The sequence below is a fragment of the Inquilinus sp. 2KB_23 genome (assembly GCF_052115705.1).
Taxonomy (GTDB): Bacteria; Pseudomonadota; Alphaproteobacteria; order DSM-16000; family Inquilinaceae; genus Inquilinus; species Inquilinus ginsengisoli_A.
The window spans coordinates 1-54271 of record NZ_JBFRHF010000027.1 but is presented as its reverse complement, the minus strand read 5'-3'; the positions used below and the strand labels follow the sequence as shown (position 1 = coordinate 54271).

Sequence of the window (54271 nt, the reverse complement as noted above, 5' to 3'; positions counted from 1 at the left end):
GCCTGCGGCGCCGAGCATGGTGCCCAGGACCAGGCGGCGAAGGGTCGACAGGCGGTTCATGGGACTCTCTTTCTTTCGATGAGCGGAGGGGCGTGGCGGATCGGCCGCGATCCGCCACGCGGCCTTCGGCTGGGTCGGATCAGAACCGATCGACGTCGACGATCGCCTGGGCGAAGGCCTGCGGGGCCTCCTGCGGCAGGTTGTGACCGATGCCGCCGGTCAGGGTCCGGTGCTCGTAACGGCCCGAGAACTTCTTGGCATAGGCCGCGGGCTCCGGGTGCGGGGCGCCGTTGGCGTCGCCTTCCATGGTGATCGTCGGGATGGTGATCACCGGTGCCGCGGCCAGCCGCTTCTCCAGATCGTCATAGCGCGCCTCGCCCTCGGCCAGACCCATCCGCCAGCGGTAGTTGTGGATCACGATGGCGACATGGTCCGGATTGTCGAGCGACGCCGCGCTGCGGTCGAAGGTGGCGTCGTCGAAGGCCCAGTTCGGCGAAGCCTCCTGCCAGATCAGCCGCGCGAAGTCGCGCCGGTTCTCGTCATAGCCCTGCCGGCCGCGGTCGGTGGCGAAGTAGAACTGGTACCACCAGTCGTGCTCGGCCTTCGGCGGCAGTGGGCGCTTGCCGGCCTCGACATTGCTGATGAGATAGCCGCTGACCGAGACCAGGGCCTTGCAGCGCTCGGGCCACAGCGCCGCCATGATGCAGGCCGTCCGCGCACCCCAGTCGAAGCCGGCGACGGTCGCCTGCCGGATCTTGAGCGCATCCATCAAGGCGATGATGTCGCTGGCCACGGCCGATTGCTGGGCCTGGCGGACCGTCGAATCCGACAGGAAGCGGGTGGTGCCGTGGCCGCGCAAATGCGGCACGATCACCCGGTAGCCGGCCGATGCCAGCAGGGGCGCGACATCGACGAAGGCATGGATGTCGTAGGGCCAGCCATGCAGCAGCACGACCACGGGACCATCGGGGTGCCCGACCTCGGCGTATCCGACGTTCAGGACGCCGGCATCGACCTGCTTCAGCGGGCCGAACGACGTGTTCGTCCCGGGCTTGACCGCAGCCACGGCAGCCGTCTTGGCGGATTGCGCCTCGGCCGCCCCGATCATGCCGAGCTGGGCGGCGGCCAGGGTCATGGCCGCGGTGCCGAAGAAGCGGCGGCGCTGGTGGTTGATGTCTTCGGACATTCGTCTCTCTCCAGTGGAGGGTGGCACGGCGTTGCCGGGATCAGCGCAGCGACCGGAAGGCGGCGCGGATCTCGGTGCTGAACAGCTCGGGCTCTTCCCAGGCCGCGAAGTGACCGCCCTTGTCGACCTCGTTGAAGTAGATGAGCTTGTGGTAGCTGCGCTCAACCCAGCTGCGCGGCGCCTGATAGATCTCGCCGGGGAACACCGTCACCGCCGCGGGCAGCGAGATGTCCACCGCGTTGAAGTTGTTGGAATGGTCCTCCCAGTAGATCTGGGCGGCCGAGGTCGAGCTGTCGGTGAGCCAGTAGAGCGAGATGTCGTCCAGGATCTCGTCCCGGGTCAGCGACCGCTCGGGGTCGCCGCCGCTGAAGGTCCATTGCGCGATCTTGTCATACATCCAGGCGGCCTGGCCGACCGGCGAATCCACCAGCGAATAGCCCAGGGTCTGCGGCCGGGTCACCATCATGGCGGCATAGGCGGAGTTGTTCTTGTAGAAGTCGTTCAGCTTGTCATAGGCCGCCTTCTCCTTGGCGGAGAGGCCGGCCGGGGCCGGCAGACCCTGCGCCAGAAGCGGCTGCAGCTCGGCCGGCACGGTCGCCGGCATGTTGACATGGATGCCGATCAACCCCGGCACCCGCTGCATCGCCATCCGGTGCGAGACGACGGAACCGCAATCGCCGCCCTGGGAGACGAAGCGCGTGTAGCCCAGGCGGCCCATCAGCTCGCCCCAGGCGCGCGCGATGTGGTCTGAGCCCCAGCCGGTCTCCTGCGGCTTGCCCGAAAAACCGAAGCCGGGCAGCGACGGGACCACGAGATGGAAGGCATCCGCGGCGCTGCCGCCATGGGCGGTGGGATCGGTCAGCGGGCCGATCACCTTCAGCAGCTCCAGGATCGAGCCCGGCCAGCCATGGGTCATGATCAGCGGCAGGGCATCGGGGTGTTTCGACGACACATGGATGAACTGGATGTCGAGGCCGTCGATCTCGGTCACGAACATCGGCAGGGCGTTCAGCTTTGCCTCCACCTTCCGCCAGTCGTACTCCGTGCCCCAATAGCGGACGAGCTTCTGCAGCCGCGCCAGCTGGACGCCCTGGGACTGGTCGGCGACGGTCTCCCTGGCCGGCCACCGCGTCGCCAGGATGCGGCGGCGGAGGTCGGCGAGGTCCGCGTCCGGGACGGCGACCTGGAACGGGCGGATGCCGCTGCCGCTGGCGGCCGCGGCCTGGCGCACCGGGAACAGGCTGAAGGCGCTGGCGGCCGAGGCGGCGAGCATGGCCGTGGCCGAGGTGGCGAGAAAGCCACGCCGGGTCGGCGAGGACAGGTCTTCGGACATGATCATTCCTTTGATGGCACAGCGTGGCTTGGCCGTCGGTGGACAGTTTGCCCGCCAATCTAGCGTCGAGGCCGCGGCGGTGCTTTCCCAGAACTGCCGCGGTTTGCAGCCGATTGCTGTGCTCGACAGTCCTATCCGAAGGTGAAGACGTAGGCGCGGACACCGGGGTCGAGGAACTCGATCTCGAAGGTCCGGTCCGCGACCGGCCCGGCCTGCCGGACCAGCTGGTACAGGCGATCGTCGCGCACGGTCCCCCATCCCTCGGCGTCGATGTCGGAGCCGTGGTCGGCCCCGGGTGCGGCGCCGTCGATCCTGACGCGGAAGCGGACGGATTGGCCGGGAGAGGGCGGGGCCAGCACGAGATGGAGGTCGCGGGCGTGGAATCGGTAGGCGATGCGGCCGGACGCCTCGTCCAGGGTCGCGAACTCGCCCCCGACCGTCCACAGCCCCGCCAGGTTCCAGCGGTTCAGTGGCAGCGCCGATACGCCGCGGTAGAGGCTGGGGGCATCGGCGGTGACGCCACCGGGCGACGCGAAGCCCCGGGCCTGGTCATAGCCGAGATAGGTCTCGCCCGAGCCGAGATCCGATTCGTCCGGCGCAACCTGCGGCCCCGCGGCAGCGATGGTGGCGGCGGTGTCGGGCATGGGGGCGTCGCCGGCTTCGGACAGCAGCTGCTGGATCAGCTTTTCCGATTGGTCGTAGCCGCCCTCGCCCAGCGCGCGGCCGCGGACCCGGCCGTCGGCGCCGATGAAGTACAGCGCCGGCCATGCCGCGTTGTCGAAGGCCCGCCACAGCTTGAAGTCGTTGTCGATCACCACGGGATAGCCGACGCCGAGCGAGGCTGCGGCCTTGCCGACATTGCCGACATTCTTCTCGAAGGCGAATTCCGGCGTGTGCACGCCGATGACCACCAGCCCACGATCCTTGTAGGTCTCCGCCCAGGCCCGGACATAGGGCAGCACCCGCAGGCAGTTGATGCAGGAATAGGTCCAGAAGTTCACCAGGACGACCTTGCCGCGCAGGTCCTCGGCGCGCAGCGGCGGTGAGTTCAGCCATTGCGGTGCCCCCAGCAGCGACCCCAGCGGGCCGGGCAGGGCAGGGGCCGCGGCATAGGCCGTGGTGCCCATGGCCAGGGTGGTGCCGGTGGAGGACCAGCGGGCCGGCAGGTCGGCGCCGAAGCCGAGCCAGAGAGCCGCGGCGCCGGCGACCATGGCTGCGCCGAGGATGCGGCGCCGGCCCCGCCGCACCGACCGGCTGACGGCGGCCAGGGCGATGGCGGATACGCCGGTGAGAGAGGCGAGGATGGAGAGCGTCATCGGTGACACCGCCTGGAAGGCAACAGGACTGGGATGAGGGCTGCGGCGCAGCGGCCTGGACCAGGTTGATCTCGACGCCGATGCACGTTTTCGATCTGGCCCATGGCCGGGGTCCTTGCCGAAAGTTACCTCAAAATCGTATCCGATCTAATCGGATGCGAGTTATATAAGTTAGGCGGACCCGATATGTCAATCTTCCGATTAAATCGCATCCGATATATAACGACAAACCGACCCCATGCTCGCGAGACCCCAGATGACCGCCGCCGATCCGCCGAACCCCAAGCTGTCCGACTTCCTGTGCTTCGCCATCTATTCGGCCAACCTCGCCTATGGCCGCGCCTACAAGCCGATCCTGGAGGAGCTCGGCCTGACCTATCTCCAGTACATCGCGATCGTCGCGCTGTGGGAGCAGGACGGGCAGACCGTCAGCGGCCTGGGCGAGAAGCTCTTCCTCGAATCCAACACGCTGACCCCCATGCTGAAGAAGCTGGAGAGCCTGGGCTATGTCACCCGGCAGCGCGATCCCGCCGATGAGCGCCAGGTGATCGTCAGCCTGACCGAAGCCGGCCGCCGCATCCGGGAGAAGGGCCTGACGATGAATCTGGTGAAGGCCTCGGGCCTGACGCCCGAGGAGTTCCCGAAGATGCAGAAGGCGGTCACCACGCTGCGCGACAACCTGCTGAAGGAAGCGCGACGGGCGCGGTGACAGTCCGCGGCGGTGTCCGTTTCAGCTGTCCGCCGTCCCTCGGATCCGCATCCGGTCCCAAACCCCCTGCCGGTGCCCCGCGGGCGGCGCGTCGCCCATCGGCCGCGCCGCCGCGGCGGTCCGGCCGGCCGAACCGACGGCCTGCGGCTTGGCGAGGTCGCCGAAGTCCAGGGTCACCGCCAGGCCAGGATGGTTGTCCGACAGCGTCACCCGGACGTCGTGCAGCTGCGCCACCGCCGACACCAGGCTCAGGCCCAGGCCGCTGCCCGGGGTCATGCGGCTGGCGTCGAGCCGGAAGAAGCGCTGGAACACCTTCTCCCGCGCCGTCTCGGGGATGCCGGGGCCGGTGTCGCGGACGATGCCGACCAGGCCGGCCGGGCCCGGCATCAGCGACACCGTGATCTCGGTCCCGGCCGGGGTGTGGCGGATGGTGTTCTCGACCAGGTTGGCCAGCATCTGGGTCAGCAGCTGGCGGTCGCCGCGGATCGACAGGCCGGGCGCCACCGTGCCGGTCAGTCGGTGCCCGACATCGTCGGCCACCGGGCCGTAGGTGTCGATGATGGTCTCGAACAGTCCGGAGAGGTCGACCGGGGCGAAGCCCTCGCGCCGCGCCCCGGCCTCGATCTGGGCGATCCGCAGCAGCGCCGCGAAGACGCCCAGGATGCCGTCGATGTCGGTCACGGCGCGGTCGACCGCGGCGTCGTAATCCTGCGCCGAGGCGGCCTTCAGCCGCGCCAGCTCCAGCCGCTGGCGCATGTGCGACAGCGGTGTGCGCAGGTCGTGCGCGATGTCGCTGGAGACCTGGTGCAGCCCCTGCATCAGCTGCTGGATGCGGTCCAGCATGGCGTTCAGATTGTCGGCCAAGCGGTCGAACTCGTCGGCCTTGCCCTTGGTCGGCACCCGCTCGTGCAGATGCCCGTCCATGATGTGGCGGGTGGCGGTGTTCACCGCCTCGACCCGGCGCAGAAAGCGGGCGCTGAGCACCAGCCCGCCGGCCAGGGCCAGGATCACCGTCGCCGCCGCCCCGGCCAGGAAGAATCGGGTGATGCCCTCCTGCAGTTCGTCGAGGTCGTGGGTGTCGCGGCCGATGAACAACTGCAGCCCGTCGTCGAGGTCGACCCCGAGGCCGCGGACGTTGCGCGTCTCCTTGGTCCCGCTGTCGGTCGATTCCAGCGGGATGTCGCTCCAGCCCGCGGCCCCGGCGATCGGGCGGAGGTTGCCGGCGAGCATGTGGCCGGCCCGGTCCTGCAGCACGTAGTAGAAATAGTCCGGGTCGATGTCGGCGACGCGGTCGTTGATCGCCTTGGCGACGTCGGCGGGGTCCTCGCCGGCCACCGCATCCCGCACGGCCTTCATCTCGGAGCAGATCGACAGGTCGATCTGGTGGTCCGAATAGCGCGTCATCGCGACATAGACGATGCTCGACACCGCGATGATCGACACGCTGAACAGCGCGGCGAAACCGGCCGCCAGCCGAAAAGTAGCCGTTCGGACGAGTCTAGCCAGGATCACGGAGACAATACCCCACGCCGCGGACGGTATCGAGCAAGGGCGCGTCGAAGCCGCGGTCGATCTTGCTGCGCAGCCGGCTGATATGGGTCTCGACGACCGTGGTCTGCGGCTCGAAATGGAATTCCCACACATGCTCCAGCAGCATGGTGCGGGTGACGATCTGGCCGGAATGCCGCATCAGGTATTCCAGCAGCTTGAACTCGCGCGGCTGCAGGTCGATCGCCTGGCCGGCCCGGATGGCGGTGCGCTTCAGCAAATCGACCTCGAGGTCGGCGACCTTCAAGGAGGTCTCGACCGCGGCGGCGCCGGCCCGGCGGGCCAGGGCGTCGATCCGGGCCAGCAGCTCCGCCAGGGCGAAGGGCTTGACCAGATAGTCGTCGCCGCCCGCGTTCAGCCCCTCGACCCGGTCGCTGACGCCGCCCAGCGTGGTCAGGAACAGGATCGGCACCGCATCATTGCCGGCGCGCAGCCGGCGGGCCACGCTCACTCCGTCGATGTCGGGCAGCATACGGTCGATGATCAGGAGGCCGTGATGGCTGCCCGGGCGGGCAGCCGAAGCACGGGCCAGCCCGTCGGCGCCGGTGACGCAATGCTCGACGACATGGCCGGCCTCGCGCAGGCTGCTGATGATGTGCTGCGCGGTTTCGAGGTCGTCTTCGATCAGAAGGATCTGCATGTGCGGCTGAAGCTCTCGGACGTCGGATCGCAGGCGTGACGAAATGGACCACGCCGGAAGAGAGCCTGCGCACGCTCCCGTCGGCACGTCGCACGTCCTGACGGTGCCGCGGGCGAATGACCCGGTCGAGAGAATATTTTGAAAGGGAGCCGCGGCGTACTTACGTTTCGGTAATGCGCCGGCCATCCTCCGGCGTGGGTAGGCGGAGCGGCGGGCAGCCGCCGCGTCCTAGCAAAGTGGGGGCGGCGAGACAGCCGCCGCCCCGGCATCTCAGCCCTTCAGCGAGGCCTTCACCGCGTCGAGGCCTGGCTTGCCGTCCAGCGTGGTGACGCCGTCGAGCCACTTGGTCAACAGATCGGGATTGTCGTTCAGCCACTTCTTGGCGGCGGCGTTCTGGTCCATGCCGCCGTCCAGGATCATCGACATCATCTGGTTTTCGGTGTTCAGGTCGAAGGTCAGCTGCTTGACGAATTTCTGCAGGTTGGGGCAGCCCGAGATCCATTTCTGGTTGACCAGGGTGCGCACCGTGGCGCCGCCGTAGTTCGGCCCGAAATAGGCGTCGCCGCCGGAGAGGTAGTCGATCTTGTACTTGATGTTCATCGGGTGCGGCGCCCAGCCCAGGAACACCACCCATTCGCCGCGGCGCTGGGCCCGATCCACCTGGGACAGCATCGCCTGCTCGCTGGCCTCGACCAGGTTCCAGCCGCCGAGGCCGAACTCGTTCTTGCCGATGATGGTCGACAGGTTCTTGTTGGCCGAGGAACCGGGTTCGATCGAATAGATCGACTTGCCGAACTTGTCGGCGAACTTCTGCAGGTCGGCGAAGTCCTTGACCCCGGCCTCATAGGCCTCGTGGTTGACCGCCAGCGTCACCTTGGCGTCGGCCAGGTTGGTGCCGACCAGCTCGACCCCCTGCTTCAGATAGGGGTCGACCATCTCGGTCTGCGCCGGCATCCAGTTGCCGAGGAACAGGTCGATCTGGCCGTTCTTCAGCGATTCGAAGGTGACCGCGACCGACAGCAGGTTGACGTTCGGCGTATAGCCCAGGCCGCTCAGCACGGTGCCGGCCAGCGCGGTGGTCGAGGTGATGTCGGTCCAGCCGGGATCGGACATCCGCACCGTCTTGCAGGCCGCGTCGTCGGCCAGGGCGGCCCCGGTCGGGGCCAGCGCGGCGATCGCCGCCGCTGCGAAAAGGATACGTCTTGCGCTCGTCATCTCTAGCCTCCTGTCTGGTCTGGTCGGACGGGGGCGTGGGTCAGCCCTTCTCGTCCTCCGCGGCCGCCTCATGGGCGGTGCGGATCTCGCTCAAACGGTCGTGGATCTCGGCCTCGAACGGCGCGACCTTCGGCCCGGTCGCGTCGATCGACAGGTTCAGCACCTCACTGTCCGCCACGGCGGTCCCGGTGGCGGCATGGACCATGCGGTGCTGCAGGGTGAAGCGCTTGGCGTCCAGCGCGGTCAGCCGGGTCTCGATCGTGACCTCGTCGCCGGCCCGCACCTCGTGCCGGTAGCGGATCTTCATCTCGCCGGTGAAGACGGTGCGCCGGCTGCGCGCCCGGTAGGCGGCATCGATCCCGGCATATTCGAGGAAGGCGTCGGTGGCGTGACTGAAGATCACGGCGTAGTAGCCGTCGTTCAGATGGCCGTTGTAGTCGGTCCAGTCTGCCGGCACCGCCTCGCGATGCAGCCGCAGCGGCGTGTCGATCGCCGCCTGGTCCGGGCGTCCTGTCGGGTTGTTCGCTGGCATCTGCATCCGCCGCCGGGTGATCCTCGCCGCGGCCCGCCTCTGCGGGCGGGCTTCGAATGCAGGGATGGTACGCGGCAGAGGCGCGCGGACTTGATGAAACGCGTCGCCGACCTGATCGAAGCCGTCGGCTATAGGGGTCGGGTACGCCGGGCGTGGATTGGCCGCCCGGGGCCTACAGCCCCAGCAGCAGCCCCAGCTTCATACCGATGGCGCGGAAGATCGACGCCTTCGGCGTGTCCTGAGCGGCGACCAGCGGCACCTTCCGCACCGGCCCGTCGGGCGGCGCGATCTCCAACTCGCCCAGCACCTGGCCCTTGGCGATCGGCGCCTCGATCGGCTCCTGGAACCGGGCGGTGACCTTGACCTTGTCGAAATCGGCCGGCTGCATGGTCATGGCCAGGTCCTCTGCCACCGTCACCGGCACCTTGTCCTCGGCGCCGAGCCAGACCGTGGCCTCGTCGACCGTGGCGCCGGCTTTGTACAGCGGGTACAGGCGGAACTGGTTCCAGCCCCATTCCAGCAGGCGGGCGCCCTCATCGGCACGGGACTGCATGCTGGGCAGGCCGTTGACCACCAGGATCAGGCGGCGGTTGTCGCGCACGCCCGACGCGGTCAGGCCGTAGCCGCCGGCGTCGGTGTGGCCGGTCTTGATGCCGTCGACATTCATGTCGCGGTACAGCAGCGGGTTGCGGTTCCCCTGCTTGATTTTGTTCCAGGTGAATTCCTTCTCGCTCTCGTAGCGATAGTATTGCGGGAAGTCCTGGATCATGCGGCTGGCCAGGGTCGCCAGGTCGCGCGCGGTCGAATAATGCTCCGGGTCGGGCAGGCCGTTGGACGTGACGAAATGGCTGCCGTTCATGCCCAGGGTCTTGGCCATCGCGTTCATGCGGTCGGCAAAGGCGCTCTCCGACCCCGACAGCCCCTCGGCCAGCACCACGGCGGCGTCGTTGCCCGACTGGATCAGCAGGCCGCGCAGCAGGTCCTCGACCCGGACACTGTCGCCGATCTGGACGAACATCTTCGACCCGCCGGTCTGCCAGGCCTTCTTGCTGACCGGGAATTTGGTGTCGAGCGTGATCCGCCCGTCCCGCAGCGCGTCGTAGACCAGATAGGCCGTCATCATCTTGCTCATCGATGATGTCGGCATGCGCGCATCCGCATCCCTCTCCATCAGCACCGTGTCGGTGGTGGTGTCGATCAGGATCGCCTGCTTGGCGATGGTGTCGACCGTGGCCGCCCCGGCCGGCAGCGCCGCCAGGCTGGCGACGACGAGCAGGGCGACGGTGCGGAGAGTGCGGATCGGCATGGCGATCAGGGGCGTGAGGCGGAGCATGGCCGCAGGGATACCGACATCTGGCGTCGCTGCCAACCCGCGCCTGTCGCGGCCGCATCGCCGACGGCCGGGTGTGGCCGCGGCGCATCGGCGCACCGGTCGCGCGCGGACGATTGTCGGCGTTGGAAGGGGCGCCCCTCCTGTCCGCCGATTGACTGCTTTTGCAGGCGGCGAATGCGTCGATTGCATGAGGGTGAAGGGAAGAAAAGCTTCGCTTCTGTCCCTTTCGGGTCATAGCGCGCGCATGGCTTGCCTTGTACAATGTGAAATGTGGTGGGGGCCACTTCCTTCAAAAGAGGCAAGAGCGGACGATGGGGCGAGCAATTTTAGGAAAACTATCCGGTCGATTTTTAGGCAAGTTTTATAAATGAAAATGTTCCTAGATACGCTGGAACCCTGTTGGGAGACATTGTTCCCATGCTGAAACACGCCGACATTTGGGCGGCGATCGACCGTCTGGCCAAGCTCAACGGGCTGTCCCCCTCCGGCCTCGCGCGCCGGTCGGGACTCGATCCCACCACCTTCAACCCGAGCAAGCGCCAGTCGAGCGACGGCAAGCTGCGCTGGCCCTCGACCGAAAGCATCGCCAAGATCCTGGATGCGACCAGCAGCTCGATGGCGGCCTTCGTGCGGCTGATCGACGACGGGTCGGGCCTGCCGGCCCGCCGCATCCCGATCATCGGCCACAGCCAGGCCGCCGTCGACGGGCAGTTCGACGGCACCGGCCATCCCGCCGGGAAAGGCTGGGACGAGGTCGATTTCCCCAACCTGTCCGATCCCAACGCCTATGCGCTGGAGATCGCCGGCGACAGCATGGCGCCGATCTACCGCGACGGCGACATCGTCATCGTGTCGCCGACCGCCGGGCTGCGGCGCGGCGACCGGGTGCTGGTGAAGACGTCCGCCGGGGCGCTGCTGGTGGGCGAACTGGCGCGCATCAGCGCCAACCGCATCGACCTGCGGCCGCTCACGGGCGACCAGGCGGCGCAGTCGCTGAAGCTGTCCGACATCGTCTGGAAGGCCCGCATCGTCTGGTCCAGCCAATAGGCCCATCGCGACACGGGGCCGGGCTGCGACCGGGCGGTGTTGGCGGCGCCGTGCCGGTCGCCTATGCTCCGATGGTCAATTTTACGGGATCGGACGGGCCAATGGCGAGATACGCGCTGACCTTCCTCGATGGCACCTGGCAGGAGGGCAATCCTCCGATCATGGGGCCGCTGTCGCACGCGGCCTGGATGTCCTCGATCATCTTCGACGGCGCCCGGGGCTTCGAAGGCGTGGCGCCGGACCTCGACCGCCACTGCGTCCGCGCCGTCGCCTCGGCCCGCTTCATGGGCCTCGAGCCGACCCGGACGGCCGAGGAGATCGAGGCGCTGGCGCGCGAAGGTCTGGCGAAGTTTCCCGCCAATGCCGCGGTCTATATCCGCCCGATGTTCTGGGCCGAGGATGGCTGGATCGAGCCGGACCCGGCGGCCACCCGCTTCTGCCTGTCGATCTATGAATCGGCGCTGCCTCAGCCGGGCGAGGACACCGCCTGCTTCGCCCAGGGGCTGCGCCGGCCGTCGCCGGAGATGGCGCCGACCCTGGCCAAGGCCGCCTGCCTGTACCCGCAATCCGGCTTCGCCATGCGCCAGGCGAAGCAGCGCGGCTTCACCAATGCGGTGATGCTGGACCCGATCGGCAACGTCGCCGAATTCGCCACCGCCAACATCTTCATGGCCAAGGACGGGGCGGTGCACACCCCGGCAGCGAACGGCACCTTCCTCGCCGGCATCACCCGCAGCCGGGTGATCGACCTGCTGCGCCATGACGGGGTCGAGGTGGTCGAGCGCGCGATCCGCCCGGCGGAGCTGGCTGCGGCGGACGAGATCTTCCAGACCGGCAACTTCGCCAAGGTGCTGCCCTGCACCCGGATCGAGGACCGGCACCTGCAGCCCGGGCCGTTCTACACCAAGGCGCGGAAGCTCTATTGGGACTGGGCCCATTCCTGAGCCGGACACGATGACCGATACCGCCCCCGCCGAGACCGTCTCGAAGGACACCCGCAACCTGATGCGGGTGCTGCAGCACCAGGGCATCACCCTGGTGTTCGATGTCGGCGCCAATGTCGGCCAGTACGCACAGCGGCTGCGGCGCGGCGGCTATGGCGGCCGCATCGTCTCGGTCGAGCCGCTGTCGGCCGCCCATGCGGCGCTGACGGCGGTGGCCGCGGGCGATCCCGGCTGGACCGTCGAATCCCGGCTGGCGCTGGGCGACGGCGACGCGCCGGTGACGCTGCACGTCTCGGGCGAAAGCGACATGAGCTCGGTGCTCGACTTCACGGCGGAGATGGCGGACCTGCTCGACGGCTCGGCCTATGTCGGCACCGAGGTGGCGTCGCAGGCGCGGCTGGAGCGGATCTTCCCGCGCCATGCCCGGCCCGATGACCGGGTGCTGCTGAAGATCGACACCCAGGGCACCGAACGCCGGGTGCTGGACGGCGCCCGCGGCGTGCTGCCTCGCATCGCCGCGGTGCAGATGGAGCTGTCGATCGTGCCGGTCTATGACGGAGAGCCCTCCTATCGCGACACCATCCAGCATCTGGCCGAACTCGGCTTCGTCCCGGCGCTGTTCATCCCCGGCTACTTCAACCGCCGCACGGCGCGGCTGATCGGCATGGACGGGGTGTTCGTCCGCGCGGGGTGATGCGGGCGGGCTAGCCAGAATCGCGGCCGCGGGTTATCCGGGGACATGACGACCGCATCGCCGCGCCCCGGCCGCCTGCCGGTGATCGACCTGCTCCGCGGCCTCGCGCTGCTGGCGATGGCCCTCTACCACTTCTCCTGGGACCTCAGGTTCTTCCGCTTCGTCGACTGGGACCTGCAGGACGGCGTTGCCTGGGTCGCCGCGCGCTACCTGATCGCCGGCAGCTTCCTGGCCCTGGTCGGCGCCGGGCTGGTGCTGTGGGACATCCAGGGGCGGAACTGGCAGCGCTGGGCGATCCGGCTCGGCAAGGTGGCGCTCGGCGCCGTCGTGGTCACGGTCGCGACCTGGTTCGCGATGCGGGACGGGTTCATCTTCTTCGGCATCCTGCACTGCATCGCCGTCGCCAGCGTGCTCGGCCTCCTGGCCCTGCGGCTGCCGGTCCTGCTGAACCTCGTCCTCGGCCTTGGCGTGATCGCCCTGCCGATCATGGGACGGTCGACCCTGTTCGATCCGTCCTGGCTGCTGTGGCTCGGCCTCGGCACCGTGGTGCCGCACAGCAATGACTACGAGCCGCTGTTCCCCTGGTTCGGGCCGGTGCTGCTGGGCATCGCCATGGCGCGGCTGTGGCTGGGGCTGCGGGCGCCGGGCGGCAAGGTCGATGGCGGCGCCCTCGCCCGGCCGCTGCGCTGGGCGGGGCGGCACAGCCTCGGCTTCTACCTGCTGCACCAGCCGATCCTGATCGGCCTCCTGCTCGTGGTCGGCATGGCGCTCGGCCGCGACCCGCAAGCGATGCTGTCGCCGCCGCCCGACATGACGCCGTTTCTAATCTCCTGCCAGGTGCAGTGCGAGCAGCGCGGCGGCGGCATTGAATCCTGCCACGCCTATTGCGGCTGTATGGCCGATGGGATTGTGGCCCAAAATCTCTCGGAGGCCACGCCGGGGCTTCGCGACCGGCTCGGGGCGCTGGACGCTTCCTGCAGCCGCTGACCGGTGGGGCTGCGGCGCAGTCCGGCGTTGCTGCCCGAAAATTCACTCGCAAGCCCCGGGGCGGGGCCCTAGTCTCGGCGCCGATGACCGGACTGCGCCCTTGATCGCCCATCATGACCGATTCCGACGCCGGGACCCCGCCGGGCATGCGTGACGGCGTCGGCTGGTCGACGCTGATGACCGCTGCCCAGGCGGGGGACGGGGTCGCCTATCGCCGGCTGCTGACCGAGATCACCCCCTATCTCCGGGCGTTGGCGCGGCGGTCGCTGCGCCGTCCGGCCGATGCCGAGGATGCGGTGCAGGATGTGCTGCTGACCCTGCACAGCATCCGGCGCACCTATGATCCGGCCCGCCCGTTCCAGCCCTGGCTGGTCGCCATCGCCCGGCGCCGGATCGTCGACCGGGTGCGGATCCAGATCCGCACCACCGGGCGCGAGACCGCGATCGAGCCGTTCGAGGAAACCTTTGCGGCCCCCGAAACGAATGAATGGGGGATGGAATCCGATTCGATCGCGCTGCGGCGCGCCATCGCGGATCTGCCGCCCGGACAGCGCCAGGCGGTGGAACTGCTGAAGCTGAAGGACATGTCGTTGAAGGAGGCATCGGCCGCCAGCGGCGCGTCGGTGCCGGCGCTGAAGGTCGCGATGCATCGCGCCCTGAAGGCGCTGAAGGGGGTTTTGGGACCGAAATGACGGAGACGAGCGAGGCCCGGACCGACGATCTGATCGCGCAGCTGGCCGCCGAGGTCCGGCCTGTCCGTCCGCTGCGGCCGCCGTTGCAGCGGGCCCTGTTCTGGCTGGCCATCGCTGTCGTGGTGATCGGGATCGTCGTCGCCGCCGTCGGGATCCGGCCCGATTTCATGGAGGAGATGGGCGAGACCCATTACCAGCTGGAATGGGCGGGCGCGCTGCTGACCGGCGTGCTTTCGGCCATCGCCGCCTTCCATGTCAGCCTGCCGGACCGGCCCCGCGCCTGGGCGCTGCTGCCGCTGCCCGGCCTGGCGTTCTGGCTGTTCTCGATCGGCTATGGCTGCATGACCGACTGGGTGCGCCTGGGGCCGCAGGGCTTCGCGTTCGGGACCAGCTTCTTTTGCTTCCGCTCGATCCTGCTGATCAGCCTGCCGCTGTCGGTGGCGCTGCTGGTGATGCTGCGCTTCGCCGGGTCGGTGCGCCCGGTCGCCACGATCGCCAGCGCGATGCTGGCGGCGTCGGCGCTGTCGGCCTGCGGCGTCTCCATGTTCCATGGCGACGAGGCCACGCTGATGGTGCTGGTCTGGCATGGCGGCGCCGTGGCGCTGCTGGTCGGCCTGGGCACGCTGCTCAACCGCCGCCTGTTCGGCCTGTTCGCACCACGCCCGGCGATCGCCGGCTAAAGCCGCGCCGCCCCCAGGATGTGGCCGTCGGCCGCCTGCAGCAGCACGGCGGCCTGGTCGCCTTGCGGCCGTGTCGCCGCCACCGTGCCGCCAGGGGCCCAGCCGTCGAGGCGGGTCAGGCTGCGCACCACATTGCGGTCGACCAGCCTATGCCCGGCATTCTCGCCGCGCCGCACCTGCGTCTCGTGCCGGTCGTCGAAGCCGACCAGCCACAGCACCGATCCCGCCGGGGCCGACCCGTCCACCGTCACCTGCAGCGCGTCCGCGGCCGCCGTGATCGTGACCGGCACCGACGGGTCGGTCTTCGCCGCCGTGATCGCCGTCTCCAGGGCCGAGCGGTCGGACCCGACCGCATCGGTCGCGCCGTCGATCACCGCCTGCGGCGTGTAGATCTGGTCGGCACCCCATTGCGCGGCATAGGCATTTTGCCGCGCCGTGGCCCAGGCGCCCGAGAACGGGTCCACCCAGCCCAGGCGGTTCCAGTAGTCGACATGGAAGGCCAGGGCCAGCACCCCCGGCCGGTCGGCCAGGGTCGACAGCAGCGCATCCGCCGGCGGGCAGGACGAGCACCCCTGCGAGGTGAACAGCTCCACCACCACCGGCCGCTCCGCCGCGGCGCCCGGCCAGGCGGGAAGGGCGGAGAGGGCGATCAGGCAGGCAAACAGTCCGCGGCGGGCCATGGTGGCGTCCTGTGATGGGAGGCTGATGGCGATTCGCCGGCCGGAGGGTCGGGGTTACATTCTCTCTTGATTCGCGATTGATAATCGTTCTCATATGATCGGGCCGTTCACGGGAGAGTCCAGAATGGACGAAGACCTGATCACCGAACCGACCGACCGCCGCGCCTTGCCGTTTGCCGAACAGCTGGTGCTGTGGGCGCTGCGGCTCAGCGTCGTCGGTCTGAAGACCGGGGCGCCGACCGACCACCCGGTGCTGCTCGCCTTCCGCAAGGTTGGCGCCGAGGAGGCCGCCGAGCGCATCAGCCTGCTGACCCGCATCGTCGGCTTCGGAGCCGAGCGGCGGGTGCAGATCGGCGTGCCCTGCGCCTTCACCGTCACCGAGGATGAGCGCCGGATCCTCGACCTGGTCGCGATCGGCCAGTCGGGCCGCGGCGTGTCGGGGACGCTGGTGCTGCGCGGCATGCTGTCCTCCGCCGCCTGCCGGGCCGCGGCCGGGCTGTGCGCCGAGCTGGGCGAGATGCTGGCGACCGCCGGCGTCATGCTGCAGCGGCCCGCGCCACCGCCCCGGCCGCTGCGCGTGCCGGCCAACCTGCCGTCCTTCGGCCTGGTCCGGGCGGCGATGCCATGAGCGACGACGCGCATGGCTGCGACGAGACGCATGACGACGACGAGGCGCATGACGATAAGGCGGGGGCGCCGCCGCTGACCCGGGCCGAGACCCTGGTGCTGTGGGGCATCCGCGCTTGGGTCACCGGCCATCGCCACGACATTCCGGTGATGCCGAACCTGCGCACCGCCTTCCGCGCCGAAGGGGCACCGGCCGCGGCCGAGGCGGTGGACGACCTGATGGGCTTCATCGGCCGCGGCGCCGGGCGCACCATCCGGGTGAACTGCCCGCGCTGCCGGCACGTCACCGAGGACGAGCGGCTGCTGCTCGACGTCGTGGCGCTGCACCAGCAGGGCGAGACGATGTGGGCGCCGTTCCTGATCCGGGCGATCCTGACCCCGGTGGCCACCCGGCTGTGCGGCCCGCTGTTCGCCGCCCTGGCCGAAGCCCTGAGCGATGGCGGCATTCTGCTGCCCGCCGTCGCCAGCCAGGCACCGCCCCCTGATATCGCCGCCCATGCGATTCCCGTGGGGTCGACGATTCACTGACCGGTCCCATTGAGGGTTGCCCCGGGCGAGGTTTGCCGCCATGAATCGGATGGTGGCGACCCGAAGCGAACCGATAGTGGGCCTGATGTGTAGCGGACGCGTGTTGCTGGTCGAGGACGACGTGCTGGTACGTCTTCTGGCGGCGGAAGCCCTGATCGATGGCGGCTTCGACGTCGCCGAGGCGGCCGACGCGCCCGAGGCGCTGCGCCTGCTCGACGGCCGCGAGTTCGACCTGATGGTCACCGATGTCGGCCTGCCGGGCATGACCGGGGCCGAGCTGGCGGTGCGGGCCCGCACCGACCGGCCGGCGCTCAAAGTGCTGTTCACCACCGGCTACGGCCCCGAGGACGGGGTGCCGGCCGACCTGCCGACCCTGCGCAAGCCCTATGCCGCCGATGCCCTGGCGGCGACGGTGCGGTCGCTGCTGGCGCAGCCGAGCCACTAGCGGTCTCTAAGCCCGCCACTGCTCCTGCCGGCCGTCGAGGGCCCGGTCGAGAGCGAAGGCTGCGCTGATCAGGGCGAGATGGGTCAGCGCCTGCGGAAAGTTCCCCAGGAATTCCGCGCGGACGTCGAACTCCTCGGCATAGAGCTGCAGGTGGTTGCCGTAGAGCAGCAGCTTCTCGAAGTTGTTCCGCGCCTGCCGCACGCGGCCGGCCCGCGCCAGGCACTCGACATGCCAGAAGGCGCAGGCGGCGAACGACCCTTCCTTGCCGTCCAGCCCGTCCTCGCGGTCGTAGCGCATGACCAGGCCGTCATCGGCCAGCTGGTCGCCTATGGCGTCGAGGGTGGCCAGCCAGGCCGGGTCGGTGGCGCCGACGAAACGGACCAGCGGCATCATCAGCATCGAACCGTCCAGGTCGGTTCCGTCCTTGCTGCGCACGAAATGGCCGGCCTCTTCGTTCCAGAACGTGCTCCAGATGTCTTCGCCGATCTCGTTCCGGGTCTTGATCCAGGTCGCGAACGGCGCGCTCAGGGATCGCTTGCTGGCCAGGCGGATCGCGCGGTCGACGGCGACCCAGCACATCAGCCGCGAATGCAAGTGTTCGATCGGGCGGCTGCGCATCTCCCAGATGCCCGCATCGGGCAGGTGCCAGTTCTCGCAGACATAGTCCACGACCTGGCGGACGCCGTGCCAGTCGGCGTTCGAGATCGCGTCGCCGTATTTGTTGCTGAGATAGATCGAATCCAGCAGCGCGCCGTAGATGTCGAGCTGCAGCTGCGTGGCCGCCGCGTTGCCGATCCTGACCGGGCTGGCGCCGTTGTGGCCGGCGAGGTGGGGCAGCGATTCCTCCTCCGGCACGGGGCTGCCGTCCACCGCGTACATCACGTGCAGGCGCCCGCCGGAACAGGTGGCGGCGCGATCCGCCGTCCAGCGCGTGAACGCCATGGCCTCGTCCTGGTACCCCAGGCGCATCAGGGCGTAGACGGTGAAGGACGCGTCGCGGATCCAGGTGGCGCGATAGTCCCAGTTGCGCGATCCTTTCGGTGTCTCGGGCAGGCCGAAGGTGGCGGCCGCGACGATCGACCCGTGCCGGCGCGAGGTCATCAGCTTCAGCACCAGGGCCGAGCGGGTGACGGCGTCGCGCCAGCGGCCCTTGTAGGTCGATTTGGCGGCCCAGGCCTGCCAGTCGGAGGTGGTCTCGGCGACCAGGCGCTCCAGGGCGTCGGCGTCCGGCTTCTCGGCGCCGTCCTCGTCCAGGACCAGATCCAGGGTCTCGTCGGCCTCGAGGGTGAACACCGCCTCGGCGCCTGCCCGCGCCCTGGTGAAGGCGACGGGCCCCCACAGCCGCATGCCGGGCGAGCCCTCGGCGGTGAACACGGCCTGGCCCTTTCCGGCCGTGACCTTCGGCTTGATCCGGGCATAATCGAAGCGCGGCGCGCAGCGCAGCCGGAAGCGGACCGTGCCGCGGGTGACCCGCAGGCGGCGGATCAGGCGGTAGGTGCAATCCTCGGCATCGCCCGACGCTGTCATCAGGTCGGTGATCTCGGCGCTGGCCTCCTCGCCCAGCCAGCGGGTGACCAGCACGTTGCTTTCGGGCAAGTAGGTCTGGAGGACTCGGGCGCCGGCGATCTCCGGCGCCAGTTCGAAGGCGCCGCCGGCCTTGGCGTCGAGCAGGCAGGCGAACAGGGTCGGGCTGTCGAAGTTGGGCCAGCACAGATAATCGATGGTGCCGTCGAGGGCGACCAGCGCCATGGTCGACAGGTTGCCGATGACGCCGTGATCGGCGATCCGCCGGTCCGGCCGGGTCTTCGTCCTGCGCTCAGCCATGGTCCTGTATCCCTGAAACGGCGTCTCCTCGTCGACAACACGGCTGCGCCGAAGATGTCGCCGATTCGGGGAAACATGCAGGGACGCGGGAATAGTCACAAAGGGCCGCGAAGCGGATCAGGCCGGGGCGACTATTCCCGGCCTGATCCGATCGTGCTCAGCGACCGCCGTGGCCGCCGCCACCATGACCGCCGCCGCCGCGGCCGCCATGGCCGGCGCCAAAGCCGCCGCCGTGGCCGTGTGTCGCCGCGGCACCCGGATGGCCGAAATCGTGACCAACGGCCATGGATCCGATCCCATTGTTGCGGGCGTCGTCATCCGGTTCGCTCGGCGCCCCCGCCATCCCCGCGGTATCCGAGCCGGGGGCTTCTGCCGTCTGGGTCCACAGGGCCTGGGGCGGCAGCTGCGGTTCGACAGCCTGGGCCGATGCTGCCCCGACGAGAATTCCGAGCACGGCCAGGCCGACCAGGCCGGCCGGGCGCGCAGATTGCGACATGAACATGTCTCTGTCCTCTTCATCTGAGATCGGCGGCCGGCGATCGCGGCGCCATCGGATCGTCCTGATCCGCTGCGCGGTGGCCTGGCCCCGTCGTCACACGGGCCGTCGCAGAGGCGGCGGGAAGGTTCGTGTGCGTTCTGACAGATGGGCACTGTTCTGTCGTCGCAATCGCAGTTTACCAATGATTAACGGCCGGGAAATATTATCCAAGGCCGGTTCGAATTCTTCGACAGGCAGGTCTGATAAAGATCCGGAATGGATTCATAACTGAACCCGATCAAGCAGGTCTTCTGGTTTTCGGTTTGTGCGCCAAGGGGTCAGCCGATGAATTTCGGCGCACCATGGACATGCGGCGGCAGCGGCTCGGTCGGGCCGCCGGGCAGCAGCGGCCGCGCGGCGAAGCGGCCCAGCGAGATCAGCCGGTCGTACATCACCAGCGCGCCCGCCAGGGACAGGTTCAGCGAGAACCGGGTCGGGATCTGCACGATGTGGTCGCAGCGCGCCGCCATCTCCGGCGACAGGCCGCCGCGTTCCGACCCCAGGACATAGGCGGCCTGGCGCGGGTGGCGGAAGCTGGGCAGCGCGATCGAATCCTCCATCAGCTCGATCCCGACCAGGGCGCAGCCCTTGGGCAGGGCGAGCGCGGCGACGTCGGGATAGGTGTAGAGCGGCACGGCGCCGGCGGCGCTGGAGGTGTCGCTCCAGCCGAAATCGACCTCGTCCGTGTTCGGCGCCACGGTGAAGCAGAAGCTGGCGCCGAAGGCGTGGGCGGTGCGCATCAGGGCGCCGACATTCATCGGCTTGCTGATGCCCTCGCAGCCGATCGCGAAATAGCCTTTCATCCGATCCCGTCCGTGTCTTTCCGGCTCCGACCTTGCCCCGCACCGGGCGCGAGGGCAAGGTGCGGCCGGAACGGCCCTGCCTTCATCCTGCCGAGACGATCATGACCGACCCCCACACTCACGATCACGGCCACGAGCATGGCCCCGACCACAGCCCGGCCTCGGGAACCGCCGATCTCGCCGCCGGCGGCGGGCCGATCCTGGTCGAGGTCACGCGCGGTTCGGTGGTCGAGAGCCGGCATCGCGGCAGCGCCCTGATCGTCGACCGCACCGGCGCCGTGCAGGGCCATTGGGGCGACATCGCCCGCCCGGTCTATGCCCGCTCGGCGATCAAGTCGCTGCAGGCGATCCCGCTGGTCGAAAGCGGCGCGGCCGACGCCTTCGGCCTGGGCGACGAGGAGCTGGCGCTGGCCTGCGCCTCGCACAATGGCGAACCCGGCCATGTCGAGCGCGTCGCCGCCTGGCTGGCGAAGATCGGCCTGTCCGAATCCGATCTCGAATGCGGCACCCACCTGCCGTTCCACGAAGGCTCCGCCCATGCGCTGGTCTGCAGGCACGAACATCCCTCGGCCCTGCACAACAACTGTTCGGGCAAGCACACCGGCTTCCTGACCACGGCCGTCCATCTCGGCGAGAAGACCAAGGGCTACATCCGCTACACCCATCCGGTGCAGCAGCGCATCCTCGGCGTGCTCGAGCAGATGACCGGCTGCGGCCTCGGTGCGGCGCCCTGGGCGGCGGACGGCTGCTCGATCCCGACCATCGCCATCCCGCTCGAAGGCCTGGCCTTAGCCATGGCGCAGATCGCCGACCCCGACGACCTGCCCGAGAAGCGCCGCGCCGCGGTGCTGCGCATCCGCAAGGCCTGGGCCGCGCAGCCCTTCCTGGTCGCCGGCACCGGCCGCTTCGACACCGAGATCATGCAGGCCTGCCAGGGCCGGGTGATGACCAAGGTCGGGGCGGAGGGCGTGTTCTGCGCCGCGCTGCCGGATTACGGCCTGGGCGTCGCGCTCAAGATCGAGGACGGGGCCGAGCGGGCGGCGAATGTCGCCATGGCCGCGATCCTGAAGCGCATCGGCGCGCTGGACGGCGCCGACCCGGAGATCGCCGGCCGCTGGCTGGCCCCGCCGATCAAGACCCGCTTCGGCGTCACCGTCGGTGCCGTCCGCGGTGCCGCGGGGCTGGCTGGCGAGGGTTAGAGCTGTCCGGGAAGTAGCAGTCCCGGACAGGCTCTCAGTTCGACCGGTTCCAGGCGGCAGTGGCGAAGCCGGCGGCGACCAGCACGCCGGCGCCGGCGCGGTTGATCAGCCGCAGCACCGACGGCCGGCCGATGGTGTCGCGTAGCCGTGCCCCGGCCCAAGCATAGGCGGCGGCGTTCAGCGCGGCGAGGGTGACGAAGGTGCCCTCCAGCACCGCCATCTGCGGCAGCAGCGGCGCGTCGGGATGGACGAACTACGGCAGGAAGGCGACGAAGAACACGATGCTCTTCGGGTTCAGCGCCGTGACCGCGAAGGCGTGCAGCAGCATGGCGCGGGGCGACCGCCCGGTGTCGGCCGCGGCCAGCGCTTCGGCCTTGGGCGCAGCCCGCCACAGCTTGACGCCGAGATAGACCAGATAGGCGGCGCCGATCCACTTCAGCACGGTGAAGGCGGCGGAGGAGGCGGCCAGCAGGGCGCCGAGGCCGAGCATCGACAGGGTCATCGCGGTGAAGTCGCCGAGCGCGACCCCGCCGACGATCCACCAGGCATGGGACCGGCCGCGGCCCAGCGCGTAGGACAGCACCAGGGTGATGGTCGGGCCGGGGATGATCAGGACGATGCCGGCGGCGAGCAGGAAGGCGAACCAAAGGTCGAGCGACATGGCAGCGGCTCCGGGCGGATGATCCGGCCAGCAATCCATGGGGATTTCGCTTTGTCCAGTGCCGTGGCGGCGCATCGCCGCTCACGAGAAGGCGGGACGGGACCACGAGTTGTCCCCTGCGCTGTCCCCTCCCGCCTGCCCGATCCCCCCTGCGAGAGAGAGGATTCGATCGGTTGCGCCCGTCCCACCATCGGCGGGGGCGCCGTCCGGTCTTTGCTTTCCTAACAAATGTTTGGTAATACGAAACACACTTCGGCAATGCGATAAGGGATAACCTCGGATGTGCGGCCGGTCAACGATCATCGGCGGAGTTTCGCCCGGTGACGCGAAGGCTCGCCATGGCCGATGAGCGCTACCGGGTGCAGAGCCTGGGCCGGGCGCTGGACCTGCTGGAGCACATCGCTGCGGCCGGCGGCGACGGCGCCAGGCTGACCGACCTTGCCCAGGCGACCGGGCTGTCCAAGGCGGCGGCCTACGCCATCCTGCAGACCTTTCTCGCCCATGGCGTGGTCGCGGACAGCGGCCAAGGGGCAACGCGGCGCTATCGGCTGGGCCTCGCGCTGGTGCGGCTGGGCGATCTCGCCGTCGCGTCGATCGGGCTGGCCGACACGGCGCTGCCGGTGCTGCGCGACCTGACGCGGGCGGTCGGCATGACCTCGCGGGTCGCGGTGCTGGATCACGGCTTCGCGGTGGTGATTGGCCGGGTCGATGGGCCGGGGTCGGTGCAGTTCGAGGCGGCGCTCGGCCGGCGGGAATGGCCGCATTGCTCGGGCGTCGGCAAGGCCCTGCTCGCCGCCATGCCGCGGCCGGAGGCGCTGGCGATCCTGGGCCGGGTCGGCCATCCCAACCGCACGCCGCACACCCTGTGCACCCTGGCCGCGCTGGAGGCGGATTTCGACCGGATCACCCTCCGCCGCTATGCCGTGGATGACGAGGAGGACAATGAGGGCGTGTTCTGCCTCGCCGCCTGCGTCTTCGACCGGGGCGGGGAGGCGGCGGGCGCGATCAGCGTGACCGGGCTGAAGCAGCGCCTGCCGGAGGAGAAGGTGCCGGCGCTGGCCGAGGCCGTGATCGACCATGCCGACCGGATCTCGCAGCGCCTCGGCGGGCCGTCGGCGGAGGTCGCCTGGGCACGGCGGCGCCCGGCGTAATCCTAGCGCTTCTTGCGGCCCAGCCGCTTGGCGTTGGCGGAGACGACGCGGTGCGCCGAGGACAGGCTGGCATCGGTGATGGCGGCGGCATCGTCCATCAGCCGGTTGCCGATCTCGGCGCCCTGGGCCATGCCCAGTTGCATCCAACGCTGCCACGCCGTGACCGGGTCGGAGGTCATGGCCGCGAAGCCGAGCTGCGCCTGGGCGCCGAACCAGCCGGCCCAGCCGTGCTGGGCGGTCGCCATCTGGGTCGCGACCTTGGCGCCGGTCTCGGCCATCACGGCCATCTTTTCCGCCATCATGCGGGTGAATTCAGGATCGCCCATCGCCACCGGATCGCCGGCCGCCTGCGCCATCATCAGGCTGCGATGACCGATGGTCTGGCCGGCGGCCACCGCCATCTCGGTCATCTGCACCATCGGGTTGGCCGGGGTGCGCCGCGTCGTGCGTCTCTTGGTCATGGGGATCCTGCGGTGCCGAAATTCAGCTGGGTGCCGGCCGGGCGGAAGCCGAGCCTGGCGTAGAGCGGTTCCGCCCCGACCGCGGCGGAGAGCCAGGCGAGGTCGTGGCCGTCACCGAAATAGGCGTCGAGCAATCGGCGGCAAACCGCCCCGGCCAGGCCGCGGCCCCGGAAGGGCGGCCGCGTCCCCACGGCTGCCAGCTCGGCCGTGCCGCCGCCGATCAGCAGCAATCCGCTGGCCGCGGGCACACCGTCCCACCGGGCCAGCGCCGCCCGGCGGGTCCCTTGTAGCAGGCCTTGGGTCAGCCGCGCGCGAAAATCGGCCTGGCCGGCCGCGTCGAGCGGCTGGTCGAAGGCGTCGTGCTGCACCTGCATCAGCCCGTCGATCGCGGCCTCGTCATGCGCATCCACCAGCACCGCCGGCCCGGCGGGCGCGGCGCGGTAGGCGTCGAGGCCCAGGACCATGAGCGGCGCTTCCATCTCGCGACGATAGCCCATGGCGAACAGCGTCGGAGACAACGAAGGATGCAATTCGCGAAAGAATTCCAGACGGAAACGGCGCCCGGCCGTGTCGAAGGCGTGCTGCAGGCCGGCGATCGCTGGCCGCCATTCCGGCGCCGGGGCCACCGGCACGGCGAAGCTCAGCATCGGGTCGTCGCTGGCCTCCGACACGAACAGCGCGAAGGGACCGACGGCCTCGCGCCGCCGCCCCTCGGCCGCGGCCGCCAGCGTGTTGGGAACCAGGCGTTCGAGCAGCGCCCGATTCACGACAATGCGGGCAGCAGCCGCTCCATTGCCGTTTCCAGCCGGTCGAGCGACCCGGCGAAGCACAGCCGCAGATGGCCTTCGCCGCCCGGGCCGAAGGCCGAACCCGGGGCCAGGCCGACATTGGCCTCGTGCAGCAGGCGCAGGGCCAGGGCCCGGCTGTCCGGCTCGCCGTCGACGCCGAAGAACAGGTAGAAGGCGCCGTCCGGCCGGATCAGCCGGACGCGGGGCGATTCCGACAGCCTTGAGATCACCAGGTCGCGTGCGGTGCGGCAGCGCTCGACCTGGCTCTGGATGAAGGGCTCGCCCTGTTCGACCGCGGCGACCGCGCCGTGCTGCAGGAAGGTCGACACGCCGGAGGTGTTGAACTGCTGCAGGTTCTCATAGACCTGCCCCAGCTCCTCGGACGCCACCACCCAGCCGATGCGCCAGCCGGTCATCGCCCAGTTCTTGGAGAAGGTGTTGACCACCACCAGCCGGTCCTCCGGCTCCGCGATCGCCAGGAAGGACGGGGCGGCAGGGCGCCCATTGGCTTGTGGGGCGTAGACGAAGCGGGCATAGACCTCGTCGGCCACGATCCAGATGCCGCGCGGGCGGCAGAATTCCAGGATCCGCTTCTGTTCTTCCGCCGTCAGGGTCCAGCCGGTCGGATTGCCGGGGCTGTTCAGGAACAGCGCGCGGGTCTTCGGGCCGCAGGCGGCGAACAGCCGGTCCAGGTCCAGCCGCCAGCGGCCGTTCTCGACCCCGATCGGCACCGGCACGGTGCGGCCGCCGGCGATGTCCACGGCGCTGAAGATGTTCGGCCAGACCGGCACCGGCATGACGATCTCGTCGCCCGGTACGATCAGGGCCTGCATCGTCATCATGATCGCCTGCATGCCGCCGATCGTGACGTAGATGCGGCCGGCCGGAACGCTGGCGCCGGCGACCCGGCTGACATAGCCGGCCAGGGCCTCGCGCAGGGGCGGGATGCCGCGCTGCCAGGTGTAGAAGGTGTGGCCCTCGGCCAGGGCCCGATTGGCCGCCTCGCCGATGAAGGCCGGCGTCGGCTGGTCGCCTTCGCCGACCCACAGCTGGATCAGGTCGGGCTTGCCGCGCCCGGCATTGACCACCTCGACGATGCCGCTCTCCGGCAGCCGCGCGATGTCGGGTCGAATGGCCCCCAGAAGACCCGTCGCGATATGTCCGTCCACGTCCAAAACCTCCCTTGGCTGCGGGGAGGGTAGCAAGCCGGGGCGCCGGCCGTCATCCAGCGCCCGGCGCATGGGCGTCGCGCGGCGCCATTGGGCCGGTCGGATTCAGCGGGGAACCGGATCGGCGATAGCGGCGTTGGTGGAAGGAGGTCCGAGAACGGCGCGGCGCGATTGCATGATCGCCGGTGCCGGGCAAGGCCTCGGTGGTCGTCGCGGAGCCCCTCCCCGTCGGCGGCCATGGCGTAAGCCCCGCGGCTGGACCCCCCTCCGGGTCGCGGGCGGCGGCGGGACCGGCAGGGGTCCCGCCGCCCGCTCCACCTTGCTCAGTGCAGACGGAACTCGCCGGCGCAGAGCCGCAATTCGGCCGGCTTCACCACCGCGGTCGAGGCGACGCGCACCGAATGCAGCGGCCCCTCGATGTTGCGCGTCCAGAAATCCAGGAACCGGTGCAGCTCCGGGAAGCGCGGCGCCAGGTCCAGCTTCTGCCACAGGAAGCTCTGCAGCAGGCCCGGGTGATCGGGCAGGCGGTACAGGATCTCCGCCGTGGTCAGGCGGTAGCCCTGCAGCTGACGTTCGAGATCGGTCATCCCTTCACATCCTTCCAGCGCGGCCGGCCCTTTCCGATCGTCCGGTCCATGAAGGAAATGTGATGTGGATTTTCTCCGCGAACAAGGGTATTTCTAAATAAATCAACGGCTTAGCAGCAGTCGGGTGGGATTGCTGCTAGATCACGCTCCATATCCCGCCCTCTTGTTTGTCATGCCACGGCTTGACCGTGGCATCCAGGGGCGGCCAAAGCGGCTCTCGGTGGCCCCTGGATTGCCCGGTCAAGCCGGGCAATGACATGAGAAAGTTAAGACCTGGGCCTCAGTCCTCGACCTGAAACGCTTAACCGGACACCTGAGGGCAAGCCGGGCAATGACAGATAAGGGGCGACGGACAAGGGGCGTGAACCCAGAGGCTCGCTCAGTCGAACAGCGCGCGGTGCTGCTGCTGCACGGTCGGCAGGGCCCGCAGGATCTCGGAGAGATGGGCGCGCAGCGCCGCCTCGGCGCCCTCGGGGTCGCGCCGGTCGATCGCCGCCAGGATGACGCGGTGCTGGTCGATCAGCACCGGGAGGGACGAGGCCAGCGGCAGCGTCAGGTGACAGACGCGGTCCATATGCGCCTTCAGATCCTCGATCACCGTCCAGGCCGATGGGCAGCCCGCACCCTCGGCGAGGGCGGCATGGAACGCCTCGTCGGCGCGCTGGAACTCATAATGTTCGCCGGCCTTGGCCGCGACCTCCTGGGCCTCGAGATGGAAGTCGATGCGGGTGCGGACCCGGGAATCGAACCGCTCGCAGGCCCGGCGCACCACCGCGCTCTCCAGCGATTCCCGGATGAACCGCGCCTCCAGCATGCGCTCGATCGAGATCCGCACCACGAAGGTGCCGCGGCGCGGCTGGATCTCGACCAGCCCGGCCCGGGCCAGGGCGATGAAGGCCTCGCGCACCGGCTGGCGGGACACGCCGAAGCGCGCCGCGATCTCCTGCTCCGACAGCGGCGCGCCGGGCTGGATCGCCAGGGTGACGATCCGTTTGCGGATCTCCAGCTCGATCAGCCGGGCGATGCTGGTGGTCTGGTCGAGAAGGTCGAGCGGCGCCATGCGGGAGCTCACAACGGATATTGCGTTGGCTGAAGTACCATACTAACCTCCTAAATACCATACTAGATGGCGGCCTGATCATACCAGATCGCGTCTTTCGGCAGGGGGCCGGGGGCGAAGATCGAGAGACCATATCAGGCCAAAGGGGGAGGCAATCATGAAGTCCATCGCAGCACTGGCCTTGGGGGCAGCATTGGCGCTGACCGCACTGCCCGCCATGGCGCAAAGCGTCACGTTGCGCTCGGCCGACATCCATCCCGACGGGTATCCGACCGTCGTGGCGGTCCAGTATCTCGGCCAGCTGATGGACGAGCGGACGGGCGGCCGGATCAAGATCCAGGTCTTCAACAACGCGCAGCTCGGCGCGGAAAAGGACACGATCGAGCAGACCCGGTTCGGCGTGATCGACCTGAACCGGGTGAACTCGGCGCCGTTCAACAATCTGGTGCCCGAGACCCAGGTGCTGGGCCTGCCCTTCCTGTTCCGCTCGGTCGACCACATGCACAAGGTGGTCGACGGCCCGATCGGCGACGAGATCCTGGCGGCGTTCGAGCCGCATGGGCTGGTCGGCCTCGCCTTCTACGATTCCGGCGCGCGGTCCTTCTACACCACCAAGACGCCGATCAAGTCGATCGAGGACATGAAGGGCCTCAAGATCCGGGTCCAGCAATCCGACCTGTGGATCGCGATGCTGCAGGCCTTCGGGGCCAACCCGACGCCGATGTCCTATGGCGAGGTCTATTCGGCGCTGGAGACCGGCGTGGTCGACGGGGCCGAGAACAACTGGCCGTCCTATGAATCGTCGCGCCATTTCGAGGTGGCGAAGCACCTCACCCTGACCGAGCATTCGCTGACGCCCGAGGTCCTGGTGATCTCCAAGCTGTCCTGGGACAAGCTGGCGCCAGCCGACCAGGCCCTGCTGCGCCAGGCGGCCAAGGACTCCGTGGTCAAGATGCGCGAGCTGTGGGTGGCGCGCGAGAAGGAGTCGGAGGCCAAGGTCCGGGCCGGCGGCGGCGAGATCATCACCGTCGACAAGGCGCCCTTCGTCGCGGCGATGGCGCCGGTCTACGCGAAGTTCGTCACCGACGACAAGACCAAGTCGCTGGTCGAGCGCATCCGCGCGGTCCAGTAGCTCCGCAATCCGCACCGGCCCCCCGCGCATCCGCGCGGGGGGCCGTTCGACATGATGGCAGAGGGAGATCGGCCGGCATGGCATCGGTCTTGAACGCGACGCGCCGGGCCTTGGGCGCCCTGTCCACCGGGGCGCTCTGGGTGGCCGGCGCCGGCATGGTCGCCATGACCGGCGTGGTCGGCTGGCAGGTCTTCGCCCGCTATGTGCTGAACGACACGCCCAGCTGGGCCGAGCCGATGACGCTGCAGCTGATGGGCTGGTTCATCCTGCTCGGCGCCGCGGTCGGCGTGCGCGAGAGCTTCCATCTCGGCCTCGACATCCTGCAGCAGATTCTGCCGCCGGTGGTCAACCGTGGGCTCGAGATCGTGAACCTGCTGCTGATCCTCGGCTTCGGCGTCGCCATGGTCTGGTACTCCGTGCTGCTGGCGATCGGGACCTGGACCGCGACCATTCCCGTGCTGGACATCCCCGGCGGGTTCGACTTCCTGCCGCTGGTCGCCGGTGGCGCGCTGATCGCGCTGTTCGCGGCCGAGCGGCTGTTCGACCGGATCGCCGGCATCGAGCCCACGGCGGCGTCGATGCCCAGCGTGCAGGAGATGGCGTGATGGAGCTGTGGGTCCTGTTCGGCGGCTTCACGCTGTTCATGTTCATGGGCATGCCGATCGCCTTCTGCCTCGGCATCTCCTGCCTCGCGACGGTGCTCTACATGGGGCTGCCGCCGGTGGTGGTGTTCCAGCAGATCAATTCCGGCATGAACGCCTTCGCCATGATGGCGATCCCGTTCTTCATCTTCGCCGGCGACCTGATGATCCGCGGCGGCATCGCCGTCCGGCTGATCCGCTTCGCCGCCAGCCTGGTCGGGCATCTCCGCGGCGGCCTGGGCCAGGTCAACGTCGTCGCCTCGACCCTGTTCGGCGGCATCTCGGGGTCGGCCGTGGCCGACGCCTCGGCGATCGGCGGGCTGATGATCCCGCAGATGGCGGCGCGCGGCTATGACCGCGACTACGCGGTCAACGTCACCGCCAACTCGGCGATCATCGCGCTGATGATCCCGCCGTCGAACAACATGATCCTCTATTCGATCGCGGCCGGCGGCAACGTGTCGATCGCCGACCTGTTCACCGCCGGCATCATCCCCGGCCTGCTGCTGGCCGCGGCGCTGATGGTCACGGCCTATATCGTGGCGCGCCGCCGCGGCTACCCGTCCGACCCGTTCCCCGGCCTGCGCGCCGTCGGCCGCTACCTGGTGGTGGCGCTGCCCGGCATCCTCCTGATCGGCATCATCTTCGGCGGCGTCCGGTCCGGCGTGTTCACCGCGACCGAAAGCTCCTGCATCGCGGTGATCTACGCCTTCCTGGTCGCGCTCCTGGTCTATCGCGAGCTCGACTGGCCCAACTTCGTCGAGGCGGTGCAGGGCGCGGTGCGCACCACCGCCATGGTGCTGCTGGTGATCGGCACCGCCGGGGCCTTCGGCTGGCTGATGGCGCTGCTGCAGGTGCAGACCGCGACCGTCGCCGCGATCCACGCCATCTCCAGCGACCCGATCATGGTGCTGCTGCTGATCAACGTGGCGCTGCTGATCCTCGGCACCTTCATGGACATGGCGCCGATGATCATCATCTGCACCCCGGTGCTGCTGCCGGTGGTCAAGGCCTTCGGCATCGACCCGGTGCATTTCGGCGTCATCCTGATCCTGAACGCCGGCATCGGCCTGAACACCCCGCCGGTGGGGTCGGTGCTGTTCGTCAGCTGCGCCGTCGGCAAGATCACGATCCGCGAGGCGATGCGCACGATCTGGCCGTTCTTCGGGGCCTCGATCGCGGTGCTGCTGCTGGTCACCTACATCCCCGCGCTGTCGCTGTGGCTGCCCGCCGCGTTCCGCTGAAAGACTCTTTGTTGGGGTGAATCATGCGGCGGGCCTTGACCCGTCCGGGGCTTCCCCTTAAATGCGTAGCACTCACCGGCCGGGAGTGCTAACGACCGGGCCGGGGTGGACCTTTAACGCATATCTCTTCATTGAAGAGTGGGAGAGCAACGATGCAATTCCGTCCCCTGCACGACCGTGTGCTGGTGCGCCGCATCGAACAGAACGAGAAGACCGCTGGCGGGATCATCATCCCGGACACCGCCAAGGAAAAGCCCCAGGAGGGCGAGGTCATCTCGGTCGGCGCGGGCACGCGTGACGAGGCCGGCAAGCTGGTGCCGCTGGACGTCAAGGCCGGCGACCGCATCCTGTTCGGCAAGTGGTCCGGCACCGAGGTCAAGCTCGACGGTCAGGATCTCCTGATCATGAAGGAGAGCGACGTCCTCGGCATCATCACCGTGAAGAAGTCGGCCAAGGCGGCCTGATCCGCCTGTCGCCTTCACCGGAATCCAAAGACATATAAGGACTGAAAAGATGGCTGCGAAGGACGTTAAGTTCTCGCTCGACGCCCGGTCGCGCATGCTGCGCGGCGTCGACATCCTCGCCGATGCGGTCAAGGTCACGCTGGGCCCGAAGGGCCGCAACGTCGTCCTCGACAAGTCGTTCGGCGCACCGCGGATCACCAAGGACGGCGTGACCGTCGCCAAGGAGATCGAGCTCGCCGACAAGTTCGAGAACATGGGCGCGCAGATGGTGCGCGAAGTGGCCTCGAAGACCAACGACCTGGCCGGTGACGGCACCACCACGGCGACCGTGCTGGCCCAGTCGATCGTCCGCGAGGGCGTCAAGGCTGTGGCCGCCGGCCTCAACCCGATGGACCTGAAGCGCGGCATCGACAAGGCCGTCGAGGCCGTCGTCGCCGACCTCAAGACCCGCTCCAAGGCGATCAAGACCAACGCCGAAGTGGCGCAGGTCGGCACCATCTCCGCCAATGGCGAGCGCGACATCGGCGAGATGATCGCCAAGGCGATGGAGCGTGTCGGCAACGAGGGCGTGATCACGGTGGAAGAGGCCAAGAGCCTCGACACCGAGCTCGAAGTCGTCGAAGGCATGCAGTTCGACCGCGGCTACCTGTCGCCGTACTTCATCACCAATGCCGAGAAGATGATCTGCGAGCTCGAGAGCCCGTACATCCTCCTGCATGAGAAGAAGCTGTCGAGCCTGCAGGCCATGCTGCCGGTGCTCGAGGCGGTCGTTCAGTCGGGCAAGCCGCTGCTGATCATCGCCGAGGACATCGAGGGCGAGGCTCTGGCCACCCTCGTGGTCAACAAGCTGCGCGGCGGCCTGAAGGTCGCGGCGGTCAAGGCCCCGGGCTTCGGCGATCGCCGCAAGGCGATGCTCGAGGACATGGCCATCCTGACCGGCGGCCAGGTCATCTCCGAGGATCTCGGCATCAAGCTCGAGAGCGTCACGCTCGACATGCTGGGCCGCTCGAAGAAGGTCCTGATCGGCAAGGAAGAGACCACGGTCGTCGACGGCGCCGGCGCCAAGAAGGAGATCGAGGGTCGCTGCAACCAGATCCGCGCGCAGGTCGAGGAGACCTCCTCGGACTACGATCGCGAGAAGCTGCAGGAGCGTCTGGCCAAGCTGGCGGGCGGCGTCGCGGTGATCCGCGTCGGCGGCGCCACCGAGATCGAGGTGAAGGAGCGCAAGGATCGCGTTGACGACGCGATGCACGCGACCCGCGCCGCGGTCGAGGAAGGCGTGGTTCCGGGCGGCGGCACGGCCCTGCTCTACGCCTCCAAGGCGCTGGACAAGGTCAAGCACGACAACGACGACGAGCGGGTCGGCATCGACATCGTCCGTCGCGCCCTCCAGGCTCCGGTCCGTCAGATCGTCACCAACGCGGGCGGCGACGCCTCGATCGTTGTCGGCAAGCTGCAGGACAAGAACGACAAGAACTGGGGCTACAACGCCCAGACCAGCGAGTATGGCGATCTGATCAAGGCCGGCGTCATCGACCCGACCAAGGTCGTGCGCGCCGCGCTGCAGAACGCCGCCTCGGTGGCCAGCCTGCTGATCACCACCGAAGCGATGGTGGCCGAGCACGTCGAGCGCAAGCCGGCGGCTGCGGCCCCGGGCGGCGGCATGGGCGGCATGGGTGGCATGGGCGACATGGACTTCTGATCCTCACGGATCGGAACCTCCAAAGTCCAATTGTGAAAGGGCGCTCTTCGGAGCGCCCTTTTTTTGCCATGACGCCGGGCGATGCAAGGATTCACGGGGGCGTCGAAGTCGCTTCGTTGCCGAACCGAGTATTTATGCCTAGATCATTAGCAGCGCCGTGCGGCCATCGGGCCACGCCGCCCGAGATGGAAGGGGATTTTCCGAGATGACCGTCAGCCGACACAGCGCGCCGCATCGCCGCCAGCCCGTCACGCGCGCCGCCCTGGCCCTGGTCTCGATCCTGGCCCTCGCCGCCTGTGTGCCCGGCACGCCGCAGCAGACCGCCAGCATCCCGGCGCCGGCACAGCCCGGCGCGCCGCCGCTGTCCCCCTTCGTCCAGGCCATGCGCGACGCCGGCGTCACCGTCGCCATCCCGCCGCGCGGCAAGTTCATCCTGGTCAATATTCCGTCCTATGAGCTGATCGCCTTCCAGGACGGCGCCCCGGTGATCCGCAGCAAGGTCGTGGTCGGCGCCGCGGGCACCTCGACGCCCGAGCTGCTGTCGAACATGTACGCGATCAAGTACAACCCGGACTGGACCCCGACGCCGTCGATCGTGCGCAACGAGGCCAGCGTCTACATCCCGTCGGGGCCGCGCAGCCCGCTGGGCCGGATCAAGCTCGAGCTCGACAACAACCAGTCGATCTACCTGCACGACACGCCGCAGAAGAGCTATTTCGGCCGTGAGAAGCGGGCGCTCAGCCATGGCTGCGTCCGGGTCGAGAAGGTGCGCGACCTGGCGGCCTGGGCCGACGAGACCACCGTCGACGAGATCAGCGCCAAGATCGCCCGCGGCCGCATGTACACCGAGCGCCTGCCGGAGGAGATCCCGGTCTATATCGGCTACTTCACCCGCTTCCCGGACGAGTTCGGCCAGCCGGTGAACTACCCGGACGTCTACGCCAACAAGGACGAGGCGCGGCAGGCCTATCTGGCCCGCAGCGCCGGCCGCCGCCAGGCGCGGGCCGCGAAGGCGGCCCAGCCGGCGCCGACCGAGGTTCCGGGCCAGACGGTTCCGGGCGCGACGGTTCCGGGTGAGGCCGTGCCGGGTGCCGACGGCACCGTGCCGCCGGCGACGACGCCGGGCGAGACCGCTGCGCCGGCGGTGCCGGGAGCGGCTGTCGAGCCGGCCCCGGCCACGACGGTGCCTGCCGCGCCGGCCACGATACCCGAGGCTCCGGCGGCGCCCGTCGCTCCGGCGGCCCCGGCCGTGACCATCCCCGCTGTCCCGGCGGCGCCGGCCGCACCCGCGGTCACGCCACCTCCGGTCACGGTTCCCGCCGTGCCGCCGACCACCGCTCCGGCGGCGCCGACCACCAACTGAGCCACACGTCCAGGCGGCCATCGGCCGGCGCCACCCCCTCACCCGGAAATCCTGTGGGGATTGCATCCCCACGGGATTTCCGACCTCTCCCCAAGGAGAGGTGAAGAAGCACCGTCCCTTCGTACCTCTCCTTGGGGAGAGGTCGGAACCGCGTAGCGGTTCCGGGTGAGGGGGAGAGCCGGCCTCGCCGCGAAGGCGGCGTCACCCCGGCAGCACCCGCCAGACCACGGCCTCGCGCAGGGCGCGGTCCTCGATCTCGACGCTGGTCGGGACCTGGTGCCGGGCGACTTCCTCCAGCCCGTCCTGCGGCCGATAGGCCCGGCCCGGGTCGCCCAGCAGCACGGTCTTGCCGGCCCCGGCGAGCCGGCGCAGCCAGGGCATGACCCGGTCCGACATCGGCTTCTCGTAGCAGACGTCGCCGGCGCAGACGATGTCGATGTCCTCCAGCGCGTCGCCGATCAGGTCGCGCCCGTCGGCCTCGATCACGCAGCCATTGGCGGCCGCGTTCAGCCGGATCGCCGCCACCGCGATGGCGTCGATCTCGGCCGCGACCACCCGGGCGGCGCCGGCCCGGGCCGCGGCCAGGGCGACGATGCCGGAGCCCGAGGCGAAGTCGAACACCCGCTTGCCGGCCACGCTGCCCGGGGTGTCCAGGATGTGGCGCGCCACCGCCTGGCCGCCGACCCAGGCGAAGGCCCAGTAGGGCGGCGGCAGGCCGGTCCGGCGCAGCGTCTCCTCCGTCGCCTCCCACAGGGGCGTCACCTCGGTCGCGAGATGCAGCAGGAACTCGGGCAGCAGCGGCGTGCGGGCCTGCGCCGTGTTGGCGCGGATGAAGGCGTCGATGTCGGAAATCATCGCTCTTCCTAGCGCGCAGGGCGGCAATGAGCCATGGCGGTCTTGATGTCCGGCGCCGGAACGTCGAGACTCCGCTGTGACGATGGCGCAGACCATCGCCGCTATTGGGGGAACGACGAGATGGCGAGCCGCCGTGTTCAGGCCCGGCCGAAGGCGGGTCCGGCCGAAGACGACGTCGGAGACTGTAGCTCTCCACCCTGCTTCCTGCATGAGATCGACCCGGCCTATGCCGGCCTTGCCCCGCGGCCGCCGAAGGCCAAGCCCAAGTCCGGGGCCGCGAAAGACGAGGCCGGGACATGATCCGGGTCAAGCGCGTCTACGACCCGCCGGAAGAGGGCGACGGCTACCGCATCCTGGTCGACCGCCTGTGGCCGCGCGGCCTGACCAAGGAAGCCGCGGCGCTCGACATGTGGCTGAAGACCGTGGCGCCGAGCGACGAGCTGCGCCGCTGGACCCACCAGGACCCGGAGAAGTGGACGGAGTTCTGCAGCCGCTACAACGCCGAGCTGGACACCCACCCCAACGCGATCGCCTTCCTCAGGCAGAAGAGCAAGGACGGCTGGGTGACGCTGCTCTATGCCCATCGCGACGAGCGCCACAACAACGCGGTGGCCCTGGCCCGCTACCTCGGGGTCTGAGCGATCAGGCCAGGGCGCGGCCGGCGACCAGGCCGATGAGGATGATCAGGCCGAACCAGCGGTTCGAGTTGAACTTGACCAGGCAGTCGGCCGGCCGGTCGGGAACCAGCGTGGCCACCTGCCAGGCCAGCTGTGCCGCGCCGGCCGCGAGGCACAGCAGGAAGGGCAGGGGCGCCAGCCCGGCCAGGAGGCCGGCCGCGCCGATCCCGAGCACGGTCAGCACGCAGAAGCCGGCGACCCAGCGCCGGGCGGCGGCGCCGAACAGCCGCGCGGTCGATTTCAGGCCGATGCGGGCATCGTCCTCGATGTCCTGCAGCGCGTAGATCGTGTCGTAGCTCAGGGTCCAGCAGATGCCGGCGGCGAACAGGATCAGCGACGGCAGGGCCAGTTCGCCGGTCACCGCGGTCCAGCCGACCAGCGCGCCCCAGTTGAAGGCCAGGCCCAGGAAGACCTGCGGCCACCAGGTGATCCGCTTCATCAGCGGATAGGTGAAGACCACCACCAGCGAAGCGATGCCCAGCCCGACGGTGGTGCCGTTGAACTGGATCAGGATCAGGAAGCCCAGCAGCAGCAGGGCGATCAGGAACAGCACCGCCTGGGTCGGGCTGACCGCGCCGCTCGGGATCGGCCGGGTGCGGGTGCGCGCCACCTGGGCGTCGAAGTCGCGGTCCAGGATGTCGTTCACGGTGCAGCCGGCGCCGCGCATCACCACCGCGCCGATGCCGAACAGCAGCCAGTACCACAGGTCGATCCAGCTGAATCCCCCCCATGGGCCGCCCAGGGGCCGGGGCGCCATCGCCAGCCCCCACCAGCACGGGTAGAGCAGGAGCATGACCGGCTTCGGCCGGTCCAGCCGGCCGAGCATCAGATAGGGCCGGACGCCGGGCGGCGCCCAGCGGATCAGCCAGCTTTCGGCCCGGATGTCGGAGGCGGTGTCGGTCATGGCCCCTGTCGCGGATGTCGCAGCGATGCCGCATCAGTAGCGCCGTCCGGGCGATCTGACAAAGCGGGAGATGGCGGCACCGGCGCGTCGCCTCTTCTGCTTGCGGGAACCCCACCTCGTCATTGCGAGCGCAGCGAAGCAATCCATGGCGCCGCCTGGCATGGATTGCTTCGTCGGCTTCGCCTCCTCGCAATGACGAAAAGGGCAGGCGGCCACGAAGGGGGGGCGTGCCGAAGAGCCGCCCATGGCGCCGGCCGCGCCGTTCTCCCAAGGACGCGTTGCCGGCCACCCGGGCACCGGCTAGCTTCGGGCATGACCTCCGATGCCCTGCCGCGCACCCGCCTGTTCGTCGACGCCCCGCTGGCCGCGGGAACAGCGGTGCCGCTGTCCGATGTCCAGGCGCACCATCTGCGCGGGGTGCTGCGGCTTGCGCCCGGCGAGGGCTTGCGCCTGTTCAACCCGCGCGACGGCGAATGGCTGGCGCGGCTCGACGCGCTGGCCAAGTCGGGTGGCGCCGCCGCGGTCGAGCGGCAACTGCGGCGGCCGCAGCCGGCCCCCGACCTGTGGCTGTGCTTCGCCCCGGTGAAGAAGGACGCGATCGACGCGGTGGTGGAGAAGGGGACCGAGCTCGGTGCCGCCGTGCTCCAGCCGGTGTTCACCCGCTTCACCGATGTCCAGCGGGTCAATCTCGACCGGCTGCGCGCCCATGCCGTCGGCGCGGCCGAGCAATGCGAGCGCCTCGATGTGCCGGAGGTGCGCGACCCGGTGCGGCTCGACGCCCTGCTCGCGGCGTGGCCGGCGGGGCGATTGCTGCTGGTCTGCGCCGAGGCGGGGGCGGCGCGGCCGATCGCCGAGGCGGCGGCGGAAGCCCGCGGTCCGGCCGCCCTCCTGGTCGGTCCGGAGGGCGGTTTCGACGCCGCCGAGCTCGCCCTGCTGCACCGTCACGAATTTGTTCGACCCGTCGGCCTCGGCCCTCGTATTCTGCGCGCCGACACGGCGGCCATCGCCGCGCTCGCGGTCTGGCAGATGCTGGCCGGCGACGGGCGCGACCGGCCGCCGCATCGCCTCTGACCTCACCCCATCCCGACACCCGAGTTCTCGCCCATGTCCGGTCCGCAGACCGCCAGCGCCGCACCGATCGAGAGCAAGGCGCAGCTCGTCGACTACCTCGCCTCCGGCTCGAAGCCGGTGGAGGATTGGCGCATCGGCACCGAGCACGAGAAGTTCGCCTTCCGGCTCTCCGACCTGCGGCCGCTGCACTATGAGGGCCCGGACGGCATCCGCGCGGTGCTGGAAGGCCTCGCCGGCTGCGGCTGGGAGCGGGTCGAGGAAGACGGCAACCTGATCGCCCTGGTCCGCGACAAGGCCTCGGTGACGCTGGAGCCGGGCGGCCAGGTCGAGCTGTCGGGCGCGCCGCTGCGCAGCATCCACGAGACCTGCGCCGAGGTGGCCGACCATCTCGCCCTGGTGAAGAAGGTCGGAGAGCAGCTCGGCATCGGCATGATCGGCCTGGGCTTCCAGCCGAAATGGCGGCGCGAGGACATCGGCTGGATGCCGAAGGGCCGCTACAAGATCATGCGCGACTACATGCCGAAGCGCGGCTCGCTCGGCATCGACATGATGAAGCGGACCTGCACCGTGCAGGTCAATCTCGACTTCGCCTCCGAAGCCGACATGGTCAAGAAGTTCCGGGCCAGCCTGGCGCTGCAGCCGGTGGCGACGGCGCTGTTCGCCAACTCGCCCTTCATCGAGGGCAAGCCGAACGGGTTCCAGAGCTTCCGCAGCCACATCTGGACCGACACCGACCCCGACCGCACCGGCGACCTGCCCTTCGTGTTCGAGGACGGCTTCGGCTTCGAGCGCTATGTCGACTACCTGCTCGACGTGCCGATGTACTTCGTCTACCGCGACGGCCGCTACATCGACGCGTCCGGCCACAGCTTCCGCGCCTTCCTCAAGGGCGAGCTGCCGGTCTATCCCGGCCACCTGCCGACGCTGAACGACTGGGCCGACCACCTGACCACGGCCTTCCCCGAGGTCCGGCTGAAGAAGTTCCTGGAGATGCGCGGCGCGGATGGCGGACCGTGGTCCCGCCTGTGCGCCCTGCCGGCGCTGTGGGTCGGGCTGCTGTACGACGGCACCGCGCTCGACGCCGCCTGGGACCTGGTCAAGGACTGGACCCAGGCCGAACGGGCGGCGCTGCGCCGCGACGTGCCACGGCTGGGCCTCGCCACCCCGTTCCGCGGCGGCACGCTGCGCGACGTGGCGCTGCGGGTGCTGGCGATCGCCCGCCACGGCCTGGCCGCCCGGGCCGCGACCGATGCCATCGGCGGCACCGAGGAGGGCTTCCTCAACGACCTGCAGCAGATCGCCGAGTCCGGCGAAAGCCAGGCGTCGGAGATGCTGCGCCGCTACCAGACCGAGTGGAAAGGCTCGGTCGACCCGATCTTCGCGGCCTACGCCTACTGACCCGGCAGGGCCTGCCGTAGTTTTAGGCAACCGCAGGCGGGCCCCGCCGATTTTTGCTTGCGATCCGTGGCATATGGCTTGCTTGATAGTTTCGTCGAGCAAGTCGTCCCGGAGGATCTGTGCAGGCATTCGACGAAATGGGCGGGGGGCCGGTCCGGACCCCCTATGCGGCCCTGGCGGATTGGCTGGCGGCGACGCCGGGATCGGTCTTCGACATCAAGCGGCGTGAGGCGGCCGCCCTGTTCCGCCGCATCGGCATCACCTTCGCGGTCTATGGCGAGGGCGGCGACCCGGAGCGGCTGATCCCCTTCGACATCATGCCCCGCGTGCTCGACGCGGCCGAATGGCAGCACCTGGAGCAGGGGCTGGCGCAGCGGGTGAAGGCGCTCAACGCCTTCCTGCACGACATCTATCACGGGCAGGAGATCCTGCGCGCCGGCAAGGTGCCGGAGCGGCTGGTGCTGCACAATCCCGGCTACCTCCCGGAGATGCAGGGCCTCGACCCGCCGGGCGGCATCTACACCCACATCGCCGGCATCGACATCGTGCGGGTGGGGCCGAGCGAGTTCTACGTGCTGGAGGACAATGTCCGCACCCCGTCCGGCGTGTCCTACATGCTGGAAGGCCGCGAGATGATGATGCGGCTGTTCCCGGAGCTGTTCGCCCGGCACAGCGTCGCCCCGGTCGAGCACTACCCGCAGGAGCTGCTGGCCACCCTGGCCTCGATCGCGCCGCGCAACTGCGAGGGCGGGCCGACCGTCGCGCTCTTGACCCCCGGCATCTACAACAGCGCCTATTTCGAGCACAGCTTCCTCGCCGACCGGATGGGGATCGAGCTGGTCGAAGGCCCGGACCTGTTCGTCCGCGATGCCGTGGTCTACATGCGCACCACCCGCGGGCCGAAGCGGGTCGACGTGATCTACCGCCGGATCGACGACGAGTTCATCGACCCGCTGGTGTTCAACCCGGATTCGATGCTGGGCGTGCCCGGCCTCTACCATGCCTACCGCGCCGGCAACGTCGCCCTGGCCAACGCCATGGGCACCGGCATCGCCGACAACAAGGCGATGTACATCCACGTCCCGGCGATGATCCGCTTCTACCTGGGCGAGGAGCCGATCCTGAAGAACGTCCCGACCTGGGACTGCTCCAAGCCCGACGAGTGCAGCCATGTCCTGGGCAAGCTCGACGAGCTGGTGGTGAAGGAGGTCGCAGGCTCCGGCGGCTACGGCATGCTGGTGGGGCCGACCGCCAGCCGGGCCGAGCGCGAGGCCTATGCCGAGCGGGTCAAGGCCCAGCCCGACCAGTTCATCGCCCAGCCGACCCTGGCGCTGTCGACCTGCCCGACCTTCGTCGAGCAGGGGGTGGCGCCGCGGCATGTCGACCTGCGCCCCTTCGTGCTGACCGGCGACCGTGTCCGCATCGTGCCGGGCGGGCTGACCCGGGTCGCCCTGCGCGAAGGCTCTTTGGTGGTCAACTCCAGCCAAGGCGGGGGCACCAAGGACACCTGGGTGCTGACCGAATGACGATGCGCGGAATCAGGACGGGCGGAATCAACACGGGACCATCGGGATGCTGAGCCGCACCGCCGACAGCCTCTACTGGCTCGGCCGCTACGTCGAGCGCGCCGAAAACCTCGCCCGCATCCTGGAGGTCGCCGACCGCATGGCGCTGACCCCGCACAGCGGCGGCGGGCACCAGGACGAATGGCACTCCGCCGTCGTCATCTCCGGCTGCGAGGAGGGCTTCTACAAGAAGCACGAGGAGGCGACCGCGGCGACGGTGGTCGACTACATCGCGCTCGACCAGGACAACGGCTCCAGCATCCGCTCCTGCCTGCAGCGGGCGCGGACCAACGGCCGCGCGGTGCGCGCCGCGCTGACCCGGCCGATGTGGGAGACGCTGAACGCCACCTGGCTCGAGCTCGAGGGCGGCAAGGACGCGCTGATCCGGGACGGCGACCTCCGCGGCTTCCTGGAGTGGATCAAGGAACGCGCGATCATGTTCCAGGGCGCCGTGGTCACCACCATGATCCGCGACGACGCCCACATCTTCCTGCAGCTCGGCGTCTTCCTGGAACGGGCGGACAGCACCGCCCGCCTGCTCGACGTGAAGTACCATGTGCTGCTGCCGGCCTATGAGGAGGTCGGCGGCGGGCTCGACTTCTACCAGTGGGCGGCGATCCTGCGCGGCGCCTCGGCCCTCGGCAGCTACGCCTATCTCTACCGCGACGGGATCAAGCCCTGGCAGGTGGCCGAGCTGCTGGTGCTGCGGCCGGAGATGCCGCGGTCGCTGGCCGGCTGCTTCCACGAGATGGTCGACCTGCTGGGCCAGCTCGCCGACCTCTATGGCGGCAAGCACGAATGCGAACGCTTGGCAGGGGAAATCCATTCGCGCTTGCGTTATGGGCGGATCGACGCAATTTTACGAACGGGACTGCACGAGTACCTGACCGACTTCATCCAGCAGAACAACATCCTCGGCCTCGAGGTCAGCAAGGCCTACCTCCTCTGACCCCCGGCCCCTCCAGATGCGCCTCCTGATCCGACACGAGACCCGTTACCGCTACGACACGCCGGTCGACCGGACGCTGCAGATGCTGCGCCTGACGCCGCGGTCGCATGACGGGCAGGAGGTGCTGCGCTGGCGCGTGGTGCCGCCAGCCGGGGCCAACCTTGCCCCCGGCGAGGACGGCTACGGCAACACCGTCGACATGATGTCGCTGGAACGCCCGCACGACGCGCTGACCCTGCTGGTCGAGGGCGAGGTCCACACCCACGACACCCAGGGCATCGTCACCGGGACGATCGAGCCGTTCCCGCCGGCCTTCTATCTCCGCCCGTCACCGCTGGCCCTGGCCGATGCGGCGCTGCGCGACCTGGCGGACACGGTCGCGGCCGAGGCCGGGCCCGACCCGCTGGCACGCGCCCATGCGCTGACCCGGACGGTGCGCGCGCGGATCGCCTTCCAGCCCGGCCAGACCGATTCCGCCACCACCGCTGCCGAGGCGCTCGCGGCCGGCATCGGCGTGTGCCAGGATCACACCCATGTCTTCCTCGCCTGCGCGCGGCATCTCGGCCTGCCGGCCCGCTATGTCGGCGGCTACCTGCTTATGGCCGACGGCAGCGTCGAGCAGGCCGCCGGCCATGCCTGGGCCGAGGCCTTCATCGAAGGGCTGGGCTGGGTCGGCTTCGACGCCGCCAACGGCATCTGCCCGACCGAGCACTATGTCCGCGTCGCCATCGGCCTCGACTACCGCGACGCCGCGCCGGTCCGCGGCCTGCGCCACGGCGGCAGCGGCGAGGCGCTGGAGGTCACGGTCCGCGTCGGCCAGTCCCAGACCCAGGCGCAGGCCTGATCGCCCCATCTTTTCCCCGATGCCCCCGGATTGTTGCGCATGACCTACGGACTCGGTCTCCTGCTCGAAGAAGGGCTGGTGATGATCTCCGACACCCGGACCAATGCCGGTGTCGACAACATCTCCACCTTCCGCAAGATGCACATCTGGGAACGCCCGGGTGAGCGGGCGTTGATCCTGCTCACCGCCGGCAACCTCGCCATCACCCAGTCGGTGGTGGCGCTGCTGTCGGAAGCGGTCGACGCTGCCGACGACAAGCGCGAGAGCCTGATCAACGCGCCGTCGATGTTCCGCTGCTCCGAGCTGGTGGGCGAGGCGGTGCGCGCGGTGTGGGACCGCGACGGCCCGGCGATGGAGCAGCATGCCGGCGGCTTCAACGCCTCCTTCCTGCTCGGCGGGCAGATCAAGGGCCGGCGCTGCCGGCTGTTCGAGATCTACCAGGCCGGCAACTTCATCGAGGCGACGGCGGACACCCCCTATCTCCAGATCGGCGAGCACAAATACGGCAAGCCGATCCTCGACCGCGCCGCCCGCTTTGAGACGCCGATGATCGACGGGCTCAAGCTCGGGCTGGTGTCGATGGATTCGACCCTGCGCAGCAACCTGTCGGTCGGGCTGCCGATCGACGTGGCGCTGTACCGCCGCGACGCCCTGGCGATCGGGCTGCGCAAGCGGGTCGGCGAGGACGATCCGTACTTCGCCGGGCTGCGGCAGAGCTGGTCCGATGCGCTGCGCCGCGCCTACCAGGCGATCCCCAATCCCGATTGGGCATAGCCGTATGCCTCGGCCTCTGTACGGGGCGCGAGGCATATGACTGGACCAAGCGACTCGAAGCGGCGGCAATTCAGCAGGTTTCAAGGTTGAAATTGCAGGGAGCTTGAACCACCCTCCGTGTGTTGTATCGGGGAAGCGTCGTTTTTTGCGGCCCGATCGATCATAAGAAACAGGAGAAAGTGCCATGCGCATCGAACTTCGTAGAGCCGTCATCCTCACCGGTTTCGCTGCGTTTCTGGCGCTCGGAGCCTGCGCCCAGCCGGCGGACACCGTGGTGGTGCCGGGCACCCTCCCGGCCAACGTGCCGCCGGGGTCGACCCTTGAAAGCTCGACCACGCAGGTCGACGCGAACGGCACCGTCGTCAACCGCAACGTCTACCGCGCGCCGAACCAGCTGGTGACCAACGGCCCGCAATGCACCAAGGGCGACCCGCAGTGCCCGTGATCCCGATCGCTGCATAACGATCCGAAAGGGGGCTTCGGCCCCCTTTCTCACATCCGCGCCCCGGCGGCCGGGTGGTCCGGGCGGCCATCGCTTTCGGGGTAACAATCGTTCTGCCCTTGCTCCGACTCTTCCGTCCCGGCATGGTGCGCGGCAACCGTTGGCTTGAGCTGGAGCGCCCATGCCCGTCCTGAAGACCGCGGTCGATCCCCGGTCCCCCGCCTTTCGCGACAATGAAACCGCCATGCGCGCGGCCGTCGACGACCTGCAGGCGACCGTCGCCCGCATCAAGCTGGGCGGCGGCCAGGCGGCGCGCGACCGCCATGTCAGCCGCGGCAAGCTGCTGCCGCGCGACCGGGTGCGGGCGCTGCTCGACCCCGGTGCGCCGTTCCTCGAGCTGTCGCAGCTGGCCGGCCATGGCGTCTACGAGGACGACGTGCCCGCGGCCGGCATCATCACCGGCATCGGGCCGGTGTCGGGCCAGGAATGCGTCGTCGTGGTCAACGACGCGACGGTCAAGGGCGGCACCTACTATCCGCTGACGGTGAAGAAGCACCTGCGGGCGCAGGAGATCGCGCGCGAGAACAACCTGCCTTGCCTCTATCTCGTCGATTCGGGCGGCGCTTTCCTGCCGCTGCAGGACCAGGTCTTCCCAGACCGCGACCATTTCGGGCGGATCTTCTACAACCAGGCGACGATGTCGGCGGCCGGCGTGCCGCAGATCGCGGTGGTGATGGGGTCCTGCACCGCCGGCGGCGCCTATGTCCCGGCGATGTCGGATGAATCGATCATCGTGAAGGGCCAGGGCACCATCTTCCTCGGCGGCCCGCCGCTGGTGAAGGCGGCGACCGGCGAGGTGGTTACGGCCGAGGAACTCGGCGGCGCCGACGTCCACAGCCGGGTTTCCGGCGTCACCGACCACTACGCCCAGGACGACCACCACGCCCTGGCGATCGCCCGCCGCATCGTCGGCACCCTCAACCGGACCAAGCGCCCGGACCTCGCTTTGCGCGACCCGGTCGACCCGCTGTATTCGGCGACCGATCTCTACGGCATCACCGGCACCGACCTGCGCAAGCCGTTCGACGTGCGCGAGGTGATCGCCCGGCTGGTCGACGGCTCCGAGTTCGACGAGTTCAAGGCGCTGTACGGCACCACCCTGGTCTGCGGCTTCGCCCATCTCTGGGGCATTCCGGTCGGCATCGTCGCCAACAACGGCATCCTGTTCTCGGAAAGCGCGCTGAAGGGCGCGCATTTCGTCGAGCTCTGCGCCCAGCGCGGCATCCCGCTGCTGTTCCTGCAGAACATCACCGGCTTCATGGTCGGGTCGAAATACGAACGCGGCGGCATCGCCAAGGACGGAGCCAAGCTGGTCACCGCGGTGGCCTGCGCCAAGGTTCCGAAGCTGACCCTCTTGATCGGCGGCAGCTTCGGCGCCGGCAATTACGGCATGTGTGGCCGGGCATACGGGCCGCGCTTCCTGTTCATGTGGCCGAACGCCCGGATCTCGGTGATGGGCGGCGAGCAGGCGGCCAACGTGCTGGGCCAGGTGCGCCGCGACGGCATCGAGGCCAAGGGCGGGTCCTGGCCTGAGGCGGAGGAGGAGGCGTTCAAGGCGCCGATCCGCGACCAGTACGAGTTGCAGGGCCATCCCTACTACGCCTCGGCGCGGCTGTGGGACGACGGCGTGATCGACCCGGCCGACAGCCGGCGGGCGCTGGCGCTGGCGCTGTCCGCCGCGCTGAACGCGCCGATCGAACCGACGCGCTTCGGCGTGTTCCGGATGTGACGGGGATCCTGATGCTCGATCTGTTTCTCTACGACATCCTCCGGTCCAACCACTTCGTGATCGAGACGCAGAGCTTCTTCGAATGGCTCGGTGAGACGCTGGGCGCGGTGATCGGCTTCATCATCCGCGCGGTCCGCGGCGTGGTCGACGGCCTCAGCGGCGCGGTCAACGACTTCCTCGGCGGCATGGCCAAGGCCATCGGCATGAACGCCTCGGTGTTCTCCTTCGTGCTGCTGGCGATCGGCCTGCTGCTGCTCTACACCGCGATCCGCGCCTTCATCCGCCGGGCGATCGTGGCCGGCATCGTCTGGGGGCTGCTCGGCCTCCTGGTCCTCAGCTGGGTGGTGCGATGAGCGCGATCGGAACCGAGATCAAGGACGGCGTCGGCACGGTCACCATGGACCGGCCGGACCGGCACAACGCCTTCGACGAGCATGTCATCGCCGACCTGACCGCGGCCTTCGCCCGGCTCGGCCAGGACGATGCGGTGCGCGCCGTGGTGCTGCGCGCGACGGGCAAGAGCTTCTCGGCCGGTGCCGATCTCGACTGGATGCGCCGCATGGCGGAGTACGACGAGGCCGCCAACCTTGCCGACGCCCGCGCCCTGGCCACGCTGATGCGCACCATCGACACCCTGCCCAAGCCGACCCTCGCCTTGGTCCAGGGCGCGGCCTATGGCGGCGGGGTCGGGCTGGTGGCTTGCTGCGACATCGCCATCGCCACCGAGGCGGCGAGCTTCTCGCTGTCCGAGGTCAAGTTGGGCCTGATCCCGGCGGTGATCAGCCCCTATGTCGTGCGGGCCATCGGCGCCCGCGCCGCCCGCCGCTACTTCCTGACCGCCGAGCGCTTCGACCCGGTGGAGGCCCGGCGCCTCGGCCTGGTGCACGAGCTGGTGTCGAGCGATGCGCTGGACGAGACGGCGCGGCAGGTCCTGGCCGCGTTGCGCGGCAACGGCCCGGCGGCGGTGCGGGCGGCGAAGGACCTGGTCGCGACGGTCGCGGGCAAGCCGCCGGCCGAGGTCGAGGAGGAATGCGCCCGCCGCATCGCCGCGATCCGCGCCGGGGCCGAGGGCAAGGACGGCGTCGCCGCCTTCCTGGAAAAGCGCAAGCCCGGCTGGCTGGCTTAGACAGCCGGGATCCCGTGCCGGCCTATCGGTTCGACGTCGCCGCGGACGGCGCCCGCAGGACATTGACCAGGAACAGCAGCAGCGAGCCGAGCGTCAGCAGCGAGCCGACGATCACCACCGCCTGCTGCTCCCGGGTGACGGCATAGTAGATGCCGACCGGCAGCAGGATGGCGCCGGCCAGGGCGACCCAGAAATGCACCACGGCCAGCCGGCCGTTCTTGGCCAGGCCGACCCGGTAGCCAAGGCCGAACAGGGCCATCGAGACCCAGCCCACCAGATTGATGTGGGTGTGCACCGGTACCAGCTGGAAGTCGTGGGCCATCCCCATCTGGATTCCCAGCACCATGCCGGCCAGCCCCAGCACCACGGCCACGATGAAGAACGCGCGATCGATTCTCTGCATCACTACCCCTCATGGACAAGTCGGTCATCGGCCGGACATCCCCCGCCCGGCCGCAGTCTCGCGGTCACCCGGCGACGCGGCTCATCTCCTCGCGCAGCCGTTCGGCATAGTCGTCGGCCAGGGCGTTCAGGGCGGCGGCCCCGTCGCCGGCGAAGCACGATCCGTGCAGGATCGCCCCGACCATTGCACTCAGTCTGTTCCGATTTCCGGAATCGTGGCATCCCCCTTGATTAGGGGATGGGCCGGCGCGCAGGGATCGCATGCCGGCGAAGGCCTGGACGCCGGCTGCGCGGACGGTATTCTCGCCGTCTCGCGATGCGTGGCCCGGAAAGGCGTGACGATCCGTGATCAGAAGCGATGTCGCCGTTCTCGGGGCCGGAATCATCGGGGTGTCCGCGGCGCTGCACCTGCAGGCCCGCGGCCGGTCGGTGGTGCTGGTCGACCGCCGCGGCGCGGGTGAGGAAACCAGTTACGGCAATGCCGGGCTGATCGAACGCGCCAGCGTCGTGCCCTACGCCTTCCCGCGCTCGGTCCTCGACCTGCTGCGCTACGCCCTGAACCGGCAGGTCGACGTGCGCTATCACTGGGCCTTCCTGCCGCGGGTGGCGCCCTGGCTGTTCCAGTACTGGCGCCACTCCTCGCCCGCCCGGCTGGCCGAGGCGGCGCGGGCGATGCTGCCGCTGATCGAGCGCTGCGTCGACGAGCACCGGCCGCTGATGGAGCAGGCCGGGATCAGCCATCTCGCGCGCGAGACCGGCTGGGTCGCCGCCTACCGCACCGCCCGCGGTCTGAAGGAAGGGGCGGCCGAGGCGGTGTCGGCCGCGGCCCATGCCCTGCGCTGCACCGTGCTCGACCCCGCCCAGCTGCGCGGGCTGGAGCCGCATCTGGCGGAAGGGCTCGCCGGCGCCGTGCATTGGCAGGACCCGGTGTCGGTGGCGGATCCCGGCGCCGTGACCAAGGGCTATGCCGACCTGTTCCTGCGCCGCGGCGGCCGCTTCGTCACCGCCGATGCGCGCACGCTGCAGCCGGCGGATGGCGGCTGGACCCTGCGCGGTGAGGACGGGCCGGTCGCGGCGCGCGACGCGGTGGTGGCCCTGGGGCCGTGGTCGACGGACGTCATCCGGCCGCTCGGCTACCGCATCCCGCTCGCGGTCAAGCGCGGCTACCACATCCATTACACCGCGCAGGGCAACGCGGTGCTGCACCGCCCGGTGCTCGACGCCGAACGCGGCTTCGTGCTGACGCCGATGGCCCGTGGCATCCGCCTGACCACCGGGGTCGAGATGGGGCCGCGCGACGCGGCGCCGACCCCGGTGCAGCTGGACGCCGCCGAGACCCTGGCGCGGACGCTGTTTCCCCTGGCCGACCGGGTCGAGGACCGGCCCTGGCTCGGCGCCCGGCCCTGCCTGCCCGACATGCGGCCGGTGATCGGCCCCGCCTTGCGGCACCAGGGCCTGTGGTTCGCCTTCGGCCACGCCCATCACGGCTTTACCCTGGGCCCGGTCACCGGCCGGCTGATCGCCGAGATGGTGACCGGCGACGACACCGTGGTCGACCCGTCGCCCTACCGCGCCGACCGGTTCTGATGTCCGGGCCGGCGACACCGCCCGACGCCATTCCCGCCCTGCTGCCGCGAGGGCAGGGGCACCAGTTCGTCCTCTATGGCGACGCCTGCTCCGGCGTCCCCGGCGCCCTGCATGAGCGGACATTCGCCGCGGTCAACACGGTCCTCCGCCGGCTCGCACCGCAGCCGGAGTTCATCCTGTTCCCGGGCGACGAGATCATCGGTCTGACCGCCGATGCCGGGTCGCTGCGGGCGCAGTGGCGGCACTGGCTGGACCAGGAGATGGGCTGGCTCGACCGCCTGATGACCCCGATCTGGCACACCACCGGCAACCACACCGCCTATGACGAGATGAGCGAGGCGGTGTTCCGCGAGATGCTCGACCTGCCCCGCAACGGGCCGCCGGGGCAGCAGGGCCTGTCCTACTGGGTCCGGCGCGGCGACCTGCTGATGGTCTTCGTCCACACGCTGTGGACCGGCCTCGGCGGCGAAGGCCATGTCGAGACCGACTGGCTGCGCCAGGTGCTGGGCCAGCATGCCGATGCGCAGCACAAGCTGGTGGTCGGCCATCACCCGGTCCATCCGGTCAACGGCTTCTCCGGCCCGTGGCAGCGCGAGATCGGGCCCGACCACGCCAAGGCGTTCTGGGCCCTGCTGGTCGAGGCCGGCGTGCTCGCCTATGTCTGCAGCCACATCCTGGCCTATGACGTGCAGGTGCATGACGGCCTGCTGCAGCTCTGCACCGCGGGCGCTGGCACCGCCCACCGCATGCCGGAAGGGGTGGAGTATCTGCATTGCGTCCAGGCGGCGCTCGATGCCGAAGGCCTGCGCTGTCAGGTGCTGGATACCGATGGGCGCGTCCGCGAGCGCCTGGAATGGCCCCTGCCTCCGATTCCCGACGACGCCTGGCGCATCCTGCCGATGGGAGAGGGTGCCGCGCCGCTGAGTGGCGGGCTGGACCCGGGCCGCTTCGTCACTTTCCTCTTCACCGGCCGGGTGGCGCCGGCCGGGACCAGCGCGGCCCAGACCCTGGTGTCGGCGTTCGACCCCGGCAGCCTCGCGCCGCTCTGGATCGGGCTGCGCGGACCGCGGCAGGTTCTGACCGTGATTGTGGGGCGCGAGCCGGGCCGCAGCCCGCATCACTGGTTCGGCCCGCCGCTGCGCCCGGACACAGCCTTCGACATCCAGCTCGTCCTCCATCCCGACATGGGGCCGGGCGGCGTGATGGGCCGCCTCGGCGAAACGGCGCCCTGGTCCTCGCTCTCGGCCGCCTCGGCCTCCGGGATCGAGCGGCTGGAGTGGCCATCGCGGTGGAGCGTCGGGCATGGCCAGCGCGGCCCCGCCGATCGCGGATTCCAGGGGGCAGCCCTGACGGCGGCGATGGCGATCGGCTGAGACGGGCGGCGTGGTCCAGGTCTAACCTGCGGGTCGTATCCGTTGCGGGAAGATCACCATGTTCGATCCGGCCACGCTTGCGCTGTATATGGCGGCCGCCCTGGCGCTGAACCTGACGCCCGGGCCCGACATGCTGTTCTGCTTCGCCAACGGCGTCTCCCGCGGACCGCGCGCCGGCTTGGCCGCGGCGCTCGGCATCGGCGGCGGTGCGGCGGTGCACACCATGGCCGCGGCGCTGGGCCTGGCCGGGCTGTTCGCAGCCTCCCCGCTCGCCTTCGAGATCCTGCGCTGGGGCGGCGCCGCCTATCTGCTGTGGCTCGGGGTCAAGGCGCTGCGCTCCACCGCGCCCGGCCTCGGCGCCGCCGGACCGCTGCCGCCGCGCCCGGCGGGCCGGATCTTCCTCGACGGCATGGTGACCAACGTCCTCAACCCGAAGGTGGCGCTGTTCTTCATCGCCTTCCTGCCGCAATTCGTCGACCGGTCGCACGACGCGGTGCTGCAGATCCTGGTGCTGGGCACGCTGGGCAACATCTCCGGCACCACCATCAATGCCCTGGTCGGCATGTCGTCCGGCGGGGTCGGCCGGGTCCTGGCCCGGCAGCCGGTGGTGGCACGGCTGCTCAACGGCTTCACCGGGGTGGTCTTCCTCGGCCTGGCGGCCCGGCTGGTGCTGGCCGATGGCCGGCCGAAATAGCGAGCCGGACCGGGCTGCGATTTCCCGTGCGCGAAGCGAACCCACCCCTGTTAGATTGTTGCTCAAATCAGGCGGCAGCACCGGGATGGGAATGTTCGACACGCTTCTGATCGCCAATCGCGGAGAGATCGCCTGCCGGGTGATCCGCACCGCGCGGCGCCTCGGCCTGCGCACCGTCGCCGTGTATTCCGATGCGGATGCCGGCGCCCGCCACGTCGCCGAGGCCGATGTCGCGGTCCGAATCGGCCCGGCCCCGGCGCGGGAGAGCTATCTGAAGGCCGACGCCATCCTGGCCGCGGCGGCGGAGACCGGAGCCCAGGCGATCCATCCCGGCTATGGCTTCCTGTCCGAGAACGCGGATTTCGCCGAGGCCTGCGGCCAGGCCGGCATCACCTTCGTCGGCCCGCCGCCCTCGGCCATCCGCGCCATGGGCGGCAAGAGCGAGGCCAAGGCGCTGATGGCGGCGGCCGGCGTGCCGCTGGTGCCCGGCTACCACGAGGCCGACCAGGATCCGGTCCGCCTTGCCGCCGAGGCGGCGCAGATCGGCTTCCCCGTGCTGATCAAGGCCTCGGCCGGCGGCGGCGGCAAGGGCATGCGCGTGGTCGAGCGCGCGGAGGAGTTCGCCGACCAGCTCGCCGGCGCCAAGCGCGAGGCCTCGTCCTCCTTCGGCGACGACCGGGTGCTGATCGAGCGCTATCTCGCCCGGCCGCGCCATGTCGAGATCCAGGTCTTCGCCGACAGCCACGGCCACTGCGTCTACCTGTTCGAGCGCGACTGCTCGATCCAGCGCCGTCACCAGAAGGTGGTGGAGGAGGCGCCGGCCCCCGGCCTGGACCCCGCTATCCGCAAGGCGATGGGCGAGGCCGCGGTCGCCGCCGCCCAGGCCATCGGCTATGTCGGCGCCGGGACGGTCGAATTCCTGCTCGATGCCGATGGCCGCTTCTACTTCATGGAGATGAACACCCGGCTGCAGGTCGAGCACCCCGTCACCGAGGCGATCACCGGGCTGGACCTGGTCGACTGGCAGTTGCAGGTCGCGGCGGGCGGCACCCTGCCGCTGGCCCAGGACGACCTTGCCATCAATGGCGCCGCGATCGAGGTCCGGCTCTATGCCGAGGACCCGCAGGCCGGCTTCCTGCCGCAGACCGGGCGGCTGGCGCATCTGGCGCTGCCCGAGGCGCCGCCGCATGTCCGGATCGATTCGGGCGTGCGCCAGGGCGATGCGATCTCGGTCCATTACGACCCGATGATTGCCAAGCTGATCGTGTGGGACCGCGACCGGCCGGCGGCGGTGCGGCGGCTGCGCCGGGCGCTGGACCAGGCGCGGATCGCCGGCCTCGCCACCAATCTCGACTTCCTGCGGGCGATCGCCCACCATCCGGCCTTCGCCGCGGCGGAGCTCGACACCGGCTTCATCGGCCGCCACGCCGCCGACCTGCTGCCGCCGCCCGCGCCGGCCTCGGCCGACGAGGTCGCACTGGCCGGGCTCGGCCTGGTGCTCGGCCGCAGGCGCGACCGCGCCAGTCCCTGGGGCCTGGCCGATGGCTGGCGCCTCAATGACGAGGCGGTGGAGATGCTGCGCCTCGCCGATGGCGACACCGAGATCCCGGTGGCGGTGCGCTACCACCGGCATGGCGGCCTGGCCGTGACCACGCCGGACGGGCCGGTCGAGGTCAGCGGCACGCTGCGCGACGGCGAGCTCACCGCCCGGCTGGGCGACCGCACAATCCGGGCGACCATCGTGGTGACAGGCGAGCGCGTGGCGGTGCTGCGCGACGGTGCCGGCCGGGTGTTCGGCATCGTCGATCCGCTGGCCCATGCCGGCGAGGATGCGGCCGCCGCCGACCGGCTGACCGCGCCGATGCCGGGGCGGGTCATCGCCGTGCTGGTCGAATCGGGGGCCCAGGTGACCAAGGGCCAGCCGCTGATCGTGCTCGAGGCGATGAAGATGGAGCACACGGTGGCGGCGCCGGCCGACGGCACCGTCACCAGCCTGCCCTTCGCCGCCGGCGACCAGGTCGAGGAGGGCGTGGCCCTGATCGGATTCGAGGCGGCCTGAGATGACCCGGCGTCCCGCCAGCGTCCGCATCGTCGAGGTCGGCCCGCGCGACGGGCTGCAGAACGAGAAGGCGGTGGTGCCGCTCGCCGCCAAGGTCGGACTGATCGACCTGCTATCGGCGACCGGGCTGAAGACGATCGAGGCCGGGGCCTTCGTCAGCCCGAAATGGGTGCCGCAGATGGCCGATTCGGCCGAGGTCATGGCGCGAATCGCGCGAGCGCCCGACATCACCTATCCGGTGCTGGTGCCGAACGACACCGGGCTGGACGCGGCGCTGGCCGCCGGGGCGACCGAGGTCGCAGTGTTCGGCGCCGCGTCGGAAAGCTTCAGCCGCCGCAACATCAACTGCTCGATCGCCGAAAGCCTGGCCCGATTCGCTCCCGTGGTCGCCCGGGCGCGGGCCGCCGGGCTGACGGTCCGCGGCTATGTCTCCTGCGTGCTCGGCTGCCCCTATGAGGGGGAGGTGCCGGCCGAGAAGGTCGCCGAGGTCTCGGCGGCGCTGTTCGGCCTGGGCTGCTATGAGGTCAGCCTGGGCGACACCATCGGAATCGGCACGCCCAGCAAGGCGGTGGCGATGATCGACGCGGTGTCGGCGCGGATCCCGCGCGACTCGCTGGCGGTACATTTCCACGACACCTACGGCATGGCCGTCGCCAACATCCACGCGGCGCTGGACCGCGGCATCGCCGTGGTCGATTCGGCGGTGGCCGGGCTCGGCGGCTGCCCCTACGCCAAGGGCGCCACCGGCAATGTCGCGACGGAGGACGTGCTGTACCTGCTCGACGGGCTGGGCATCGCCAGCGGAGTCGCGATGGACCGGCTGCTCGACGCCACCCGATTCATCTCCGGCGTGCTCGACCGGCCGCCGGCCTCGAAGGTCGCCCGCGCCCTGATCGCCCGGGGTGGCGATTCGGACGCTTGATCCGCGGGCCTTCAGGTCTTCTGATCCCCGGCGCGATATCCGGAACCTGGCCGCTGTGTGCGGCCGCGGAGGAACTGTGCCTGTCCATCTGTTGAAGGTCGCGGTCGGCATTGCCGAGCCGGCCCAGCTCGAAACGGTCCAACGGGGCCGGCGCCACATCGTCGACGGGCGCGAGGTCGTCTACGGCTACACCAAGCGCATGCCGACCCGGCGGGACGAGCTGATCGGCGGCGGCTCGATCTTCTGGGTGATCCGTCACGTGATTCTGCTGCGCCAGCCGATCCTCGACATGTTCATGGTGACCGACGAGGACGGGGACACCTATTGCCGCCTGCTCTACGCGCCGGAACTGGTGCAGGTGGAGGCCCGGCCGCTGCGCGCCTTCCAGGGCTGGCGCTATCTCGATCCGGCCACGGCGCCGCGCGATCTCTCGACCACGGAGAGCGATCTGCCGGCCCATTTACAGCAGGAACTCAGGGCTCTCGGACTGCTCTGACAAGAAATTCACGGAAGTGCAAAAAAGCGCTTGCGCGGTCCGGATCACCCCCCTATAAACCGCTCCACCGACGGCGACGCCGCGGCGACGGCCTCGAAAGAGACCGAAGCGAGCGGCGGGCAGCTGAAGAAAAAAAAGGTTGCAAAAGCCGCTTCGGTAAACGAAATAACGACCTCTGCCCTGGCGGGCCGTCCCTTGAAGGGGGAAGGCGCGGCGGGCGGATGCGGCTCTGAAGCTCGGGAAATCGAGTGGTGAGCCACGGATCTTGGACAAGTTGGACGAGAGTGGAGAAGGGATACGCGGCCGGCGGTTTGGTCTCTGGTGGGAGGCACAAACAAGCGGGCGCGGTATCTCGGACGCTAGTAGAGCTATGAGTATCGGATCGGTGCAAGCCGGTTCGGTAGGATGGCTCAGGTGTGAG

The 54271-nt window shown here is 69.6% G+C and carries 58 protein-coding genes (1 of these 58 cut by a window edge); 35 read left to right on the top strand and 23 right to left on the bottom strand.

Features of this window, described 5'->3' with window-relative positions; genetic code table 11:
* The 4 genes from AB4112_RS28295 to AB4112_RS28280 form a co-directional block, all read right to left on the bottom strand.
* A protein-coding gene (locus AB4112_RS28295; protein WP_441724404.1) for a hypothetical protein crosses the window boundary here: on the bottom strand, nucleotides 1-60 show its 5' portion. 147 nt of this gene lie to the left of the window's left edge; 60 of the gene's 207 nt are visible here — the first part of the coding sequence; it begins with the start codon at nucleotides 58-60; its stop codon lies off the left edge, out of view.
* Nucleotides 61-139: 79 nt separating this feature from the next.
* Nucleotides 140-1186 carry an alpha/beta fold hydrolase gene (locus AB4112_RS28290; protein ID WP_441724402.1) on the bottom strand — a complete coding sequence of 349 codons (1047 nt, stop codon included), beginning with the start codon at nucleotides 1184-1186 and terminating at the stop codon, nucleotides 140-142.
* A gap of 40 nt (nucleotides 1187-1226) precedes the next feature.
* Nucleotides 1227-2519 carry an epoxide hydrolase family protein gene (locus AB4112_RS28285; RefSeq protein ID WP_441724400.1) on the bottom strand — a complete coding sequence of 431 codons (1293 nt, stop codon included), beginning with the start codon at nucleotides 2517-2519 and terminating at the stop codon, nucleotides 1227-1229.
* 131 nt (nucleotides 2520-2650) lie between these two features.
* Complete coding sequence (locus AB4112_RS28280; protein WP_441724398.1) at nucleotides 2651-3835, bottom strand: thioredoxin family protein; 1185 nt, start codon at nucleotides 3833-3835, stop codon at nucleotides 2651-2653.
* Between the two features lie 256 nt (nucleotides 3836-4091).
* Between AB4112_RS28280 and AB4112_RS28275 the strand changes: the two genes are divergently transcribed.
* Nucleotides 4092-4544, top strand: a complete 453-nt coding sequence (locus AB4112_RS28275; protein WP_309798977.1) for a MarR family winged helix-turn-helix transcriptional regulator — start codon at nucleotides 4092-4094, stop codon at nucleotides 4542-4544.
* A gap of 21 nt (nucleotides 4545-4565) precedes the next feature.
* Here AB4112_RS28275 and AB4112_RS28270 read toward each other — a convergent pair whose 3' ends face one another.
* The 5 genes from AB4112_RS28270 to AB4112_RS28250 all read right to left on the bottom strand — a co-directional run bounded on the left by AB4112_RS28270 (nucleotide 4566) and on the right by AB4112_RS28250 (nucleotide 9812).
* Nucleotides 4566-5987: a sensor histidine kinase gene (locus AB4112_RS28270; protein WP_441724396.1), complete on the bottom strand. Its 1422-nt coding sequence runs from the start codon at nucleotides 5985-5987 to the stop codon at nucleotides 4566-4568.
* 55 nt (nucleotides 5988-6042) lie between these two features.
* Nucleotides 6043-6732, bottom strand: a complete 690-nt coding sequence (locus AB4112_RS28265) for a winged helix-turn-helix domain-containing protein (RefSeq protein WP_441724394.1) — start codon at nucleotides 6730-6732, stop codon at nucleotides 6043-6045.
* 270 nt (nucleotides 6733-7002) lie between these two features.
* Nucleotides 7003-7947 carry a choline ABC transporter substrate-binding protein gene (gene choX / locus AB4112_RS28260; RefSeq protein WP_309798983.1) on the bottom strand — a complete coding sequence of 315 codons (945 nt, stop codon included), beginning with the start codon at nucleotides 7945-7947 and terminating at the stop codon, nucleotides 7003-7005.
* A 40-nt stretch (nucleotides 7948-7987) separates the two neighbouring features.
* Nucleotides 7988-8479: a thioesterase family protein gene (locus AB4112_RS28255; protein WP_441724392.1), complete on the bottom strand. Its 492-nt coding sequence runs from the start codon at nucleotides 8477-8479 to the stop codon at nucleotides 7988-7990.
* A 172-nt stretch (nucleotides 8480-8651) separates the two neighbouring features.
* Nucleotides 8652-9812: a D-alanyl-D-alanine carboxypeptidase family protein gene (locus tag AB4112_RS28250; protein ID WP_309798986.1), complete on the bottom strand. Its 1161-nt coding sequence runs from the start codon at nucleotides 9810-9812 to the stop codon at nucleotides 8652-8654.
* Between the two features lie 417 nt (nucleotides 9813-10229).
* Here AB4112_RS28250 and AB4112_RS28245 point away from each other — a divergent pair, with 417 nt between their 5' ends.
* From AB4112_RS28245 to AB4112_RS28220, 6 genes are all read left to right on the top strand, one after another.
* The gene (locus tag AB4112_RS28245) at nucleotides 10230-10859 is read left to right on the top strand and encodes a S24 family peptidase (protein ID WP_309798988.1); all 630 of its coding nucleotides are present in this window, start codon (nucleotides 10230-10232) and stop codon (nucleotides 10857-10859) included.
* A 101-nt stretch (nucleotides 10860-10960) separates the two neighbouring features.
* Nucleotides 10961-11803 (top strand): branched-chain amino acid aminotransferase, encoded by an 843-nt coding sequence (locus AB4112_RS28240; protein WP_309798991.1) that lies wholly within the window; start codon nucleotides 10961-10963, stop codon nucleotides 11801-11803.
* Nucleotides 11804-11813: 10 nt separating this feature from the next.
* Nucleotides 11814-12497 carry an FkbM family methyltransferase gene (locus AB4112_RS28235; RefSeq protein WP_441724389.1) on the top strand — a complete coding sequence of 228 codons (684 nt, stop codon included), beginning with the start codon at nucleotides 11814-11816 and terminating at the stop codon, nucleotides 12495-12497.
* A 45-nt stretch (nucleotides 12498-12542) separates the two neighbouring features.
* On the top strand, nucleotides 12543-13484 hold the full coding sequence (locus tag AB4112_RS28230; RefSeq protein ID WP_441724387.1) for a heparan-alpha-glucosaminide N-acetyltransferase: 942 nt from the start codon (nucleotides 12543-12545) through the stop codon (nucleotides 13482-13484).
* Between the two features lie 113 nt (nucleotides 13485-13597).
* Nucleotides 13598-14176 carry a sigma-70 family RNA polymerase sigma factor gene (locus AB4112_RS28225; protein WP_309798996.1) on the top strand — a complete coding sequence of 193 codons (579 nt, stop codon included), beginning with the start codon at nucleotides 13598-13600 and terminating at the stop codon, nucleotides 14174-14176.
* Nucleotides 14173-14856, top strand: a complete 684-nt coding sequence (locus AB4112_RS28220; RefSeq protein ID WP_309798998.1) for a DUF1109 domain-containing protein — start codon at nucleotides 14173-14175, stop codon at nucleotides 14854-14856. The genes AB4112_RS28225 and AB4112_RS28220 overlap by 4 nt, the downstream gene beginning before the upstream one ends.
* On the opposite strand, the gene AB4112_RS28215 is transcribed toward AB4112_RS28220, so the two are convergent.
* A complete protein-coding gene (locus tag AB4112_RS28215) occupies nucleotides 14853-15536 on the bottom strand; it encodes a DUF1223 domain-containing protein (protein WP_441724384.1) in 684 nt (227 codons plus the stop codon). The two genes, AB4112_RS28220 and AB4112_RS28215, sit on opposite strands and share 4 nt — an antisense overlap.
* 124 nt (nucleotides 15537-15660) lie before the next feature.
* Between AB4112_RS28215 and AB4112_RS28210 the strand changes: the two genes are divergently transcribed.
* From AB4112_RS28210 to AB4112_RS28200, 3 genes are all read left to right on the top strand, one after another.
* Nucleotides 15661-16164 carry a hypothetical protein gene (locus tag AB4112_RS28210; RefSeq protein ID WP_309799002.1) on the top strand — a complete coding sequence of 168 codons (504 nt, stop codon included), beginning with the start codon at nucleotides 15661-15663 and terminating at the stop codon, nucleotides 16162-16164.
* Complete coding sequence (locus AB4112_RS28205; protein WP_441724382.1) at nucleotides 16161-16691, top strand: hypothetical protein; 531 nt, start codon at nucleotides 16161-16163, stop codon at nucleotides 16689-16691. The genes AB4112_RS28210 and AB4112_RS28205 overlap by 4 nt, the downstream gene beginning before the upstream one ends.
* An 85-nt stretch (nucleotides 16692-16776) precedes the next feature.
* Nucleotides 16777-17136 carry a response regulator gene (locus tag AB4112_RS28200; RefSeq protein WP_309799005.1) on the top strand — a complete coding sequence of 120 codons (360 nt, stop codon included), beginning with the start codon at nucleotides 16777-16779 and terminating at the stop codon, nucleotides 17134-17136.
* Nucleotides 17137-17142: 6 nt separating this feature from the next.
* Here AB4112_RS28200 and AB4112_RS28195 read toward each other — a convergent pair whose 3' ends face one another.
* The 3 genes from AB4112_RS28195 to AB4112_RS28185 all read right to left on the bottom strand — a co-directional run bounded on the left by AB4112_RS28195 (nucleotide 17143) and on the right by AB4112_RS28185 (nucleotide 20301).
* On the bottom strand, nucleotides 17143-18960 hold the full coding sequence (locus AB4112_RS28195; RefSeq protein ID WP_441724380.1) for a glycoside hydrolase family 15 protein: 1818 nt from the start codon (nucleotides 18958-18960) through the stop codon (nucleotides 17143-17145).
* 157 nt (nucleotides 18961-19117) lie between these two features.
* A complete protein-coding gene (locus AB4112_RS28190; protein WP_441724378.1) occupies nucleotides 19118-19462 on the bottom strand; it encodes a hypothetical protein in 345 nt (114 codons plus the stop codon).
* Between the two features lie 314 nt (nucleotides 19463-19776).
* The gene (locus tag AB4112_RS28185) at nucleotides 19777-20301 is read right to left on the bottom strand and encodes an RNA methyltransferase (protein ID WP_441724376.1); all 525 of its coding nucleotides are present in this window, start codon (nucleotides 20299-20301) and stop codon (nucleotides 19777-19779) included.
* Nucleotides 20302-20402: 101 nt separating this feature from the next.
* On the opposite strand from AB4112_RS28185, the gene AB4112_RS28180 reads away from it, so the two are divergent.
* Complete coding sequence (locus tag AB4112_RS28180; protein ID WP_441724374.1) at nucleotides 20403-21500, top strand: asparaginase; 1098 nt, start codon at nucleotides 20403-20405, stop codon at nucleotides 21498-21500.
* 34 nt (nucleotides 21501-21534) lie between these two features.
* On the opposite strand, the gene AB4112_RS28175 is transcribed toward AB4112_RS28180, so the two are convergent.
* Nucleotides 21535-21720, bottom strand: coding sequence for a hypothetical protein (locus AB4112_RS28175; protein WP_441724372.1), 186 nt, complete (start codon nucleotides 21718-21720; stop codon nucleotides 21535-21537).
* A 33-nt stretch (nucleotides 21721-21753) separates the two neighbouring features.
* Nucleotides 21754-22161, bottom strand: a complete 408-nt coding sequence (locus AB4112_RS28170) for a LysE family translocator (RefSeq protein WP_441724370.1) — start codon at nucleotides 22159-22161, stop codon at nucleotides 21754-21756.
* Between the two features lie 320 nt (nucleotides 22162-22481).
* Between AB4112_RS28170 and AB4112_RS28165 the strand changes: the two genes are divergently transcribed.
* Nucleotides 22482-23312: an IclR family transcriptional regulator gene (locus AB4112_RS28165; RefSeq protein ID WP_441724368.1), complete on the top strand. Its 831-nt coding sequence runs from the start codon at nucleotides 22482-22484 to the stop codon at nucleotides 23310-23312.
* Between the two features lie 2 nt (nucleotides 23313-23314).
* On the opposite strand, the gene AB4112_RS28160 is transcribed toward AB4112_RS28165, so the two are convergent.
* From AB4112_RS28160 to AB4112_RS28140, 5 genes are all read right to left on the bottom strand, one after another.
* Nucleotides 23315-23773 (bottom strand): hypothetical protein, encoded by a 459-nt coding sequence (locus tag AB4112_RS28160; RefSeq protein ID WP_441724366.1) that lies wholly within the window; start codon nucleotides 23771-23773, stop codon nucleotides 23315-23317.
* The gene (locus AB4112_RS28155) at nucleotides 23770-24540 is read right to left on the bottom strand and encodes a GNAT family N-acetyltransferase (RefSeq protein WP_441724364.1); all 771 of its coding nucleotides are present in this window, start codon (nucleotides 24538-24540) and stop codon (nucleotides 23770-23772) included. The genes AB4112_RS28160 and AB4112_RS28155 overlap by 4 nt, the downstream gene beginning before the upstream one ends.
* Nucleotides 24537-25730 carry a pyridoxal phosphate-dependent aminotransferase gene (locus tag AB4112_RS28150; RefSeq protein ID WP_441724362.1) on the bottom strand — a complete coding sequence of 398 codons (1194 nt, stop codon included), beginning with the start codon at nucleotides 25728-25730 and terminating at the stop codon, nucleotides 24537-24539. The genes AB4112_RS28155 and AB4112_RS28150 overlap by 4 nt, the downstream gene beginning before the upstream one ends.
* A gap of 323 nt (nucleotides 25731-26053) precedes the next feature.
* Nucleotides 26054-26317, bottom strand: a complete 264-nt coding sequence (locus AB4112_RS28145; protein WP_309799024.1) for an usg protein — start codon at nucleotides 26315-26317, stop codon at nucleotides 26054-26056.
* Nucleotides 26318-26696: 379 nt separating this feature from the next.
* Nucleotides 26697-27377, bottom strand: a complete 681-nt coding sequence (locus AB4112_RS28140) for a GntR family transcriptional regulator (protein WP_441724359.1) — start codon at nucleotides 27375-27377, stop codon at nucleotides 26697-26699.
* 157 nt (nucleotides 27378-27534) lie between these two features.
* Here AB4112_RS28140 and AB4112_RS28135 point away from each other — a divergent pair, with 157 nt between their 5' ends.
* From AB4112_RS28135 to AB4112_RS28110, 6 genes are all read left to right on the top strand, one after another.
* Entirely contained in the window at nucleotides 27535-28509 is a 975-nt protein-coding gene (locus AB4112_RS28135) for a TRAP transporter substrate-binding protein (RefSeq protein WP_309799028.1), read from the top strand.
* Nucleotides 28510-28586: 77 nt separating this feature from the next.
* Nucleotides 28587-29114 (top strand): TRAP transporter small permease, encoded by a 528-nt coding sequence (locus AB4112_RS28130; RefSeq protein WP_309799030.1) that lies wholly within the window; start codon nucleotides 28587-28589, stop codon nucleotides 29112-29114.
* Nucleotides 29114-30394, top strand: coding sequence for a TRAP transporter large permease (locus AB4112_RS28125; protein WP_309799032.1), 1281 nt, complete (start codon nucleotides 29114-29116; stop codon nucleotides 30392-30394). Before AB4112_RS28130 ends, AB4112_RS28125 begins: the two co-directional genes overlap by 1 nt.
* 152 nt (nucleotides 30395-30546) lie before the next feature.
* Nucleotides 30547-30858 (top strand): co-chaperone GroES, encoded by a 312-nt coding sequence (groES, locus tag AB4112_RS28120; RefSeq protein ID WP_309799035.1) that lies wholly within the window; start codon nucleotides 30547-30549, stop codon nucleotides 30856-30858.
* A 49-nt stretch (nucleotides 30859-30907) separates the two neighbouring features.
* Nucleotides 30908-32560 carry a chaperonin GroEL gene (groL, locus tag AB4112_RS28115; RefSeq protein ID WP_309799037.1) on the top strand — a complete coding sequence of 551 codons (1653 nt, stop codon included), beginning with the start codon at nucleotides 30908-30910 and terminating at the stop codon, nucleotides 32558-32560.
* 205 nt (nucleotides 32561-32765) lie between these two features.
* A complete protein-coding gene (locus tag AB4112_RS28110) occupies nucleotides 32766-33923 on the top strand; it encodes a L,D-transpeptidase family protein (RefSeq protein ID WP_309799039.1) in 1158 nt (385 codons plus the stop codon).
* 201 nt (nucleotides 33924-34124) lie between these two features.
* On the opposite strand, the gene AB4112_RS28105 is transcribed toward AB4112_RS28110, so the two are convergent.
* Nucleotides 34125-34778 (bottom strand): class I SAM-dependent methyltransferase, encoded by a 654-nt coding sequence (locus AB4112_RS28105; RefSeq protein ID WP_309799041.1) that lies wholly within the window; start codon nucleotides 34776-34778, stop codon nucleotides 34125-34127.
* 296 nt (nucleotides 34779-35074) lie between these two features.
* Here AB4112_RS28105 and AB4112_RS28100 point away from each other — a divergent pair, with 296 nt between their 5' ends.
* Nucleotides 35075-35416: a DUF488 domain-containing protein gene (locus AB4112_RS28100; RefSeq protein WP_309799043.1), complete on the top strand. Its 342-nt coding sequence runs from the start codon at nucleotides 35075-35077 to the stop codon at nucleotides 35414-35416.
* Nucleotides 35417-35420: 4 nt separating this feature from the next.
* Here the strand turns inward: AB4112_RS28100 and ubiA are convergent, their stop codons facing one another.
* Nucleotides 35421-36359, bottom strand: coding sequence for a 4-hydroxybenzoate octaprenyltransferase (gene ubiA / locus AB4112_RS28095; protein WP_441724355.1), 939 nt, complete (start codon nucleotides 36357-36359; stop codon nucleotides 35421-35423).
* Between the two features lie 312 nt (nucleotides 36360-36671).
* On the opposite strand from ubiA, the gene AB4112_RS28090 reads away from it, so the two are divergent.
* The 10 genes from AB4112_RS28090 (at nucleotide 36672) to AB4112_RS28045 (ending at nucleotide 46317) form a co-directional block, all read left to right on the top strand.
* Entirely contained in the window at nucleotides 36672-37430 is a 759-nt protein-coding gene (locus tag AB4112_RS28090; protein ID WP_441724353.1) for a 16S rRNA (uracil(1498)-N(3))-methyltransferase, read from the top strand.
* A gap of 33 nt (nucleotides 37431-37463) precedes the next feature.
* A complete protein-coding gene (locus AB4112_RS28085) occupies nucleotides 37464-38828 on the top strand; it encodes a glutamate--cysteine ligase (RefSeq protein WP_309799050.1) in 1365 nt (454 codons plus the stop codon).
* A 137-nt stretch (nucleotides 38829-38965) separates the two neighbouring features.
* Entirely contained in the window at nucleotides 38966-40354 is a 1389-nt protein-coding gene (locus AB4112_RS28080) for a circularly permuted type 2 ATP-grasp protein (RefSeq protein WP_309799093.1), read from the top strand.
* 46 nt (nucleotides 40355-40400) lie between these two features.
* Nucleotides 40401-41342: an alpha-E domain-containing protein gene (locus tag AB4112_RS28075; protein ID WP_309799052.1), complete on the top strand. Its 942-nt coding sequence runs from the start codon at nucleotides 40401-40403 to the stop codon at nucleotides 41340-41342.
* 16 nt (nucleotides 41343-41358) lie between these two features.
* A complete protein-coding gene (locus tag AB4112_RS28070) occupies nucleotides 41359-42186 on the top strand; it encodes a transglutaminase family protein (protein WP_309799054.1) in 828 nt (275 codons plus the stop codon).
* A 39-nt stretch (nucleotides 42187-42225) separates the two neighbouring features.
* Complete coding sequence (locus AB4112_RS28065) at nucleotides 42226-42960, top strand: peptidase (RefSeq protein ID WP_309799056.1); 735 nt, start codon at nucleotides 42226-42228, stop codon at nucleotides 42958-42960.
* Nucleotides 42961-43144: 184 nt separating this feature from the next.
* Complete coding sequence (locus tag AB4112_RS28060) at nucleotides 43145-43405, top strand: hypothetical protein (RefSeq protein WP_309799058.1); 261 nt, start codon at nucleotides 43145-43147, stop codon at nucleotides 43403-43405.
* 178 nt (nucleotides 43406-43583) lie between these two features.
* Nucleotides 43584-45191, top strand: a complete 1608-nt coding sequence (locus AB4112_RS28055; RefSeq protein WP_441724350.1) for a carboxyl transferase domain-containing protein — start codon at nucleotides 43584-43586, stop codon at nucleotides 45189-45191.
* 11 nt (nucleotides 45192-45202) lie between these two features.
* The gene (locus tag AB4112_RS28050; RefSeq protein ID WP_309799062.1) at nucleotides 45203-45544 is read left to right on the top strand and encodes a hypothetical protein; all 342 of its coding nucleotides are present in this window, start codon (nucleotides 45203-45205) and stop codon (nucleotides 45542-45544) included.
* Nucleotides 45541-46317: an enoyl-CoA hydratase/isomerase family protein gene (locus AB4112_RS28045; RefSeq protein ID WP_309799063.1), complete on the top strand. Its 777-nt coding sequence runs from the start codon at nucleotides 45541-45543 to the stop codon at nucleotides 46315-46317. Before AB4112_RS28050 ends, AB4112_RS28045 begins: the two co-directional genes overlap by 4 nt.
* Nucleotides 46318-46339: 22 nt before the next feature.
* Here AB4112_RS28045 and AB4112_RS28040 read toward each other — a convergent pair whose 3' ends face one another.
* Nucleotides 46340-46720 carry a hypothetical protein gene (locus AB4112_RS28040; protein WP_309799065.1) on the bottom strand — a complete coding sequence of 127 codons (381 nt, stop codon included), beginning with the start codon at nucleotides 46718-46720 and terminating at the stop codon, nucleotides 46340-46342.
* Between the two features lie 344 nt (nucleotides 46721-47064).
* Between AB4112_RS28040 and AB4112_RS28035 the strand changes: the two genes are divergently transcribed.
* The 6 genes from AB4112_RS28035 (at nucleotide 47065) to AB4112_RS28010 (ending at nucleotide 53850) form a co-directional block, all read left to right on the top strand.
* Complete coding sequence (locus AB4112_RS28035; RefSeq protein ID WP_441724347.1) at nucleotides 47065-48306, top strand: NAD(P)/FAD-dependent oxidoreductase; 1242 nt, start codon at nucleotides 47065-47067, stop codon at nucleotides 48304-48306.
* Entirely contained in the window at nucleotides 48306-49679 is a 1374-nt protein-coding gene (locus AB4112_RS28030) for a hypothetical protein (RefSeq protein WP_441724345.1), read from the top strand. Before AB4112_RS28035 ends, AB4112_RS28030 begins: the two co-directional genes overlap by 1 nt.
* Nucleotides 49680-49737: 58 nt before the next feature.
* Nucleotides 49738-50373 carry a LysE family translocator gene (locus tag AB4112_RS28025; protein WP_441724343.1) on the top strand — a complete coding sequence of 212 codons (636 nt, stop codon included), beginning with the start codon at nucleotides 49738-49740 and terminating at the stop codon, nucleotides 50371-50373.
* Nucleotides 50374-50464: 91 nt separating this feature from the next.
* Nucleotides 50465-52432, top strand: coding sequence for an acetyl/propionyl/methylcrotonyl-CoA carboxylase subunit alpha (locus AB4112_RS28020; protein WP_441724341.1), 1968 nt, complete (start codon nucleotides 50465-50467; stop codon nucleotides 52430-52432).
* 1 nt (nucleotide 52433) lies between these two features.
* A complete protein-coding gene (locus tag AB4112_RS28015; protein ID WP_441724339.1) occupies nucleotides 52434-53354 on the top strand; it encodes a hydroxymethylglutaryl-CoA lyase in 921 nt (306 codons plus the stop codon).
* Nucleotides 53355-53430: 76 nt separating this feature from the next.
* Entirely contained in the window at nucleotides 53431-53850 is a 420-nt protein-coding gene (locus AB4112_RS28010) for a DUF1489 family protein (protein WP_309799076.1), read from the top strand.
* Nucleotides 53851-54271: the final 421 nt, after the last annotated feature.

Excerpts from the sequence above, each read along its gene's own strand:
- AB4112_RS28290 (WP_441724402.1), bottom strand. The coding sequence starts at position 1,186 with ATGTCCGAAGACATCAACCACCAGCGCCGCCGCTTCTTCGGCACCGCG.
- AB4112_RS28285 (WP_441724400.1), bottom strand. The coding sequence starts at position 2,519 with ATGTCCGAAGACCTGTCCTCGCCGACCCGGCGTGGCTTTCTCGCCACC.
- AB4112_RS28280 (WP_441724398.1), bottom strand. The coding sequence starts at position 3,835 with ATGACGCTCTCCATCCTCGCCTCTCTCACCGGCGTATCCGCCATCGCC.
- AB4112_RS28275 (WP_309798977.1), top strand. The coding sequence starts at position 4,092 with ATGACCGCCGCCGATCCGCCGAACCCCAAGCTGTCCGACTTCCTGTGC.
- AB4112_RS28265 (WP_441724394.1), bottom strand. The coding sequence starts at position 6,732 with ATGCAGATCCTTCTGATCGAAGACGACCTCGAAACCGCGCAGCACATC.
- choX (WP_309798983.1), bottom strand. The coding sequence starts at position 7,947 with ATGACGAGCGCAAGACGTATCCTTTTCGCAGCGGCGGCGATCGCCGCG.
- AB4112_RS28255 (WP_441724392.1), bottom strand. The coding sequence starts at position 8,479 with ATGCCAGCGAACAACCCGACAGGACGCCCGGACCAGGCGGCGATCGAC.
- AB4112_RS28250 (WP_309798986.1), bottom strand. The coding sequence starts at position 9,812 with ATGCTCCGCCTCACGCCCCTGATCGCCATGCCGATCCGCACTCTCCGC.
- AB4112_RS28245 (WP_309798988.1), top strand. The coding sequence starts at position 10,230 with ATGCTGAAACACGCCGACATTTGGGCGGCGATCGACCGTCTGGCCAAG.
- AB4112_RS28240 (WP_309798991.1), top strand. The coding sequence starts at position 10,961 with ATGGCGAGATACGCGCTGACCTTCCTCGATGGCACCTGGCAGGAGGGC.
- AB4112_RS28235 (WP_441724389.1), top strand. The coding sequence starts at position 11,814 with ATGACCGATACCGCCCCCGCCGAGACCGTCTCGAAGGACACCCGCAAC.
- AB4112_RS28230 (WP_441724387.1), top strand. The coding sequence starts at position 12,543 with ATGACGACCGCATCGCCGCGCCCCGGCCGCCTGCCGGTGATCGACCTG.
- AB4112_RS28225 (WP_309798996.1), top strand. The coding sequence starts at position 13,598 with ATGACCGATTCCGACGCCGGGACCCCGCCGGGCATGCGTGACGGCGTC.
- AB4112_RS28220 (WP_309798998.1), top strand. The coding sequence starts at position 14,173 with ATGACGGAGACGAGCGAGGCCCGGACCGACGATCTGATCGCGCAGCTG.
- AB4112_RS28215 (WP_441724384.1), bottom strand. The coding sequence starts at position 15,536 with ATGGCCCGCCGCGGACTGTTTGCCTGCCTGATCGCCCTCTCCGCCCTT.
- AB4112_RS28210 (WP_309799002.1), top strand. The coding sequence starts at position 15,661 with ATGGACGAAGACCTGATCACCGAACCGACCGACCGCCGCGCCTTGCCG.
- AB4112_RS28205 (WP_441724382.1), top strand. The coding sequence starts at position 16,161 with ATGAGCGACGACGCGCATGGCTGCGACGAGACGCATGACGACGACGAG.
- AB4112_RS28200 (WP_309799005.1), top strand. The coding sequence starts at position 16,777 with ATGTGTAGCGGACGCGTGTTGCTGGTCGAGGACGACGTGCTGGTACGT.
- AB4112_RS28195 (WP_441724380.1), bottom strand. The coding sequence starts at position 18,960 with ATGGCTGAGCGCAGGACGAAGACCCGGCCGGACCGGCGGATCGCCGAT.
- AB4112_RS28190 (WP_441724378.1), bottom strand. The coding sequence starts at position 19,462 with ATGTTCATGTCGCAATCTGCGCGCCCGGCCGGCCTGGTCGGCCTGGCC.
- AB4112_RS28185 (WP_441724376.1), bottom strand. The coding sequence starts at position 20,301 with ATGAAAGGCTATTTCGCGATCGGCTGCGAGGGCATCAGCAAGCCGATG.
- AB4112_RS28180 (WP_441724374.1), top strand. The coding sequence starts at position 20,403 with ATGACCGACCCCCACACTCACGATCACGGCCACGAGCATGGCCCCGAC.
- AB4112_RS28175 (WP_441724372.1), bottom strand. The coding sequence starts at position 21,720 with ATGGCGGTGCTGGAGGGCACCTTCGTCACCCTCGCCGCGCTGAACGCC.
- AB4112_RS28170 (WP_441724370.1), bottom strand. The coding sequence starts at position 22,161 with ATGTCGCTCGACCTTTGGTTCGCCTTCCTGCTCGCCGCCGGCATCGTC.
- AB4112_RS28160 (WP_441724366.1), bottom strand. The coding sequence starts at position 23,773 with ATGACCAAGAGACGCACGACGCGGCGCACCCCGGCCAACCCGATGGTG.
- AB4112_RS28145 (WP_309799024.1), bottom strand. The coding sequence starts at position 26,317 with ATGACCGATCTCGAACGTCAGCTGCAGGGCTACCGCCTGACCACGGCG.
- AB4112_RS28140 (WP_441724359.1), bottom strand. The coding sequence starts at position 27,377 with ATGGCGCCGCTCGACCTTCTCGACCAGACCACCAGCATCGCCCGGCTG.
- AB4112_RS28135 (WP_309799028.1), top strand. The coding sequence starts at position 27,535 with ATGAAGTCCATCGCAGCACTGGCCTTGGGGGCAGCATTGGCGCTGACC.
- AB4112_RS28130 (WP_309799030.1), top strand. The coding sequence starts at position 28,587 with ATGGCATCGGTCTTGAACGCGACGCGCCGGGCCTTGGGCGCCCTGTCC.
- AB4112_RS28125 (WP_309799032.1), top strand. The coding sequence starts at position 29,114 with ATGGAGCTGTGGGTCCTGTTCGGCGGCTTCACGCTGTTCATGTTCATG.
- groES (WP_309799035.1), top strand. The coding sequence starts at position 30,547 with ATGCAATTCCGTCCCCTGCACGACCGTGTGCTGGTGCGCCGCATCGAA.
- groL (WP_309799037.1), top strand. The coding sequence starts at position 30,908 with ATGGCTGCGAAGGACGTTAAGTTCTCGCTCGACGCCCGGTCGCGCATG.
- AB4112_RS28110 (WP_309799039.1), top strand. The coding sequence starts at position 32,766 with ATGACCGTCAGCCGACACAGCGCGCCGCATCGCCGCCAGCCCGTCACG.
- AB4112_RS28105 (WP_309799041.1), bottom strand. The coding sequence starts at position 34,778 with ATGATTTCCGACATCGACGCCTTCATCCGCGCCAACACGGCGCAGGCC.
- AB4112_RS28100 (WP_309799043.1), top strand. The coding sequence starts at position 35,075 with ATGATCCGGGTCAAGCGCGTCTACGACCCGCCGGAAGAGGGCGACGGC.
- ubiA (WP_441724355.1), bottom strand. The coding sequence starts at position 36,359 with ATGACCGACACCGCCTCCGACATCCGGGCCGAAAGCTGGCTGATCCGC.
- AB4112_RS28090 (WP_441724353.1), top strand. The coding sequence starts at position 36,672 with ATGACCTCCGATGCCCTGCCGCGCACCCGCCTGTTCGTCGACGCCCCG.
- AB4112_RS28085 (WP_309799050.1), top strand. The coding sequence starts at position 37,464 with ATGTCCGGTCCGCAGACCGCCAGCGCCGCACCGATCGAGAGCAAGGCG.
- AB4112_RS28080 (WP_309799093.1), top strand. The coding sequence starts at position 38,966 with ATGGGCGGGGGGCCGGTCCGGACCCCCTATGCGGCCCTGGCGGATTGG.
- AB4112_RS28075 (WP_309799052.1), top strand. The coding sequence starts at position 40,401 with ATGCTGAGCCGCACCGCCGACAGCCTCTACTGGCTCGGCCGCTACGTC.
- AB4112_RS28070 (WP_309799054.1), top strand. The coding sequence starts at position 41,359 with ATGCGCCTCCTGATCCGACACGAGACCCGTTACCGCTACGACACGCCG.
- AB4112_RS28065 (WP_309799056.1), top strand. The coding sequence starts at position 42,226 with ATGACCTACGGACTCGGTCTCCTGCTCGAAGAAGGGCTGGTGATGATC.
- AB4112_RS28060 (WP_309799058.1), top strand. The coding sequence starts at position 43,145 with ATGCGCATCGAACTTCGTAGAGCCGTCATCCTCACCGGTTTCGCTGCG.
- AB4112_RS28055 (WP_441724350.1), top strand. The coding sequence starts at position 43,584 with ATGCCCGTCCTGAAGACCGCGGTCGATCCCCGGTCCCCCGCCTTTCGC.
- AB4112_RS28050 (WP_309799062.1), top strand. The coding sequence starts at position 45,203 with ATGCTCGATCTGTTTCTCTACGACATCCTCCGGTCCAACCACTTCGTG.
- AB4112_RS28045 (WP_309799063.1), top strand. The coding sequence starts at position 45,541 with ATGAGCGCGATCGGAACCGAGATCAAGGACGGCGTCGGCACGGTCACC.
- AB4112_RS28040 (WP_309799065.1), bottom strand. The coding sequence starts at position 46,720 with ATGCAGAGAATCGATCGCGCGTTCTTCATCGTGGCCGTGGTGCTGGGG.
- AB4112_RS28030 (WP_441724345.1), top strand. The coding sequence starts at position 48,306 with ATGTCCGGGCCGGCGACACCGCCCGACGCCATTCCCGCCCTGCTGCCG.
- AB4112_RS28025 (WP_441724343.1), top strand. The coding sequence starts at position 49,738 with ATGTTCGATCCGGCCACGCTTGCGCTGTATATGGCGGCCGCCCTGGCG.
- AB4112_RS28020 (WP_441724341.1), top strand. The coding sequence starts at position 50,465 with ATGTTCGACACGCTTCTGATCGCCAATCGCGGAGAGATCGCCTGCCGG.
- AB4112_RS28015 (WP_441724339.1), top strand. The coding sequence starts at position 52,434 with ATGACCCGGCGTCCCGCCAGCGTCCGCATCGTCGAGGTCGGCCCGCGC.